Annotated in this window: 57 protein-coding genes, 3 pseudogenes and 3 riboswitches (2 of these 63 running past the window's edge); of the genes and pseudogenes, 36 read left to right on the top strand and 24 right to left on the bottom strand. The window is 52.7% G+C overall.

The annotated features are described in order from the left end of the window. Positions 1–444, top strand: partial view of an ABC transporter ATP-binding protein gene (locus B1A75_RS01170; protein ID WP_013146253.1) — the final stretch only. The gene continues 669 nt to the left of window position 1, outside the view; only the last 444 of its 1,113 coding nucleotides appear in the window; its start codon lies beyond the left edge, outside the window; the stop codon is at positions 442–444. 83 nt (positions 445–527) lie between these two features. On the opposite strand, the gene B1A75_RS01165 is transcribed toward B1A75_RS01170, so the two are convergent. Next, on the bottom strand, positions 528–770 hold the full coding sequence (locus tag B1A75_RS01165; RefSeq protein ID WP_014194975.1) for a hypothetical protein: 243 nt from the start codon (positions 768–770) through the stop codon (positions 528–530). Positions 771–1,059: 289 nt separating this feature from the next. On the opposite strand from B1A75_RS01165, the gene B1A75_RS01160 reads away from it, so the two are divergent. Continuing rightward, positions 1,060–1,272 carry an alpha/beta-type small acid-soluble spore protein gene (locus B1A75_RS01160; protein ID WP_011230133.1) on the top strand — a complete coding sequence of 71 codons (213 nt, stop codon included), beginning with the start codon at positions 1,060–1,062 and terminating at the stop codon, positions 1,270–1,272. Positions 1,273–1,355: 83 nt separating this feature from the next. Here B1A75_RS01160 and B1A75_RS01155 read toward each other — a convergent pair whose 3' ends face one another. The 10 genes from B1A75_RS01155 to tenA form a co-directional block, all read right to left on the bottom strand. Beyond that, positions 1,356–2,627, bottom strand: a complete 1,272-nt coding sequence (locus B1A75_RS01155) for a hemolysin family protein (RefSeq protein WP_013146254.1) — start codon at positions 2,625–2,627, stop codon at positions 1,356–1,358. Positions 2,628–3,106: 479 nt separating this feature from the next. Then, positions 3,107–4,132: a thiazole biosynthesis adenylyltransferase ThiF gene (locus tag B1A75_RS01145; protein WP_014194972.1), complete on the bottom strand. Its 1,026-nt coding sequence runs from the start codon at positions 4,130–4,132 to the stop codon at positions 3,107–3,109. After that, positions 4,129–4,896, bottom strand: a complete 768-nt coding sequence (locus tag B1A75_RS01140; RefSeq protein ID WP_014194971.1) for a thiazole synthase — start codon at positions 4,894–4,896, stop codon at positions 4,129–4,131. The genes B1A75_RS01145 and B1A75_RS01140 overlap by 4 nt, the downstream gene beginning before the upstream one ends. A 1-nt stretch (position 4,897) precedes the next feature. After that, entirely contained in the window at positions 4,898–5,101 is a 204-nt protein-coding gene (gene thiS, locus B1A75_RS01135; protein WP_014194970.1) for a sulfur carrier protein ThiS, read from the bottom strand. Beyond that, a complete protein-coding gene (thiO, locus tag B1A75_RS01130) occupies positions 5,098–6,231 on the bottom strand; it encodes a glycine oxidase ThiO (RefSeq protein ID WP_079935580.1) in 1,134 nt (377 codons plus the stop codon). The genes thiS and thiO overlap by 4 nt, the downstream gene beginning before the upstream one ends. A gap of 3 nt (positions 6,232–6,234) precedes the next feature. Next, positions 6,235–6,840 carry a thiazole tautomerase TenI gene (tenI, locus tag B1A75_RS01125; protein ID WP_074044311.1) on the bottom strand — a complete coding sequence of 202 codons (606 nt, stop codon included), beginning with the start codon at positions 6,838–6,840 and terminating at the stop codon, positions 6,235–6,237. Between the two features lie 16 nt (positions 6,841–6,856). Further along, positions 6,857–7,639, bottom strand: a complete 783-nt coding sequence (locus tag B1A75_RS01120) for an energy-coupling factor transporter transmembrane component T family protein (RefSeq protein ID WP_074044312.1) — start codon at positions 7,637–7,639, stop codon at positions 6,857–6,859. Continuing rightward, positions 7,636–9,090 (bottom strand): ABC transporter ATP-binding protein, encoded by a 1,455-nt coding sequence (locus B1A75_RS01115; protein ID WP_074044313.1) that lies wholly within the window; start codon positions 9,088–9,090, stop codon positions 7,636–7,638. Before B1A75_RS01115 ends, B1A75_RS01120 begins: the two co-directional genes overlap by 4 nt. A 14-nt stretch (positions 9,091–9,104) precedes the next feature. Then, the gene (locus tag B1A75_RS01110; protein WP_033024782.1) at positions 9,105–9,695 is read right to left on the bottom strand and encodes an ECF transporter S component; all 591 of its coding nucleotides are present in this window, start codon (positions 9,693–9,695) and stop codon (positions 9,105–9,107) included. Positions 9,696–9,718: 23 nt separating this feature from the next. After that, the gene (gene tenA / locus B1A75_RS01105) at positions 9,719–10,402 is read right to left on the bottom strand and encodes a thiaminase II (RefSeq protein ID WP_013523027.1); all 684 of its coding nucleotides are present in this window, start codon (positions 10,400–10,402) and stop codon (positions 9,719–9,721) included. A 112-nt stretch (positions 10,403–10,514) separates the two neighbouring features. Further along, a riboswitch (TPP riboswitch) is annotated at positions 10,515–10,622 on the bottom strand. A gap of 235 nt (positions 10,623–10,857) precedes the next feature. Here tenA and B1A75_RS01100 point away from each other — a divergent pair. Next, complete coding sequence (locus B1A75_RS01100) at positions 10,858–11,106, top strand: hypothetical protein (RefSeq protein ID WP_254866582.1); 249 nt, start codon at positions 10,858–10,860, stop codon at positions 11,104–11,106. Beyond that, positions 11,088–12,272, top strand: a complete 1,185-nt coding sequence (locus tag B1A75_RS01095) for a class I SAM-dependent rRNA methyltransferase (RefSeq protein ID WP_025038991.1) — start codon at positions 11,088–11,090, stop codon at positions 12,270–12,272. Before B1A75_RS01100 ends, B1A75_RS01095 begins: the two co-directional genes overlap by 19 nt. Before the next feature lie 63 nt (positions 12,273–12,335). Here B1A75_RS01095 and B1A75_RS01090 read toward each other — a convergent pair whose 3' ends face one another. From B1A75_RS01090 to B1A75_RS01065, 5 genes are all read right to left on the bottom strand, one after another. Then, positions 12,336–13,541: an MFS transporter gene (locus tag B1A75_RS01090; protein ID WP_014194966.1), complete on the bottom strand. Its 1,206-nt coding sequence runs from the start codon at positions 13,539–13,541 to the stop codon at positions 12,336–12,338. 273 nt (positions 13,542–13,814) lie between these two features. Next, positions 13,815–15,482 carry a glycoside hydrolase family 13 protein gene (locus tag B1A75_RS01080; RefSeq protein WP_074044315.1) on the bottom strand — a complete coding sequence of 556 codons (1,668 nt, stop codon included), beginning with the start codon at positions 15,480–15,482 and terminating at the stop codon, positions 13,815–13,817. A gap of 143 nt (positions 15,483–15,625) precedes the next feature. Then, the gene (locus tag B1A75_RS01075; RefSeq protein WP_074044316.1) at positions 15,626–16,552 is read right to left on the bottom strand and encodes a ketopantoate reductase family protein; all 927 of its coding nucleotides are present in this window, start codon (positions 16,550–16,552) and stop codon (positions 15,626–15,628) included. Between the two features lie 151 nt (positions 16,553–16,703). Then, positions 16,704–16,907: a YbdD/YjiX family protein gene (locus B1A75_RS01070; protein WP_042381782.1), complete on the bottom strand. Its 204-nt coding sequence runs from the start codon at positions 16,905–16,907 to the stop codon at positions 16,704–16,706. Further along, the gene (locus B1A75_RS01065) at positions 16,900–18,975 is read right to left on the bottom strand and encodes a carbon starvation CstA family protein (protein ID WP_074044318.1); all 2,076 of its coding nucleotides are present in this window, start codon (positions 18,973–18,975) and stop codon (positions 16,900–16,902) included. The genes B1A75_RS01070 and B1A75_RS01065 overlap by 8 nt, the downstream gene beginning before the upstream one ends. 304 nt (positions 18,976–19,279) lie before the next feature. Here B1A75_RS01065 and B1A75_RS01060 point away from each other — a divergent pair, with 304 nt between their 5' ends. Continuing rightward, positions 19,280–19,729: a hypothetical protein gene (locus tag B1A75_RS01060; RefSeq protein WP_079935579.1), complete on the top strand. Its 450-nt coding sequence runs from the start codon at positions 19,280–19,282 to the stop codon at positions 19,727–19,729. A 39-nt stretch (positions 19,730–19,768) separates the two neighbouring features. Here the strand turns inward: B1A75_RS01060 and B1A75_RS01055 are convergent, their stop codons facing one another. The 7 genes and pseudogenes from B1A75_RS01055 to B1A75_RS01030 form a co-directional block, all read right to left on the bottom strand. Further along, the gene (locus tag B1A75_RS01055; protein ID WP_079935578.1) at positions 19,769–20,461 is read right to left on the bottom strand and encodes a TerC family protein; all 693 of its coding nucleotides are present in this window, start codon (positions 20,459–20,461) and stop codon (positions 19,769–19,771) included. Between the two features lie 14 nt (positions 20,462–20,475). Next, on the bottom strand, positions 20,476–20,748 hold the full coding sequence (locus B1A75_RS01050; RefSeq protein ID WP_011230113.1) for a YkvA family protein: 273 nt from the start codon (positions 20,746–20,748) through the stop codon (positions 20,476–20,478). A 332-nt stretch (positions 20,749–21,080) separates the two neighbouring features. After that, positions 21,081–21,401 (bottom strand): DMT family transporter, encoded by a 321-nt coding sequence (locus B1A75_RS01045; RefSeq protein ID WP_011230112.1) that lies wholly within the window; start codon positions 21,399–21,401, stop codon positions 21,081–21,083. 58 nt (positions 21,402–21,459) lie between these two features. Beyond that, positions 21,460–21,562, bottom strand: a riboswitch (guanidine-I (ykkC/yxkD leader). A gap of 108 nt (positions 21,563–21,670) precedes the next feature. Further along, positions 21,671–21,961: a hypothetical protein gene (locus B1A75_RS01040; RefSeq protein ID WP_021322500.1), complete on the bottom strand. Its 291-nt coding sequence runs from the start codon at positions 21,959–21,961 to the stop codon at positions 21,671–21,673. 88 nt (positions 21,962–22,049) lie between these two features. Further along, positions 22,050–22,151: a cytochrome bd oxidase small subunit CydS family protein gene (gene cydS / locus B1A75_RS20715; RefSeq protein WP_011230110.1), complete on the bottom strand. Its 102-nt coding sequence runs from the start codon at positions 22,149–22,151 to the stop codon at positions 22,050–22,052. After that, positions 22,151–23,179: a cytochrome d ubiquinol oxidase subunit II gene (locus B1A75_RS01035; protein ID WP_079935577.1), complete on the bottom strand. Its 1,029-nt coding sequence runs from the start codon at positions 23,177–23,179 to the stop codon at positions 22,151–22,153. Before B1A75_RS01035 ends, cydS begins: the two co-directional genes overlap by 1 nt. Continuing rightward, a pseudogene (locus B1A75_RS01030) lies at positions 23,176–23,754 on the bottom strand (cytochrome ubiquinol oxidase subunit I); the annotation flags it as partial. The gene B1A75_RS01035 and the pseudogene B1A75_RS01030, both read right to left, overlap by 4 nt. Positions 23,755–23,847: 93 nt before the next feature. Between B1A75_RS01030 and tnpC the strand changes: the two are divergent. The 12 genes and pseudogenes from tnpC to B1A75_RS00970 form a co-directional block, all read left to right on the top strand. Continuing rightward, positions 23,848–25,296, top strand: coding sequence for an IS66 family transposase (gene tnpC, locus B1A75_RS01025; protein ID WP_079935576.1), 1,449 nt, complete (start codon positions 23,848–23,850; stop codon positions 25,294–25,296). A gap of 278 nt (positions 25,297–25,574) precedes the next feature. Continuing rightward, entirely contained in the window at positions 25,575–26,069 is a 495-nt protein-coding gene (locus B1A75_RS01020) for a hypothetical protein (protein ID WP_254866581.1), read from the top strand. An 81-nt stretch (positions 26,070–26,150) separates the two neighbouring features. Further along, positions 26,151–26,615 (top strand): hypothetical protein, encoded by a 465-nt coding sequence (locus tag B1A75_RS01015; protein WP_079935619.1) that lies wholly within the window; start codon positions 26,151–26,153, stop codon positions 26,613–26,615. A gap of 97 nt (positions 26,616–26,712) precedes the next feature. Beyond that, a riboswitch (cyclic di-GMP riboswitch) is annotated at positions 26,713–26,795 on the top strand. A 26-nt stretch (positions 26,796–26,821) separates the two neighbouring features. Next, on the top strand, positions 26,822–27,541 hold the full coding sequence (locus tag B1A75_RS01010) for a hypothetical protein (protein WP_079935574.1): 720 nt from the start codon (positions 26,822–26,824) through the stop codon (positions 27,539–27,541). 507 nt (positions 27,542–28,048) lie between these two features. Further along, positions 28,049–30,376, top strand: a complete 2,328-nt coding sequence (locus tag B1A75_RS01005; protein WP_079935573.1) for a bifunctional 2',3'-cyclic-nucleotide 2'-phosphodiesterase/3'-nucleotidase — start codon at positions 28,049–28,051, stop codon at positions 30,374–30,376. Between the two features lie 355 nt (positions 30,377–30,731). Continuing rightward, entirely contained in the window at positions 30,732–30,974 is a 243-nt protein-coding gene (locus tag B1A75_RS01000) for a hypothetical protein (protein WP_079935572.1), read from the top strand. Beyond that, positions 30,961–31,329 (top strand): type II toxin-antitoxin system VapC family toxin, encoded by a 369-nt coding sequence (locus tag B1A75_RS00995; RefSeq protein WP_068895373.1) that lies wholly within the window; start codon positions 30,961–30,963, stop codon positions 31,327–31,329. The genes B1A75_RS01000 and B1A75_RS00995 overlap by 14 nt, the downstream gene beginning before the upstream one ends. A 138-nt stretch (positions 31,330–31,467) precedes the next feature. Then, on the top strand, positions 31,468–32,523 hold the full coding sequence (locus B1A75_RS00990) for an RNA-guided endonuclease TnpB family protein (protein ID WP_079935571.1): 1,056 nt from the start codon (positions 31,468–31,470) through the stop codon (positions 32,521–32,523). Between the two features lie 380 nt (positions 32,524–32,903). Next, a complete protein-coding gene (locus B1A75_RS00985; protein WP_074042831.1) occupies positions 32,904–33,356 on the top strand; it encodes a MarR family winged helix-turn-helix transcriptional regulator in 453 nt (150 codons plus the stop codon). Further along, a complete protein-coding gene (locus B1A75_RS00980) occupies positions 33,353–36,517 on the top strand; it encodes an MMPL family transporter (RefSeq protein WP_074042830.1) in 3,165 nt (1,054 codons plus the stop codon). Before B1A75_RS00985 ends, B1A75_RS00980 begins: the two co-directional genes overlap by 4 nt. Positions 36,518–37,335: 818 nt before the next feature. Continuing rightward, entirely contained in the window at positions 37,336–38,001 is a 666-nt protein-coding gene (locus B1A75_RS00975) for a type 1 glutamine amidotransferase domain-containing protein (RefSeq protein ID WP_066226783.1), read from the top strand. Between the two features lie 736 nt (positions 38,002–38,737). Further along, positions 38,738–38,971 (top strand): annotated as a pseudogene (locus tag B1A75_RS00970) (zinc ribbon domain-containing protein); the annotation flags it as partial. Between the two features lie 290 nt (positions 38,972–39,261). Here B1A75_RS00970 and rnhC read toward each other — a convergent pair. Further along, positions 39,262–40,197, bottom strand: coding sequence for a ribonuclease HIII (gene rnhC, locus B1A75_RS00965; RefSeq protein WP_074042828.1), 936 nt, complete (start codon positions 40,195–40,197; stop codon positions 39,262–39,264). 111 nt (positions 40,198–40,308) lie between these two features. On the opposite strand from rnhC, the gene zapA reads away from it, so the two are divergent. The 19 genes and pseudogenes from zapA to B1A75_RS00875 all read left to right on the top strand — a co-directional run. Continuing rightward, positions 40,309–40,584, top strand: coding sequence for a cell division protein ZapA (gene zapA / locus B1A75_RS00960; protein WP_079935570.1), 276 nt, complete (start codon positions 40,309–40,311; stop codon positions 40,582–40,584). After that, positions 40,577–41,116 (top strand): CvpA family protein, encoded by a 540-nt coding sequence (locus tag B1A75_RS00955; protein ID WP_074042845.1) that lies wholly within the window; start codon positions 40,577–40,579, stop codon positions 41,114–41,116. The genes zapA and B1A75_RS00955 overlap by 8 nt, the downstream gene beginning before the upstream one ends. A 42-nt stretch (positions 41,117–41,158) precedes the next feature. Next, positions 41,159–42,883: a DNA polymerase/3'-5' exonuclease PolX gene (gene polX, locus B1A75_RS00950; protein WP_074042826.1), complete on the top strand. Its 1,725-nt coding sequence runs from the start codon at positions 41,159–41,161 to the stop codon at positions 42,881–42,883. Then, complete coding sequence (locus B1A75_RS00945; protein WP_074042825.1) at positions 42,880–45,258, top strand: endonuclease MutS2; 2,379 nt, start codon at positions 42,880–42,882, stop codon at positions 45,256–45,258. Before polX ends, B1A75_RS00945 begins: the two co-directional genes overlap by 4 nt. 14 nt (positions 45,259–45,272) lie before the next feature. Further along, on the top strand, positions 45,273–45,680 hold the full coding sequence (locus tag B1A75_RS00940; RefSeq protein WP_074042824.1) for a DUF350 domain-containing protein: 408 nt from the start codon (positions 45,273–45,275) through the stop codon (positions 45,678–45,680). Positions 45,681–45,693: 13 nt separating this feature from the next. Continuing rightward, positions 45,694–45,858, top strand: coding sequence for a hypothetical protein (locus B1A75_RS19695; protein ID WP_167367363.1), 165 nt, complete (start codon positions 45,694–45,696; stop codon positions 45,856–45,858). Positions 45,859–45,939: 81 nt separating this feature from the next. Continuing rightward, positions 45,940–47,640: a long-chain-fatty-acid--CoA ligase gene (locus B1A75_RS00935; RefSeq protein ID WP_074042823.1), complete on the top strand. Its 1,701-nt coding sequence runs from the start codon at positions 45,940–45,942 to the stop codon at positions 47,638–47,640. A gap of 59 nt (positions 47,641–47,699) precedes the next feature. Next, complete coding sequence (locus B1A75_RS00930; RefSeq protein WP_079935569.1) at positions 47,700–48,287, top strand: fatty acid metabolism transcriptional regulator FadR; 588 nt, start codon at positions 47,700–47,702, stop codon at positions 48,285–48,287. 25 nt (positions 48,288–48,312) lie between these two features. Further along, positions 48,313–49,086, top strand: coding sequence for an enoyl-CoA hydratase (locus B1A75_RS00925; protein ID WP_074042821.1), 774 nt, complete (start codon positions 48,313–48,315; stop codon positions 49,084–49,086). Positions 49,087–49,136: 50 nt separating this feature from the next. Next, positions 49,137–49,913 carry an electron transfer flavoprotein subunit beta/FixA family protein gene (locus B1A75_RS00920; RefSeq protein ID WP_013144555.1) on the top strand — a complete coding sequence of 259 codons (777 nt, stop codon included), beginning with the start codon at positions 49,137–49,139 and terminating at the stop codon, positions 49,911–49,913. Between the two features lie 66 nt (positions 49,914–49,979). Next, positions 49,980–50,957 (top strand): electron transfer flavoprotein subunit alpha/FixB family protein, encoded by a 978-nt coding sequence (locus B1A75_RS00915; RefSeq protein ID WP_074042820.1) that lies wholly within the window; start codon positions 49,980–49,982, stop codon positions 50,955–50,957. Positions 50,958–51,108: 151 nt separating this feature from the next. Next, complete coding sequence (gene trxA, locus B1A75_RS00910) at positions 51,109–51,426, top strand: thioredoxin (protein WP_011232159.1); 318 nt, start codon at positions 51,109–51,111, stop codon at positions 51,424–51,426. Positions 51,427–51,496: 70 nt separating this feature from the next. Then, positions 51,497–51,705, top strand: a pseudogene (locus tag B1A75_RS20155) (alkanesulfonate monooxygenase); the annotation flags it as partial. Between the two features lie 144 nt (positions 51,706–51,849). After that, positions 51,850–53,055 (top strand): hypothetical protein, encoded by a 1,206-nt coding sequence (locus B1A75_RS00900; RefSeq protein WP_079935568.1) that lies wholly within the window; start codon positions 51,850–51,852, stop codon positions 53,053–53,055. A 209-nt stretch (positions 53,056–53,264) separates the two neighbouring features. After that, a complete protein-coding gene (locus B1A75_RS00895; protein WP_074042818.1) occupies positions 53,265–54,209 on the top strand; it encodes an NAD-dependent epimerase/dehydratase family protein in 945 nt (314 codons plus the stop codon). Positions 54,210–54,296: 87 nt separating this feature from the next. Next, entirely contained in the window at positions 54,297–55,796 is a 1,500-nt protein-coding gene (locus B1A75_RS00890) for an alkaline phosphatase family protein (protein WP_074042817.1), read from the top strand. Beyond that, on the top strand, positions 55,753–56,514 hold the full coding sequence (locus tag B1A75_RS00885) for a glycosyltransferase family 2 protein (protein WP_074042816.1): 762 nt from the start codon (positions 55,753–55,755) through the stop codon (positions 56,512–56,514). Before B1A75_RS00890 ends, B1A75_RS00885 begins: the two co-directional genes overlap by 44 nt. An 87-nt stretch (positions 56,515–56,601) precedes the next feature. After that, the gene (locus tag B1A75_RS00880) at positions 56,602–57,363 is read left to right on the top strand and encodes a hypothetical protein (protein ID WP_079935567.1); all 762 of its coding nucleotides are present in this window, start codon (positions 56,602–56,604) and stop codon (positions 57,361–57,363) included. A 26-nt stretch (positions 57,364–57,389) separates the two neighbouring features. After that, positions 57,390–57,671, top strand: the 5' end (the start) of a protein-coding gene (locus B1A75_RS00875) for an FTR1 family iron permease (protein ID WP_074042814.1). Its footprint extends 645 nt past the window's final position; 282 of the gene's 927 nt are visible here — the first part of the coding sequence; it begins with the start codon at positions 57,390–57,392; its stop codon lies off the right edge, out of view.

Raw genomic sequence — 57,671 nt, 5'->3', positions numbered from 1 at the left:
GAAAAACCGGAAAACATTTTTGTCGGCGGCTTTATCGGTTCACCGGCCATGAACTTCCTTCGTGGAACGCTGCAAGACGGCAAGTTTGTCGTCGGCCAAACATCGTTTGGCATTCCGGAAGGAAAAATGAAAGTGTTGCGTGAGCAAGGGTATGTCGGCAAGGAAGTGATTTTAGGCATTCGTCCGGAAGACATTCACGACGAACCGCTCTTCCTTGAAGCATCGCCGGCGACGAAAGTTACTGCTCTCGTCGAGGTCGCTGAGCTGCTTGGCGCTGAATCGATGATCTATTTTAGCATCGACAACCAAGAATTGGTCGCTCGCATCGACGCCCGCACGGAAATCAAGCCGGGCCACCGGATTGACCTGGCGCTTGATATGAACAAAGCGCATTTCTTTGACGTTGAAACGGAACGGCGCATCCGGGCGGCGGATGAAAAGTAACCCCCCATTGTTGTTCATATAGATTCATTCGAAGGCGTTCCGAAAAAAACGGAACGCCTTTCCTTTCCACTCCATCAACAGCCTTATTCCTTGATAAAACGCACTTCCTCCTCATGGCAAGTCGGACAGTAAAACAAATGAACACATTCATGATTCGTATACGTGCGCAAATAGCCGTCGACAAGCTTCATGACGTCCGCATCCATGTACGGGCTGTAGTCATCGAAATAATCCGTAACTTTTCCTTGGTCTTCCATCGGTTGCCGGCAGTAGCTGCAATACACCGTCACCCGGCGCAACCCGTTGCACAGCGGACATACATTCATGCTGCTTCCTCCTCTAAGATGTTCCTTATCTTTACATATTCCCTAATGGTGACGGCGGTAAAACGTTAAAAATTCCCATATTCTCACCATGCATAACAGGCAAAAAACGTCCCAAACTATGAGTACCGCCAGCGAAATCACCCATCCGTTGCAACGGGGACGCTGGCGAAGCCAAAAGCGGGTGGGCCGGTGGGTTCAGCCAAGCTTGGCACACGCCTTGCAGCGTGAAGTGTTGGTGCAAATCCAACCACCCCAACCATCAAAAATTTTTAAGAGGAGATGATCAACGATGGCACGCAACAATAACAACAACCAACTGTTAGTCGCTGGTGCTCAACAAGCCATTGATCAAATGAAGTACGAAATCGCCCAAGAATTTGGTGTGAACCTCGGCGCTGACACGACTTCTCGCGCGAACGGTTCGGTCGGCGGCGAAATTACGAAACGTCTTGTCGCCATGGCTCAGCAACAACTTGGCGGCCAATTCGGCAACATTCAATAACCGCCTTACGAACAACTTCATATAGATGGCAAACGCCCCGGGCAGTCAGCCCGGGGCGCTTTCATATGGGAACGGGGAGCGAATCAGGCGCCTCCCGCCTGCTCGGCAAGCGGTTGGCTCAATGAGACAAGCACTTTGCGAATGCGCCGATTGTCGACTTGGCGGACGGTGAACGTCAGCGGTCCATATTGCAACGTTTCGCCGACTGCTGGAATACGCTCAAACATCTCAAAAATCCAACCACCCAACGTATGCGATTCACTCTTTGGCACGTCGATGTTCATCACTTCGCAAAATTCATCGAGCGGCAGTTCGGCGCTGAACTCGAAGCTGTGCTCGTCGATTTGGCGCACCGTTTTCACCGCCTCATCATGCTCATCCCATATTTCGCCGACAATTTGCTCGAGAATATCTTCGAGCGTAATCAAGCCGGCGGTGCCGCCAAACTCGTCGACGACGATCGCCATATGCACTTTGCTTTTTTGCAGCTCCGGCAGGAGATCGGACACTTTCATTGACTCGACAACGAACAACGGCTGGCGCAACAAATCGCGGATGCGCACCTCCCGCTTTTGCACAAGCTCGCTGAAAAAGTCGCTTTCCGACAAAATGCCGATCACGTTGTCAATATCCCCTTCATAGACCGGGATGCGGGAATATTTCTCTTCCAAAAACACGTCGCGAATCTCTTCAATCGGCTGGTTCACTTCCACCGCCACCATATCAGCGCGCGGCGTGAAAATTTCTCCGACCAAAATTTCATCAAAATCGAGCGAACGTTGGATCAATTCTTTTTCTTTGTTGTCGATGACCCCTTCTTCTTCACTCAGCTCAACCATCACTTTAATATCTTCCTCAGTAACAGCCGGCACAGCCACCCCATTGGCGAACCTCTTGGCGATTCGATCTTTTAAGGCTTGGAGCGACGCCGTAACCGGCGTCATCAACTTCATCAGCCCATAGGCAAGGCCGGCGTATCGGATGGCGAGCTGCTCCGCATGCTCTTTCGCCATCGATTTTGGCAAAATTTCACCGAAGACGACAAATAATACTGTCATCACCGCCAGCGTGGCAAACAAGCCCATCTGTTCCCCAAGCAACGAAACGGCGATGTCCGTAAAGAGCACGACCGTCACGACGCTGGTGAGGCGGTTGGCCACAGCAAGCGCCAACAACACGCGGTCAAGCTGACCGATCACCGCTTGGAGGCGCTTATTGTGCAGATGCTCTTCCGCATAATGCCGCAACCGTGCCTTGCTTGCCGAAGAAAACGCGGCTTCTGCTGAAGCGAACAGTGCATTCGCGAGCAGGGAGAGGAAAAACCACCCGAACAACCTTAACGGCCACTCTTCCAACGAATCTTCACACTCCTATGGATGGTGACTATGTTATTCATATCCATTTTTCCGCCGAATCATGCGTAAAAACCACACTTGCCGCGCTAAGCGGAAACAAAGCGATGCGGCCGGCAGCAGCCGTTTTCGCTCTTCCTATCTTAAATATAACAAATTTTTCGCCAACTGACTATAGCTGGCGAGTTGTCCTTCCATATAAAGCCAGACAACCAAAAAGAAAAATGCGCCGGATGAACCGAGGCGCATCATGATTCAAGCCAACAGGAACCAATCAAATACACAAGAACAAGCAATGAGGCAATGTTGAATGTCACCGACCACTCGGCCATTCGTCTTCCCCTCCCTTTTCTTCCCCTCTTTCATCGTACCATATTGACGGCGGGAAAAGCAGGAGGAGAAGGGTGTCTTTTTGACAGTTTGATGAACAAAACAAGGGCGTCCTCCCATCAATAGACGCCCTCATTTCATTTTCTCTCGTTTCAACCTAAATAGCGGTAATAGATCGCCTTTGCCTCCTGCACGTCTTTCGTGCCGTGCACAAGCGCACGGCCATCACGAAAGACAACCAACCGCTTGTCGCCGAGCGAAACGGAGACAAGATACGGGTTCGCTTCCGCTTGAAGCCCTTGGCGGCGAAACAGCTCCGCCACTTCATTCAAGTCGTACTCGCGTCGGGCAGGCGGACGGATTTGCACAGAATCGCGCCCGCACAAGACGGCAGTCTTCGTCCGTTGTTCATAGGAAAGAAACGGATAAGATGGATGACGTCCGCACGTCGGGCAACCGTCCTTTTTCACCCCGTCAATGCGAATGGCGGCATATTCGTTCGTCCAAAGGTCAAACGAAACGAGCTTGCCGCGGAGCGCCGACCAGTCCTCCACTAAAATTTTTAACGCCTCAGCCATCTGATAGCTGACAACCATTTGCACCGCTGGGCTGATAATGCCGGCCGTATCGCACGTCAATCCCCCTTGCGGCACCGTTTCAAGCAAGCAATACAAACAAGGCGTGCGGTTCGGAATGAAGGCGCAGCTTAAACCGTAACTGCCGACACAAGCGCCATAAATCCACGGAATGTTGTACTTGTAGGCAACGTCATTGATGACAAGGCGCGTATCAAAATTGTCTGTCGCATCGATCCATAAGTCAGGGCGTTGCTTGACAGCGATCGTTTCCAATTCTTCCGGGCCGGCGTCGCCGACAATGGCCTCGATCTCAACCTCGCTGTTGATTTGTTCAAGGCGCCGTTTGGCGGCGATCGCCTTTGGCAGCCGCTCCTTCGCATCCGCTTCGCTGTACAGTTGCTGGCGCTGCAAGTTGCTCCATTCGACGTAATCGCGGTCGATGATTGTCAATTTACCGATGCCGGCGCGCACGAGCGCTTCGGCGTTGCCTGTGCCGAGCGCTCCGGCACCGATCAGCACGACATGCTTTTCTCGTATTTTCTTCTGTCCTTCCTCTCCAATCGGTGCAAATAGTTGCTGTCGGGAATACCGTTCGTTCAAACAACACTCATTCCTTCCATTGGGCTACTCGCTGACGCGTACCGTTTTTTCGGGATGCGTCCGGCTTCATAGCCGAGCCGGCCCGCTTCTACCGCCAGCTTCATCGCTTTCGCCATTTTCACTGGATCGGCCGCGCCGGAAACAGCGGTATTCAACAGCACCCCATCCGCGCCAAGCTCCATCGCCAGCGCCGCGTCCGCCGGTCCGCCGATGCCGGCGTCGACAATGACCGGCACGTTCGCCTGCTCAATGATAAAGCTCAAATTGAGCGGATTGATGATGCCTTGCCCGGACCCGATCGGCGAGGCGCCCGGCATGATCGCATGGCAGCCAAGCTCCTCAAGCCGCTTCGCCAGCACGACGTCATCGGATGTGTACGGCAACACGATAAACCCTTCCTCAAGCAGCATTTCCGCCGCTTTCAACGTCTCGATCGGGTCTGGGAGGAGCGTTTTGTCGCAGCCGATCACTTCTACTTTTATCATATCACACAATCCGGATGCCTTGGCGAGCCGGGCGATGCGCACCGCTTCTTCGGCCGTTTTCGCCCCGGCGGTGTTCGGCAAAAGCTTATATTTGCTTAAATCGAGCTGCTCTAAAAAGTTCGGCTGCTCCGGAGAAAAGATGTTCATTCGCCGGACGGCGAACGTTAAAATTTCCGCCCCTGATGCTTCCACCGCTTCTTTTTGCACGTCCAAGCTCGGATATTTGCCCGTGCCGAGCAACAGCCGCGAAGAGAATTCATATGGGCCAATTTTCAACATCTCAACCGCCTCCTACAAAATGAACGATTTCCACGCGATCGCCATCGCATAGCGCCGTCGTCCCATACTCATGTTTTTGGATGATGCGGACATTGACTTCGACGATGCAAAGCTTGTTCTCAAGCCGGAAATGGGCAAGCAAATCGCCCACCGTTTTCACCTCGTCGGGCACGGCGACCGTCTCCCCGTTAATCACTAACGTCATTCCACCCCCACCTTTCCGATATGGCGTGTCAACGAAAATGGCGCAAGGTCAAACGCCGTCTCTTTCCGCTCCACTAAGTCGGCGACAAGCAGACCGGTCAACGGGCTGAGCAAAATGCCGTTCCGGTAATGGCCGGCAGCGACGAATAAGCCGCGCCGCTCCGGATGCTCGCCTAGATAAGGCAAGCCGTCTTCGGTCTGCGGCCGAATGCCGCTCCATGATGCCACCCATTCCGCCTGTTCGATGTCCGGAACAAGGTGGGCGGCGCGGTGAAGCAAGTTCATCACCCCACCGGCCGATACGCGCCGGTCGAACGTGCCGGGCGTGGACGTCGCTCCGATGAGCAGCCGGTTTCCTGATTTCGGAACGATGTAGCAGCCGTTTTTCGCAAATACAGTCGTTTGCAACAACGGAACCGGGGCGCGCACCATGACGCATTCCCCCTTGACCGGATAAACGGAAAGCGAAAGCCCAACCCGCGCGCCGAGCCGCGCCGCCCAAGCGCCGGAAGCGATGACGACCGCCTCGGCGGCAAACGTTCCGCCTGTTGTGTCTAACACATGCCCACTGCTGTCGGAACGGATGTCGAACACTTCCGTATACTCGTACAGACAAGCGCCGGCGGAGGCGGCGGCATAGGCGAGAGCGGCGGCCAAATCCGGAGCGCTCACTTGCCCATCGCCAGGGATGTACATCGCGCCAGCAAGCGCTTCCGTCGCAAGACGCGGCTCCATTTCAAGCGCCTCCCCTTTCGTGAGCCACTGCACCGGTTCGCCTATGCCCCGCCAAAATGTATAATGGCGATAGAGATCGTCTGCTTCCTCTTCCGTTGTCGCTAGTTTGATCAATCCTTTTTCGACAAGGCCGATATCGATGCCGGTCCTCTCCCTCAGCTCTTCAGCCAAGGCCGGCATGAGAGCTCGGCTTTGCAAGGCAAGCGGCACAAGCGGGCTTGGCGTCGAAAACTCGGATTGCGCCCCAAGCATGCCGGCTGCCGCGCTTGACGCCCCGCTTCCCATCGTTCCTTTTTCAAAAATGGCGACGCGATGCCGCCGCTTGGCGAGCTCAAAACCGATGGCCGCCCCAATCACCCCGCCGCCGACGATGGCGACGTCATACCGATGCGTCATCCCCTATCCCCTCCCTTTCACTATGTCTGCCAGCCGTTTGGCCTCAGCAACGGGGTCAGCAGCGAAAAAAACAGCCGACAATACCGCCACCCCGGCCGCGCCCGCTTCCAGCACCCGACGGGCGTTGCCGGCGTGAATGCCGCCGATGGCGATGACTGGAATGGACACGGCGGCCACGATTTCCGCAAGCGAGTCCAGACCGCGCGGCCGTAAACCGGGCTTGCTTTCCGTCGGAAAAATATGACCATACAAACAAAAGTGAGCGCCATCCTGTTCGGCTTGTTTCGCCTCCTCAAGCCCGTGCACCGAGCAACCAACCGTCAAGTCCGGAAACGAGCGGCGGACGGCGCGCACCGGCAGGCTGTGATAAGCAAGCTGCACACCTTTGACACCGTAGACAGCCGCGACATCAACCCGGTCATTGACGATGATTTTTTGCGGCGGCACCCCGACGCGAAGCAGGGACATGACAAACGCCGCCACTTCACGCGCCGTCTTCCCTTTTTCGCGAATATGAATCAGGTCGGCATACGGATGGGTGTGCGCACAAATCGCGGCGAACTCGCCAACCGTCTGACGCCCGGTGGAAATGAAATGGAGAACCCCCATCGCCATCCCTTTCTTTCTACCGTACATCGCTTATAGAAATATACGGATAATGAACGCCGACATAGTAGGCGGCGAACATCAAAGCGGCAAACAAGGCGACAAGCCAAATATCATATTTGCCGAACCCGATTTCATAATAAAACGTGCGCCCCCCGCTGCCGGAAAATTGTTTCGCTTCCATCGCCACAGCGATGCGCTGGGCGCGGCGGATGCTTTGCGACAACAGCGGAATGGCGTAGCGCTTCACTTTGCTGAGGCCGCCCTTGTTCGGCACGCCGCGCACTGTTAACGCATAGCGGATCGTCTGAAACTCTTCAAGCATAATCGGCAATAGACGAACGGCCGCCAAAAAACTGTACGCATACTTTGGCTTCAGCTTCAGCTGCTGCATGAGTGAATAAAACAACGGAACCGGCCGGGTCGTCAGCGAAAAAATCAACCCGAGAAGCCCAAGCGCCAAAGCGCGAAACCCGATGTGCACCCCGCGCCAAAAACTTTCCGCTGTAATATGGATGAGCCCCCAGCGAACCCATGTCGTTGTTCCTTCGCCAAACATCATCATCGATGAAGCCGTCGAAACAAAGACGAGGAAAAACGGCAAAAACAGCCAAAACAACACATTCGCCGGATAGCCGGTGCCAAAGCAAAACAAAACGAAGAGAGCGAGCGAAACGTTAATCAGCACATTCGGGTTATGAATGAACAACACAGCGAAAAAGAGCACGACAAGCACAATGAGCTTCAAGCTCGGGTTCGTCTCATGAAGCCATGTCTCGCGGCAGCGAACCTCCCATTTCATCGCCCTGCCCCACCTTCCGCCAACACCGGCTCTCGGATGTCAAGCTGTTCGTCCCGAACGAGCGCCCCGTCTTCAATCACCCACCGTCTCGTCGCAAAACGGCGGACGATTTGTTCGTCATGTGTAACCATCATGATCGCCGCTCCTTGTTCGCGGTGCGCTTCAAGCATTTCAAGCAAAGCAAACGTGTTTTTCGCGTCCTGACCAAACGTCGGCTCATCAAGCAAAAAGAGGCGTTGGCCGGCGACGATCGAAGCGGCGACGCTCAACCGCCGCTTTTGTCCGACCGACAGTTGGTACGGGTGCTGGTCTTGCTGCTCAACAAGGTCAAATTCACGCAACAGGCGGGTGATGGTTTCCTCGATTTCCGCTTCCGGCCGCCCTTCAAGCCGAAGCGAGTAGGCGAGCTCTTCGCGAACGGAATGGGTGACAAATTGCCACTCCGGATTTTGGAAAACGAACGCAATATGGCGGTAGAGCGGGTGTTGCCGCTTGATGTCGGCGCCTAGCAGCATATACTCGCCGTCCGTGCGAATGAGTTGCATGAGCGCATGCAACAGCGTGCTTTTGCCGGCGCCGTTTTTTCCGGTGACGGCAATCCATTCGCCGGCGTGCACCGTTGCTTCAGGAACATAGATTTTCGCCTCACGGCCGCGGAACCCGCGAAAACGGGCGAGGCGAAGAAGCTTCTCGCCTTTATGGTGTTTCCGCCGCCTTGCCGTTCGATCATAGTCGTCCCAGACGCCTGGATACCAAATGCCTTCAGCGGCAATGACGTCTTTATAGTCGGAAAACACCGCTTTCGCCTCGCCGTCGGCGACGATGCGCCCATCGCGGCCGAACAAGACAATGCGATCCACAAAGTCGAGCACATGGTCAATTTTATGCTCGACGATGACGACCGTTTTGCCGCGGCCCACCTGCTTCACCGTTTGCCATACCGCCTTCGTCCCTTCTTCATCGAGCAGCGCCGTCGGCTCATCCAAAAACAAGATATCCGGCTCAAGCGCCAGCACCGAAGCAAGAGCCAACCGCTGCTTCATTCCACCGGAAAGCGTATGAATATCAGTATGCGGGGCGATCTCCAAACCGACTTGGTCCAGCAGGGCACGGATGCGGACGGGCATCTCGTGGCGCGGCACGCTTCGATTTTCGAGGGCAAAAGCGATTTCCTCGTCCGCATACGGCATGCAAAATTGCGCATCAGGATCTTGGAAAACATAGCCCCACCGTTTCGGCCGCTCAAGGCGCTCCGCTTTCATCGGCACATCGATCGAGTGGGGAATGATGCCAGCCATCACTTGCAATAATGTCGACTTGCCGCATCCCGACGGACCAAGGAGGAGCACTTTCTCCCCCTCGGCAATCGAAAGCGACAAGTCGCGAAACAGCAGCCCGTCGCTCCCGGGAAATTTCAGACGCAGCCGATCAATCGCAATTGCTTGTTTCATCGCCATTCGCCGCCTTACCGGTTCAACGCATCGTAATCGTCTTTCGAGGCCGGACGCCACATTTGCGTCACTCCGGTTTTTTCGAGCGCTTTCGCCAATGAAACAGCAAACACGCCGGAGATGAGGATGGCACCGATAAAACGCGCCAGCAAAAAGAGCGCCATATTCCATGGGGCGAGCGCCTCAATATAGCCTTTGTAAAAGTCCATGATGAGCGAACCAATCGTCGCCCCGACCGCGCCGAGCGATACAACGAACGCATCAAAGCGCCGATAGCGGAAGGCGGCAAAGACGAGCTCGGCAAACAGCCCTTGAACGACCCCGTAAATGAGCACTTCAAGCCCCCATTGCGATCCCATAATGAGTTCGCCGGACGAGGCGGCTACTTCAGCAAGCAGCGCCACCCCTGGCTTGCGAATGAGCAAATAAGCGAGCGAGGAGGCGATAAACCACATCCCGTAAATGAGTTGGTCAAGATGAAATCCGAATACTCCGACCGCACTGTACAACGGACCCCACAATTTGTAAATGATGCCGAACACAATCGCAATGACGATCGTCGTTAAAATATCCGCCAATTTTAACCCTTTTGTCTTCACTTCCATCCTGTTCTCCTCCTTGCATCGAGTCAACGGCTCGCCGCCAATTCAGCCGACGGCCACTGCTCAAGCCGATACGCCATCTCCCAAAACTCGTACTCATATTCGCTGCTGATGAGGAAATGCCGCTTCATCCGATGGCGATCCTCTTCGGTGACCGCGTCAGCGATGTCGTCAAGCCGCGCGATTTGCTCTTCCACAAGCGAGCGGAACCAGTCCGAACTGTAGGTGCCGATCCATTTTTCATAAATCGGATCGTTCGGCCGGCATGTTTTCAAGCGCTCGCCAATTTCGTAATACAGCCAGTAGCACGGCAAAATGGCGGCGATAACATCACCGAGATGCCCTTCGTACGCCGCGCGGTACATGTGCGACGTATAGGCGTACGCCGTCGGCGCCGGAATGAACGCCGCCCTTTCCTCTTCCGTAATGCCTAGCAGCTCGGCGAACGTTTCATGCAGCGACAGCTCGGCTTCGCACGTGCTTTGTGCATGGTGCGCCAACCGGGCTGTCGTCGCCAAATCCGGCGATTTCGCTGCCCCGATCGCCTGCACGCGGGCAAAATGGCGCAAATAATAGGCATCTTGCATCACGTAATAGCGAAACTTCTCGCGCGCGAGCGTCCCTTGGCCAAGCTCCTGAACAAACGGATGGCGAAAGCTCGCCTGCCAGATCGGATCGGCCGCTTGGCGCAATTGCTTTGCGAATGACATTCGTCCTCCCCCTTTTTTAGCAAAATAAAAACGCCGCTTCCTTTGCCTATTGGCGTAAAGAAAGCGGCGTGGGCATGCGACGACGTTGGCAAGGCAAAGCGCCTAGCCTTGCTGTGCTGCTCCTCCACTTCCCTACGCTGGCATTACCCAGATCAGGTGCTAAGGGTCTCAAAGGCACACTTTGATCTCAGCCTTTCTAAAGGCCCCCCTAGTGGATGATGGTGCAATTTTCAGTTTTCTTTACACTTATCATACCACGACGGCAACGGTTGTCAATCTTTTTTTCGCCGACGTTGCGCCGCACGTTTCAACGTTATTAGGCAAGGAGTCCCCCACCTCTAAGAGAAGGGAAGGTGAGGGAGGAATTGCCCTTTTTTATTTTTTGTACGAAAAACGGTTCGTTTTTCAGTAATACACGGTAAAATTATAATACTGAAAAAAAGGAGGTGAAACGCATGGAATTGGTCGTCACCGCTAAAATTCGGTTGTTGCCAACGGAAGCCCAACACCAACAACTCGTTGAGACGATGCAAGCGATGAAACAAGCGTTGAACTTTGCCTCGAAAGTCGCATACGAACACCATCTGCTTTCTTCGTTTAAGAAACTGCAAGGTTTGGTGTATCGAGACTTGGGAGAGTTGTTCGGACTAAAATCACAAATGACGATTGGATGGGAGTGGAAACGATGGCGAAGGTCATCCTGAAAAGAGAACGAAAAAAACGGCTTGAGCAAGGGCATCCATGGATTTTTCAAAGTGAAGTCGACCGCATCGAAGGCGATGCGGCGCCGGGCGACTTCGTTGACGTTTACAATCATCAAGGCTATTGGCTGGCGAAAGGATATATCAACCCCGCTTCGCAAATCATCGTCCGCGTTTTGACGCAAAACCCAAACGATGAACTCGATGAGCGCTTTTTCATCGACCGCATCCGTCAGGCGTGGGCGTACCGTGAACGGATGATTCCCGGCGTTCGCTCCTGCCGAGCCGTCTATGGCGAGGCCGACTTTTTGCCCGGATTGATCGTCGACAAATATGAAGATGTGCTTGTTGTGCAAATTTTGGCGCTCGGCATGGAAAGGCGGAAAGACTGGATTTTACGCGGCTTGCTTGACGTGTTTGCCCCAAGGGCCATTTATTTGCGCAACGATGTATCCGTTCGGGAGCTTGAGGGTCTCAAACAAGAAAAAGGCTTTTGGTACGGGGAAGCGGAAACTGAAATCGAAATCGAGGAAAACGGCGTAAAATACATCGTCGATATTGAAAACGGACAAAAAACGGGCTTTTTCTTCGACCAGCGGCAAAACCGCGCCGCCCTTCGTCCGCTCATCGGTCCGGAGACGACGGTGCTCGACTGCTTCACCCATACCGGCTCGTTTATGCTGAACGCTTGTCTGTATGGGGCAAAACATGCTACTGCCGTCGATATTTCTGAACATGCCATCGAAACAGCGAAACGGAACGCCGCGTTAAACGGATTCACGAACGTTGAATTTGTCGTCGCCAACGCCTTCGACTATTTGCGCGAATCGGTGCGCGCCGGCAAACAGTGGGATGTCGTCATCATCGACCCGCCGGCGTTCGCGAAATCGGCCCATGCCGTCCCGAAGGCGCTGCGCGGCTATAAAGACATTAACTTAAACGGATTGAAGCTTGTCAAAGACGGCGGCTTTTTCGTCACATCAAGCTGCTCGTACCACGTCCGCCCGCACCTATTTCAAGAGATGATCGCTGATGCGGCATTTGACGCGAAAAAAGTGCTGCGCCAAGTATATTGGAACGGCGCCGGCTACGACCACCCGAAACTCCTTGCCGCGGAAGAAGGCGACTACTTAAAATTCGCCATTTACGAAGTGCATTCCCGGCGGTGACGAGCCGCACTCAAAGGCCGTTTCGATGCGCCGCTGGGCAGAAAAAACGCCTAGGGGTTATCCCTAAGCGTTTTTTCGTTCCCTGGGGCGAAGCGATTGTTCTTTATGCAAGACCGACAGATAGACAAGCATCGAAAGGAGCACCGAACCGCTAGCAGCTAAATAAATGCTCGGATAGCCGAACCAATGGCTGATTTGGCCAAACACCATCGCCCCAACGCCAACGCCTAAATCAAAAAAGGAGAAAAATGTCGCGTTCGCCATTCCCTTGCGGTGGGCAGGGGCCCGCTCGACGGACCACGCCTGCAGCCCGGGCTGCACCATGCCAAAGCCGAAACCGTACAGCACCGCCGCCAAAAGCAACGCCCATTCTCCCGGCAGCCAAGCGAGAAGAAGCATCGCCAGCAAAATAAGCCCCGCACCAGGGAGAAAGACGGCCCGATGCCCTTTTCGGTCATACAACTGGCCAGCGAACGTTCGCGTCACCATCAAGGCAAGCGCATAAAGCAAAAAGTACAGCTGCAGGCCGCCGATCTGCTTTTGCGCCGTATATAGAGGCAAGAATGAGGCGATGCCGCCGAACGTCACCGTCAAGAAAAACAACAGCACCGACGGAGTTAAAGCGCTTTTTTCGTACAAATCCCATCTGTTCGCCCCTTTGCCATGCACGGCTTCCACTTTTTTATACGTGATCGCGGCGGCAAACAGCACCGAAGCGACTCCAAGCGCCGCACAAATGGCAAACAGATGGCTAAACGGAATCATAGCGGCAAGCACAAGTCCAAGCGACGGACCAAACGCCAAGGCGATATTTCCGGACAGCCCGTAATAGCCCATTCCTTCCCCGCGGCGGCTCGCTGGAATGATGTCCGTCGCCACCGTTCCGGAAGCGGTTGTTGAAAACCCCCAGCCGATTCCTTGGACGACCCGCATCAAAAAGAGAAGGAAAATGCTTGAGATCAAGCTGTAGGAACCGACAGAAATGACAAAAATGAGAAGACCCAATAAAAACACAAACCGGCGCCCTTTCGTCTCAAGCGCATGGCCGGCGAACGGACGGACGATGAGCGCCGAAAACGTAAACACACCAACGACAACGCCAATCAGCTGATCGTTGCCGCCCAAATGCTCGACAAACAGCGGAATGGTCGGCAGCGTCATTTGAAACCCAAGAAACACAAAAAAATTGGCCAAACAAATCAAAACGAAATCTTTCGTCCATATTTTTTCTTTTTGTTCTGCAATAAGCGGCTGCTGCTCCGCTCCCATACCGATCCCCCTTGCGAACTATGTATTTCGTGTCCCTTAATATTTGTTAGTATAACATAATCATATGCCGCCGTTTAAGCAAAATGCTATTTCACCGTTCTCCCGGCAGGATGACGCCAAAAAAGCCCCGCCCAGCCGGCGGTTTCCCGGGTGTTGTTTGCGCAGCATCATCCTTCTATTATGCATGAAGAAAAAAGCCGCCGAAGAATCGGCAGCCTTTACCATCCTTTCCGTATTCATTGATTCATTCAACACGGAAAGGCAAATTCCTCCTTATTCTTTCCAGATGTATACGCGCGCCTCGTACGGCTTCAGCTTAAAACGCGTCGCATTTTTATGCGGACGGACCGGGTAGTTCGAAAGCGCCAAATCGCTTGACTGAAGGCGGAAGCCGTCATAGCGGTAAAGCGAAGGCCGATCGGATACGTTGACAATGACAAGCGCCCGATCGCGGCCAAGCGTTCTTGTGTACGCGTAAATGGATGGGTGATTTTCCAAAAGCAGATCGTACGTTCCGTAAACAAACAGCTCGTTCGCTTTCCGAAGCTGAATCATTTGTCGATAAAACGACCATACTGAGTTCGGATCGCGCCGCTCGGCTTCAACATTAATCGTACGATAGTTTTCGTTCACCTTGATCCATGGCGTGCCAGTCGTAAACCCTGCGTTCGGGGCATCAGACCATTGCATCGGGGTGCGCGAGTTGTCGCGCCCGGTTTTCCAAATGATCTTCATCACTTCCTCATGCGTCCGGCCGTTCGCCCGTTCGAGCTCATACAGACGCAAGGCAGCGACATCGCGGTAGTCGCGAATGTCGGAGAATTGCACGTTCGTCATCCCGATCTCTTGCCCTTGGTAAATGAACGGCGTCCCTTGCATAAAAAAGTAGAGCGCGCCAAGCGCCTTCGCGCTCTCCGCCCAATACTCGCCGTCATTTCCCCATGTCGACACCGATCGAGGCAAGTCGTGGTTTTCCAAAAAGAGCGCGTTCCACCCACGGTTTTCCAATCCTTTTTGCCATTTCGTCAACGTCCGCTTCAGCCGGCGGACATCGATCGAACCATCGGCTTTCCTTTTCCAAAGCCCTAAATGCTCGAACTGAAAAATCATATTAAACACGCCGTTTTCTTCCCCGACCCATTGTTCAGCCTCATCAACCGTTACTCCGTTCGCCTCGCCGACCGTCATAATGTCATATCGTGCAAACGTTTGCTCTTTCAACTCTCGCAAATACTCCATAATCCCTGGCTGGTTCATGTGCGCAGCAAATGACGGCACGTACTTCAGCCCCTTCGGATTTGGCAAGTCGGGAAGACCCGGCTTTTTCTTAATGTGGGAAATCGCGTCGACGCGAAAGCCGTCGATGCCTTTATCCAACCACCAGTTGATCATGTCATACAGCGCTTGGCGCACCTCGCTGTTTTCCCAGTTCAAATCGGGCTGTTTCACATCGAAAAGATGCAAATAGTACTGCCCCGTCCGCTCGTCATACTGCCATGCCGAGCCGCCGAAAATGCTTTCCCAGTTGTTCGGTTCGCGCCCGTCTTTGCCATCGCGCCAAATGTACCAGTCGCGCTTCGGATTGTCCCGCGATGACCGCGATTCGATAAACCACGGATGCTCATCACTCGTATGATTGATGACCAAATCCAAAATGACTTTCAACCCGCGCCGATGCGCTTCAACAAGCAATTCATCGAAGTCATCCATCGTTCCAAACTCATCCATAATGGCATAATAGTCGCTGATGTCATATCCGTTATCAGCGTTCGGCGATCGGTAAATCGGGCAAATCCAGATGATATCGACCCCAAGCTCCACCAAATAGTCCAACTTTTCCATAATGCCGCGAAGATCACCGATGCCGTCGCCGTTGGCATCCATAAAGCTGCGAGGATAAATTTGGTAGGCAACGCCCTCTTTCCACCACACTTTTTTCACAGCAGCTCCTCCTCTGTGCACACGTTTTCACTACTAACTGTACACTACATCGCTGCAAGAAACAACTCTCTTTTGTTCACAAAAATAAGCCGGCGAGCGGTTGCCCATAGGCTCCCGCCGGCCGGCCAACACTTGTCCACCACTTATTCCGCGACAACGCGGCTTGACTCGTAAATTTTTAAATTGTGATACACCGTTTCGAGCATCGGAGCATGGATGCCATGCCGCTTCGCCAATGCTAGCAAATACCCTTGCAAATGATCGGCTTCAATGAGCTGTCCTTTTTCCATATCGCGCTGCATCGACGATTTCATCGTTGGGGCGATCTGCTCGAGCTGGGTGCGCTGCCGCTCAGCCATTTCATCGGTCAGCGGCGCCCCATGCGCCTGAATGATCGTTTTGATTTCCCGAAACAGCCGATCGATGATGACGCTCCCGTACTCCCCGGAACGGATCGGCCCGATCGGGGCGCGGAACAGCGTTGTCACGCCCGACATCGTCGCGATAAACAAATATTTGTTCCACATATCAGCTGCAATTTGTTCGCTTAGGCGAAAGCAGGCGTTGGCGCCGGCAAACAGCGATTCGAGCGCCTCCACCCGTTCAGTCCGTCCTGCAGGCCATTCACCGAAACGTATCTCATGCGCCGGGCTCGTTTGGATGATCTCCCCTCTCTCGTTTAACGTCGTTTCGATAAAGCAAAGCCCGCCTAAGACATTCTCGCGGCCGAACGCCTCCCATAACGCATCCATATGGGCCATGCCATTTAACAACGGCAAAATCATCGTCGCCTCTCCAACATACGGTTTCGCGTCGGCGATGGCGCCGTCTAAATGGTACGCTTTGCTTGAGAACACGACAAGATCAAACGGCTCGGCCGGTTTGCCGGCAACAAGCAATTTCGGCGCCAATACCACATCGCCATGGACGCTGTGGATGACAAGCCCGCGTTCTTCGATCTCCCGTTTTCTTCGCTCGCGGACAAGAAACGTTACGTCCACCCCTTTTTCAAGAAGACGGCCGCCGAAATACCCGCCGACCGCTCCCGCTCCGACAAACAGAATGCGCATCGTATGTACAGCTCCTTTCTCCACTGAGGGTTGATCCAACGCTCCCAACGTCTTTCACAAAAACCATGCCGCCAACCGAACATTTTCTCAGCGATAATGAACAAGAAGAAAAAAGGAAGAAGGGAACGCGCCCCTCCTTCCTTCCCGTCCGCTAGCAGCAACGCGACACTTTGCCGCCTTTGGCATTGTAGCGCGCCTCTTGCGCCTCGCAGAAAAACTCTTTCCGCGACTTGATCGGCACGCCAGGGTGATGGGTTTTCATATGCTCGACATATTTTTCATAACTCGGCACACCGACAAGCAAGTCAAGAAACTGCCGGCGGTACGCCAACACCGTTTGCAGCCATTTAGGCATAATGCTTCGCTCCTTCTCCATCGCGCGGCACGTACGGCGCTTCCTTGAGCGGCACATGTTTGTTTTGCAACACTTTGATCCAGATGTTCAACGCCGAAATAAGCATTGCGATCACAACAAGCATGAAAATGGCGCACAGCGTAGCGTCAATGTAGTCGTTCATAATAATTTGCCGCATTTGCGCCTCATTCGTTGCCGGCGCCAAGATTTTTCCTTGGCTCAAGCTGTCCTGGAACATCTTCGCATGCGACAAGAAACCGATTTTGACATTTTCGTGGAACAGCTTTTGGTATCCCGCAGTCAACGTCACGACAAGCAGCCATGTCGTCGGCACGAGCGTGACCCAAACATACGCTTTTTTGCCCATTTTAAATAGAACCGTCGTCGCAAACAACAAGGCGATGCCGGCAAGCATTTGGTTGGCGATGCCAAATAGCGGCCATAGCGTGTTGATGCCGCCGAGCGGGTCGACAACGCCTTGGTACAGGAAGTAACCCCATGCCAATACGCAAAGGGTTGTTGCGATCAAGTTCGAGGCAAGCGAATCCGTTTTGCCGAGCGGTTTGTAGAACGTGCCCATAATGTCTTGGATCATGAAGCGGCCGACGCGCGTGCCCGCATCAATCGTCGTCAAGATAAACAGCGCCTCAAACAAGATGGCAAAGTGATACCAAAAGGCCATGAGCGCCTTGCCGCCGATGACGTTCGATAAAATGACCGCCATTCCGATCGCCAGCGTCGGCGCCCCGCCCGTGCGCGACAATACTGTTTGCTCGCCGACGTCTTTGGCCAGCTGAGCAAGCATATCCGGCGTCACGGTGAAGCCCCACGATGAGATGACTTTGGCTGCCTGCGCCACGTCTGTGCCGATCACCGCCGCCGGACTGTTGATGGCAAAATACGCCCCCGGCGTCAAAATGCAAGCAGCGACCATCGCCATGACAGCGACGAACGACTCCATCAGCATCGCGCCGTAACCGATCGGCCGCGCATGGCTTTCAAGCTCAATCATCTTCGGCGTTGTACCGGACGAAACGAGCGCGTGGAAACCGGACACCGCTCCGCAAGCGATCGTAATGAACAAGAACGGGAACAAGTCGCCTGCGAACACCGGCCCCGTGCCGTCGATAAACTTCGTCACCGCCGGCATTTGCAAGTCCGGCGTCACGACGAAAATGCCGAGCGCCAATCCGACGATCGTGCCGATTTTCAAGAACGTGCTCAAATAGTCGCGCGGCGCCAACAATAGCCATACCGGCAACGCCGAAGCGACGAAGCCGTAAATGATCATTAAGATGGCGATCGTTTCCCCTTTTAGCGTAAACATCGCCGAAAGCGTCGGATGCTCGGCCACGTATTGCCCGGCCACAATCGATAAAATCAACAGCACAAATCCTCCAAGCGACGCCTCAGCGACGCGCCCCGGACGGATGAAGCGCATGTAAATGCCCATCAAAATCGCAATCGGAATCGTCGCGGCGATCGTAAACATCCCCCACGGGCTTCCGACAAGCGCTTTCACCACAACGAGCGCCAACACGGCCAATAAAATAATCATAATGCCTAAAATGCCAAGCGCTGCGATAAAGCCCGTCACCGGCCCCATTTCTTCTTTAATCATTTCGCCAAGCGACTTTCCATTGCGGCGCATCGAAGCGAACAGAATGACAAAGTCTTGCACCGCCCCGCCAAGAACGACCCCGATCACAATCCAAAGCGTCCCCGGCAAATAGCCCATCTGCGCGGCCAAAATCGGCCCGACAAGCGGTCCAGCGCCGGCGATGGCGGCAAAGTGATGGCCAAATAACACCCATTTATTCGTCGGAACATAGTCCTTCCCGTCATTGAACACTTCCGCCGGCGTTTTCCGGTTATCATCAAGACCGAACACTTTGCGGGCGATAAACCGGCTGTAAAATCGATAGGCGACCGCATACGTGCAGACGGCAGCGACAATCAGCCACATCGCGTTGACCGATTCGCCGCGGCTTAGCGCCAAAACGGCAAATCCTGCGGCCCCAAGGACGGAAATCAGGCCCCATAACAAAATCGATTTTAGCCCCTTCACACGGCTTCCTCCTTTTTTATTTGTCAAAATCCTTTACGCTACTATTATATTCATTATTCCGAAAAATTAAAAGACATTTTTTCATCTTCAGCTAATGTATGGTTTGGTTCTATAGGAGAGTTTTCCCGCATTCCTATTGCACAAAAGTATAAAACAAGTCTTTGGCGCAAAAAATGTAATTGCACCCATCGGCTTAACCAGCAACTGACCATGAAGCACCCATCGATTGTCCCCAGCTCTATCTGACGGTGCAATGGACGAAGCAACGATCAACTAATATTATCTCAGAAAAGGGTTCGATAAGGTGAAGGCGATCGAAGCATTGTTATGGAGCATTGCTTTGCCTGGATTTGGGCAACTGTTGAACAAAAAGTATATAAAAGGAATTTTGTTTATTGCGTTGGAATTTGTGATTAACACCCAATCCCAATTCAATGAAGCCATCCGCCTCAGCTTTTTGGGACGTACGGATGAGGCCGCTCGCATTGTCGATATCGGATGGCTGATGTTTTATCCATGTTTATACTTTTTTGCCATATGGGATGCATTTAAAGATGCGGGCGGCGGGCGAACACCGTACTCGTTTTTGCCGTTTGTCGTCTCCGCCTACTTTGTGACGGTCGGCTTGATATACTCGTCGCACGTGACGATCGGCGGCGTGTTTTTTGGGCCGATTTGGCTGCCGATTTTATCTGTCATCCCCGGGCTCTCCATTGGATGGCTGCTGCAATTTCTGCTGCTGAAATGGAAATAGCCATCCGCTTGGTGATTGCCCCGCCACAAAAGCCGCCAATTATTCATTGGCGGCTTTCGGTTGCGGCTCTTTGGCGCTTTTTCGTTTTTTCATCGTTCCCACCGCAATGACCGCAGCGACAACGAGCAGCTCAAATCCATACTTCACGACAGGATTCGCAAAATACTCCTTTAAAAACGGCTCATCGACGATCATTTTCGCCGCTGTCCAGGCGAGGACGCCAGCGCCGATCGTAATAATGATTGGGAAGCGCTCGATCCATTTTAAAATGAGCGTGCTGCCCCACACCATGATCGGAACGGAAATGAGCAACCCAAGAACGACGAGGAGAAAGTTTCCGTGCGCGGCGCCGGCGACCGCCAATACGTTGTCAAGCCCCATCAACGCATCGGCAATAATGATCGTGCGAATCGCCTCCCATAAATTTCCCCCGGCTTCAACATCGTCGTGGCCCTTCCCCTCAACAAGCAGCTTATAGGCGATCCAGACAAGCAGCACGCCGCCGACAAGCAAAAGCCCTGGGATTTTCAGCAGCCAGACGACGAAGATCGTCGCCAACGCCCGGATGACGACAGCGCCTACCGTCCCCCAGACAACGGCCTTTTTTTGCTGGTATTTGGGCAAGTTGCGGGCCGCCAATCCAATCACAATGGCGTTATCCCCTGCCAGCAAAAGATCAATAATGACGATCGACAGCAACGCCGTCCAAAACTCTACTGACAACAGATCCATGGAAGAATCCCCCTTTACAGGTTATATTTTTCTTTTAATGAAACCGGAGCCATCTTAATGACTTGTTGCAAAATAAATAGGAAGACGGCCAAATCATCGATCAAACCAAACAACGCAAGCCAATCCGGAATGAGGTCAAGCGGCAGCGCTATATACAAAAGCAGCAAACCGACGGAAAACAATTTTTTTCGCATTGGCACTTCATGAGAAACGAAAAATTCAAACAAAAACGGTAGAAAACGCCGGACATGGACGATGAAGCGAAGCCGTTTCCACCATTTACGCATGCCATCCCCTCCACTTTTTGTTCTTTTGAAACCGAACCTATCTTCCTTTACGATTATCTTCCCCCCTTTTGTTTCATGAAATGAAAGAAGGCCCTTACCATCTTTGGTAAAGGCCTCCATAAATAAAATAGACCTTTACCAACATCGGTAAAGGTCTCGCTAACAACGTCGCCGTTGCCAACAAAGCCGAGGGCATGCGCCCTGAACTGACGACTTTGCTGTTAAAGCTACTCCCCTTTAACAAAAGAAACTATATTCGTTTTTATATTTTCATGATATTCAATATTTATACCTGTTGTCAACTCTTTTTCTTGACAAGAAATGAATCCAATTTATTGCCCCGCCGTAAACTTCAAACCAATGACTCCGACAAGAATGCAAAGCAAAAACGCCACACGCGGCGCGTTGACTGGCTCGTTTAAAAACAACATGCCGACCAAGGCCGCGCCGAGCGCTCCGATTCCCGTCCACACCGCATAGGCGGTGCCGATCGGCAACGTTTTTATCGCCAGTGATAAAAAGTAAAAGCTCGCCGCCATCCCCGCAATCGTCACAACAGAAGGCCAAAAGCGGGCAAACCCGTTCGTATATTTCAGCGCGATCGCCCATACAACTTCGAACAAACCAGCAACTATTAAATAAACCCACGCCATGCCCCGTCCTCCCTTTTTAGCGAAAATAAAAAAGCCGCGAGAACGATCGAAACGATGCTCCTCCCGGGCTTTTGTCCCTCCGTGCACGCGGCGATGCCGCGCGTTTTCTCTCGGTCGCAGGCCGGCCGCAAAGCAGCCGCGGAACCCTAGAAAACCTTTTTCTTCTTTTTTTCCGCTGTTATTGTACCATGTTTGTGGCCAATCGGCTACTGATTTAACCATCGTGCCGCTGGCATAGCAAGAAAGCAGATGGGACATTCCCATCTGCTTTATACCGGATCGTTATCAACATCGCTGTACGATTCAATCGCTTGATCGAGCGCCCGATAGGCCTCAGCGAAAGCGTTTGTCGCCGATTCATCTCCCGCCTCGGCCAGCTCCATTCGCGCATTGCGCGCGTGAGTCACCGCACGGATGACATCTTCGATCATTTGCCGTTTATCCCCGGCGCTCGCTTTTAACCGTTCAAGCTCATGAATCGCCCCATCAAGACTCGTCGAGCGCGGTTCGTCAAACGATTGTTCCAGCTGCTCTTTCACACGCTCCAATATTTCTTTCATCATCGCCCATCCTTTCTCTATTCGTTGTCATCCGCTAGTGTGGGCGATTGGCGGCAAACTATGCATTACCAAGACGCTGAAATTGTGTCTACTCATTTACGTGCACATCTTTCAAACCAGCCCAAAACGCGGCGATGATCGACAGGGCGACGATGATCATCGGCGCATACATGATCAAAAATGTTTGCATTATCCTTTTCCCCCTTCCCATTTTCCTTTAACGTACGCCTTGTTAAACAAAAAGAGGCGCATAAGCAAATAAAGTGACGGAATTAATAACAGAAGGCCGGCAATAAACGCGACGATCAACGCCATAGCCATCGTCTCATTCGTAAACCCGTCATAAATCGTCAAATACGGGTACAACAAATACGGATAATGTGAAATGCCATAGGCGTAAAAGACGAACGCATATTGAAACAACAGCGCAATAAACGCCCAGCCGAACCGCCGCTGCCGCCAAAGCAGCCAAACGGTAATGACAAAAAACAAAAAGGAAATGACCAGCATCCACGCCACATTCCATAGGTTGGCGTAATGCTCGGGATTATGGTAGCGGAGCTGGTAAATAATGAGCAGCGCTGACAACATCGTCGGCCCGCTCCAAAGAAGAGCGTAGCGGCGCAACAGCGCCCGCGCCCGTTCATCCTTGGCCTCGTCCGCATAGTACGTTAAGAAAACGGCAGAAATGTAAAGAACGCTCGTCACACTGAGCAGCACAATGCTCCATGACAACGGGCTTGCAAACAGCTTCCCATAATCCAGCGCAACGCCTGAGGCGCCTGCCTCCACAAACCCGCCTTCGGAAATCGTCAACACGATGGACAGGGAGGCCGGAATAAACAACCCCGTCAATCCATAAGCGATTAAATACCAGTTCCGTTCCGTCCCCCCATACGTATGAAACGCATAGTACGAGCCGCGAATAGCTAACAAAATGATGGAGATGCTCGCCGGGACAAGCAAAATAGAACCGTAATAATACGCCGTTTTCGGAAAAAAGCCGACAATGCCGACAAAGAAAAAGACAAGAAAGACGTTCGTCACTTCCCATACAGGGGAAAGATAGCGCTGAATGATGCGGTGCAAAATATGCTGTTTGTTTGCCCAATGGCTATAGGCGCTGAAAAACCCAGCCCCGAAATCAATCGAGGCAACGATAATGTACCCGAACAAAAACAGCCATAACACCGAAATGCCAATGACTTCGAGCGTCATGGCGCCACCTCCCCGTTATTGGCCCGCTCTGCCAGCTCCCGTTCAACCGGGTTGCGGCGGAACATACGGATGAGCACTGTTGCGCTCGCAATTACTAACACCATATACAAAAGGCAAAACAACACAAGCATCGTATCCACATGCGCCGACGATGTCGCTCCTTCCGCCGTTTTCATATAGCCGCGCAAAATCCACGGCTGCCGCCCGACTTCCGCTAAGTACCATCCCGCCTCAATCGCAGCCATCGCCAGCGGCCCTCCCGCCACCAGCAGTCCAAAAAACCACTTTTTCGCCGTCCACTTCCAGCGGAAAATCGATCCGAGCCAATACGCGGCTGCGACAACCATTAAAAACACCCCGATCGTGACCATCACATCGAATAAGTAATGAATGTACAGTGGTGGGCGTTCATCTTCCGGAACTTCGTTCAGTCCGGTCACAACCGCAGCGGGATGGTTATGGGCCAAAATGCTAAGGGCATATGGAATTTCCAAGGCATATTTCACTTCCCCGTCTTCTTGGAGCGCGCCGAACAGGATCAACGGTGCATGGGAGCTCGTTTCAAAATGCCATTCAGGTAACTATTCAGCCACATCATAAAGTGAGCTGAATATTTTTTGCTTTTCCTGTCCATGATGTGAATATTGATAGACAAGGAGGTGAATCACATGTTGACGGTACAACAAGCTGTATTTACAGTTGAGGGCTTAATCGGCAAAGTCCAACAACAAAAACAGCTCATTCATCAACTCGTTCAAGAAAATGAACATTTGCGTCACGAAAACAAACAACTACGCAAAGAAAATGAACAACTGAAGTACCGTGTTCAAGAGCTGGAAGCACGCACGAAAAAAAACAGCTCCAATAGCCATTTGCCCCCATCTTCTGACCGTTTTGCCAACACACGTTCTTCCCGTCAACCATCTGGCAACAAGCCAGGCGGACAAGAAGGACATCAAGGAACGACGCTCCGTCAAGTGGAACATCCACATCATCGTGTCGTCCACCGTGTGCATACGTGTCAAGGATGTGGAGCTTCTTTGCGTGACGTCAAACCGTTCAAAGTCGATATCCGTCAAGTGTTTGATGTCCCTCSTGTGGCGATCGAGGTGACACAACATGAACGTGAAGTGAAATCGTGTCCACATTGTCGATGCGTGCAACAAGCCGAATTCCCATCCCATGTCACGAATCATGTGCAATACGGTCCACGGCTCACGGCGCTCGTTGTTTATTTACATCATATCCAATTGATCCCGTACAAGCGTTTAAGTGATACAATCGAAGCGTTATATCAACACTCGATTAGTACAGGAACCCTTGCCAATATGGTGAAACGAGGACGCGAAGCGCTGGAATCAAATATGGACATCATCGAAGACGCCTTACTTGAATCCAACATCCTGCATGTCGATGAAACGAGTTTGCGCATCAATGGGAAACTCGCATGGGTGCATGTCGCGTGTACATCGAGATATACATACTTGGCTCCTCACGCTTCTCGTGGAAAAAAAGCGACCGATGATATCGGGATTCTTCCCCGATATGAAGGGACGATGATGCACGATGCGTTCGGTACGTATCCGAAATACACACATGCCACCCATGCCCTTTGTCATGCCCACCATTTGCGTGAGTTAAAAGGATTCATCGAACAGGGGCATACGTGGGCGATGCGCATGACCACGTTTCTGTTAGCCGCCAAGCAAGCCGTCGAAGCCCATCACGGTGCACTTTCCGAAGAAGAAGCGAGACGGTGGGAACGAGTGTATGATCGCATCCTAGAAAGAGCACAACACCGATTAGAAACGATGACGCCTCTTCCGAAAAAAGCACTYGCTTTTGTTCGACGSCTTCAAAAACGAAAGGAAGAAGCGCTGCGTTTCTTACGTGAAGTACATGTTCCCTTTGAYAACAACCAAGCCGAACGCGATCTTCGCATGGTCAAAGTCAAAGAGAACATTTCGGGTACGTTTCGCGAAGAAACATTCGCGCAGTCGTTTTGCATCGCAAGAAGCATCGTTTCCACACTGACGAAACACGAAAAAAACGTGTGGGATTCGTTATGTCTTCTGTTGGCAGGCGAAACGATCGATCGAGTTCTTTCCGCTACCTAGGGCATTTTCTATGACCGAAATGCCCTATTTGTGCTGGGCTTTTTTATACACTAGCACTGGGGTGAATAGTTACTAGCAGTCAACATTGACGAGGTAAGCTATGAAGCGTATGAATTCTATCACGAAGAGCTGGACAACTATCTTGTGTGTTTAGTGCAAAACAAAAATCAGAGTTCTGCAACGAAAAGTGCAGAGCGTAAGGCAAAGAAAAAAGGCTTGCCAGTTCCTAACCTTTCCTCTACTGTGGAAGTTGTGAACGCATAACCAAACAGTGGAGGATGGAGAGGATGCTGACAATGCCTGAAGTTAATCGTAGCAAAAAATTGCGTGAAAAGAAAGGAGACGAAAAGATGAAGGTGCTTGAGTACCGCTTTGCCATTGCACCCATGTTTCATTTCATTGCAAGCAAATCGATGGAAGCAGGCTTGCATTTATGTGATGGCCATGCAAAGCAAACAGTGCAGTTGTTTATGAATGATACAGCTTCCGAGAAAGGGAAGAAGCGCATCGGGGCTATACAATACGAAGGATCCAACGATTACACAGCGAAAGAGCCCTGCATGGTCAGTTGGAGGTTCGAACGAGCGTTGCTTCCCGATGGACTCAAACAAGACTTGGAGGCGATCACGGCGTTTCGCAGAGATCAAAACGAAGGACCATCCATCAATCCAAACGCCCAGTCGATTGCCTTTAAATTTGAAGCGTTGACGGATGCCGCCAAAGAAACGATTGAGGCGATTACCGCCGTTCTTAAGAAGCATGCAAGAAGTTGAAGTGGTTACGCGCCTGTCGCTTTTTGATGGATGGGACGGTGTGGCTAAGGCGGAGGTTGAAAGGGAAACGGGGGATTGGAAATGGCGCATGTATTTCAAATGAAAACGAAACCGCATGGGTTTCAGCGGTACGACGAATTCATTCGCGATCAAGTCATAGGGATTGGCTGGCCGCTGATCGGCAATTTAGACGGCATAAGCAAAGATGAACGGAGAGAGCGATTGCGCAACGTGTACCATTATTCGGGGGCGAAGCTTGGCAACGCTCTTGGCGCAATCTGGGCGTTTGTCCATACGATGGAACAAGGGGATATCGTGTTGGTTCGCAATGGAGCGTGGCTCAGCATCGGGATCATTGGCCCCTATCGCTATGTGAAACATCTCGACAATGATATCGATGGGTTTTGCCATCAACGGTCGGTTGAGTGGAAGGTCATGAATGAAAACGTTCGCTTGTATAATGAGAAAGTGCATGAAACATTGCGGCACCGGGGAGTTGTGACAAAAAGCAAATATACTGTACACGAACTTCAACTAGGGATTTAACGGTGAAGCAGGAATGTTTGAGATATATATGAAATGGTTCAAAGGTCGAAAATAGTCATTTCGTCTCACTTCCTCGCGAAGAAAATCATGGTACAATGATGATGAAAGGTACAGCTAAGGAAACTTAGCGTCACAAAGCTACAGGGGCTAAGGGGAAACCTATGCCAGCCAGCTGCCATTACCAAAAAATAAAGGAGGAATTGGTAATGTTGAAGAAAGGATGGCCGATTTTGGTGGCGTCGATGCTCGTCGCCTCTCCGGCGTGGGCGGCCGCCAAACCTGCGGGCAAAGCGCATGAGCGCGAAACGATGGTGAAGAAAGTGGAAGTCGTCGTCAAGAAGAAGACGGAACAAAAGGAAACAGAGGCGAAGAAAAAACAGGAATCGTCCAAGCAACAAAAATGGCTTGCGCAAAAGTTGGCGCAGTTACATAAAAAAGTAGGCCAAATTGAAGAGCGGCTAGACAAAGTGACCGCTCGCATTCAAGCATTGAGCGAAGCGGAATCGGCAACGGACACGCAAACGACGCCTGCTGATTCGTTGCCAACGGGCGAGCCGTCTGCTTCTCAACCGACAGAAGTCACAGCGGCAACTGACGCTCCGAGCGGACAAGCCATAGCGGCCAATGACGCTGCCGCTCCGGCTTCCAGCGGGCAAACGGTAACGGAGGCGCCGTCTCCGACTTCTCCACAACCTGTTGGTGAAGACCAAGAGGAACTCGATGAAGAAAAACAAGAGCAAATCGATGGCCTCATCGGCCAGCTCATTGCCCTGTCCAACCAGCTGCGGGCGGTGACGAATGAAATTCGCGCTCTTGAAAAGAAAGTCGGCGTCAACAACGCAGACATTCAGAAGTTAAAAGAAAAAGTCAAGGCGTTGAACGACCAAGTGCAAGCGAACAAAAAGGCGTTGCTCAATTTGCTATAGAAATAAGGAAGGGCGCCAGTGGAGGGCGCTCTTCGTTGTGTTGCAATGGTGATCTTCTATTTTTGCTTGGGTTGCTTCTTTTCTTACTCTTTTAGAAAAGACAGTCCTTCAAGGCATATTCTCTTTGCGAATAATGGATTATTTGAACAGCTTTTCTGCTTCCTTATCTACTCCTCTTAACGATGCGTGTCACTCCTTTAATGTCGACTGTCATTCCTTCTTTTTCTATCTTCCAACGGTTTTTTGATGTGTTCTTGCTAATGTTGAGCTGTCAATCGCTCGTCGGACGGCGGTTTCAATGATAATATACAGCATGAATGTAGAAAAGAAGATTGAAAAGATCAACCATCCCCAAGAATAGGACATTGTGCTTTCCTCTATCTCTTTCGATATTGTCTGTTTATTTCCTCTATTTCTTTTGTTTGTTTTTTCTATCAAAATTTTGTTGCTTTTATGGTAATATGTATAGAGATGACAATGATTTGATCTGAGTGAGGGGGATGGGCATTGAAAAAACGGAAGAAATACGCGGCGGCGAGCGTGGTGTTGGCGTTGGGGCTGCTTGCTCCGGCTGTGTTGCCGACCGCAGCGGGCGCGGAAGACCGAGATGTCGTCAAGCTGCGCATTTTAGAGACGACGGACGTACATATGAATCTCGTCAACTACGATTATTTCAAAGATAGTCCGACGAATGAGTTTGGGTTGTCGAAGACGGCGCGTTTGATCGAGCAGGCGCGCGCTGAGCAGCCGAATACACTTCTGTTTGACAACGGGGATTTGATTCAAGGAACGCCGCTTGGCGACTATGTGGCCAAAGTGAAGCCGTTGCAAGACGGAGAAGTGCATCCAGCGGTGAAACTGTTGCATTTGTTGAAGTACGATGCGGCGACGGTTGGGAACCATGAGTTCAACTATGGCTTGGATTTCCTCAATGAAGTGTATGACGATGCCAAGCTGCCGATCGTGAATGCGAACGTGTACCGTGACGATCATGACCAAAATCCGGATAACGATGTCAACTATTTCACGCCGTATCAAATTTTAGCGAAAGAAGTCGTTGATGAAGACGGGGAGAAGCATACGCTGAAGATCGGCGTCATCGGCTTTGTGCCGCCGCAAATTATGGATTGGGACAAAGCGAATTTGCAAGGGAAAGTGATTGCGAAAGACATTGTGCAGTCGGCGCAAAAGTATATTCCAAAAATGAAAGCGGAAGGGGCCGATTTGATCGTTGTGCTATCGCACTCGGGCATTGAGACCGGCGGAAACAGCCCGAATATGGAAAACGCATCGTATTATTTGACGCAAATTCCGGGGATCGACGCCGTGTTGACCGGCCACCAGCATAAAAAATTCCCGGCCCTTCCAGGCACGACACCAGATTTTCCGGACGGAAACGGAATCAACAATGAAACCGGCACGATCAACGGTGTTCCGGTGACGATGCCGGGTTCATGGGGAGATACGCTCGGCGTGATCGACTTGACGGTCGAGCAAGTCGACGGAAAATGGAAAGTGACGCAAGCGAAAGCCCAACTCCGTCCAGTGTATGACAAGGCGACGAAAACGCCGCTTGTCGACAGCGACCCGGCCGTTGAGCAGGCGATCCAAGCGGAACATGAAGCGACGATTCAGTACGTCCGCAGCCCGGTTGGAAAAACAACGAGCCCGATCAACAGCTATTTTGCGCTTATAAAAGACGATCCGTCCGTGCAAATCGTCACGAATGCGCAAAAATGGTATGTCGAAAAGATGTTGAAGGGGACGAAATATGAAGGCCTTCCGGTGCTGTCGGCCGGCGCTCCGTTCAAAGCCGGCGGACGCGGCGGGGCGAGCTATTATACCGACATCCCGGCAGGGGAAATCGCCATTAAAAACGTCGCCGATTTGTACTTGTATCCGAACACGGTGTATGCGTTGAAAATTACGGGAGCCGAGTTGAAAGAATGGCTTGAGTGGTCGGCGGGGCAATTCAACCAAATCGACCCGAACAAGACAGACGTTCAGCCGCTCGTCAACAATGACTTCCCGACGTACAACTTCGACATTATTGATGGAGTGACGTACGAGATCGATGTCACCGAGCCGGCGAAATACGACAAAAACCAAAATGTGATCAATCCGAACGCGAATCGGATTAAAAACTTGAAATTCGAAGGCAAGCCAGTGACGCCGAACATGGAATTTATCGTCGCAACGAACAACTATCGGGCGACGACAAACCGGATCATCAATCCGGGCGGGAAAAACACGATTTTGGCTGCGCCGGATGAAAACCGGCAAGTGATCATCGATTACATTCGGGAAAACGGAACGATCAACCCGTCGGCGGATGGCAACTGGCGGTTTGCGCCAGTGAAAGGGAAAGCGCCGGTGACCGTCACTTTTGAATCGTCGCCGGAAGCGCAAAAATACTTGCCGCAAGACGGTAGCATCCGCTATGTCACCGCCTTGCCGAGCGGATTTGCCCAATATGAATTTGCCTTGCCGCTTTGGAAGGAAGAAAAGCCCAACCCGCCAAAGCAGCCGGAGAAGCCAACCACTCCTCCAGGCCAAGTGAAAAAAGTCTACTGGGATGGCGTGGAGCTGAAAAAAGGGCAAATCGGCCGCTTGACGGTGCAAAAGCCGATCAATCTATGGAAACGGACGAATGATGGGCGCCTTGTGTTCGTCCGCATCTTAAAGCCTGGGGAAGTGTACCGCGTCTACGGGTATGACGCGCGCTTCGGCGGGCAGTATGCGGTCGGCGGCGGGTATTACGTGACCGACATTGACACGCACATCCGCTACGAAACGCCGTCAAAGGAGAAGTTGAAGTTGGTGAATGGGCAATAAAGTGAAATAGCTGTCTTAGCCGTCAGGGATGTATGCCTGTTTCGGCTAAAGGCAGCTTTTTTTCCGTCAAGTGGAGTGGATGACGTTTTCATGAGTGAAAGCGTTCGATATGAAGTGTGAACATAACGAATTTCACTTATTATCAGCATATAGTAATAAATGCATACATTCAGATAAACAGAGGAATATTCTGTGGATTTGCCCGATAAATTCTTGACTGACTCATAAAGTGAATTTTTGTGTGATAATGTACAATGAAAATGATATAATATGTTTAAAGAGTTCCGCTTTATCATCTCCCACCTCGAAGCGCAAGCGTAGGTGGGAGAGCGTTCAATGAAAGGAGCGAAGAAGCATGGATTTTGTGAGAGTAATAAAAAACAGCAATGATCTAGAAAAGTTCATAGATATACCTGAATCATTAAAAAATAGGAAAGTGGAAGTCATTATCCTTCCCTATGCAGACGAAGAAAATTCAGAACAATCAGAAAAGAAGAGCTTAAGAGGGGCTCTGTCAAAATATAAAAATGAGGATTTGCAGGCTCAAGAAAGCGATGCCTGGTCTCAAGCTGTGATGGATCAATATGAAAATCATTGATGCAAACATTATTCTAAGATACCTGCTTAATGATCATGATGATTTGTCGGCTAAAGCGGCAACGATTATTGAAAATAACAAGGTGTTATTGCTAAAAGAAGTAGTCGTTGAAGTTGTCTATGTTCTTGAAAAAGTGTACAATGTCACAAATGCTGAGATCAGCGATACTCTTTTAGAACTGTTCAAATACGATAATATCGACGTGGATGATATCGAGATATTAGAGGAAGCGCTCATTCTGTTTGGCAGAAGACGACTGGACTTTGTGGATGCCCTTTTGTACGCCTATCATAAAGTAAAGGGATACGAGGTATATACTTTTGATAAGAAGCTGAACAAGGTACTTGAGGAATAGACATCATGATATACTTGTTACAGACCCGCGAGCGAGAAAGCCCACTCCTTGAGGGGTGGGATGAAAGCGAGCCGTTTTCTTATATGGAATGATTCTAAAAAAAACGGTATCCTGTAATCGTCACAAGGAGGTGAATCCATGCCGACGATCACACTAAGGCTGGAACTGCACAACCCAACGAAAGTCAAACAAGACATGTATGAACGGATGACAGAAGTGAATACCGCGTTTGCGAATTGGCTGTTGAATCATCCCGARCTGAATCAAGCGACGAGCAAAATTTTTAAAGAGTTTTCGTCGCAGCGGTTTCCTTCTGCTATCGTGAATCAAACGATTCGAGAAGTGAAGTCCCAAAAGAAAAACCAGAAAACAAAGAAGTTCCGAACATTATGGTGTTGCTTTAACAATCAAAACGTAAAGGTTGAAAAGAAAGGAGAGTTCTACACYGTTTCATTCCCCACACTGGAGAAGCGAATTGGCGTGCCGGTGGTCACGCGTCCCTATCAAGAAGCATGGCTGAATCGGCTGCTCGATGGAACCGTCAAACAAGGGGCAGCCAAGCTCTACAAAAAGAGAAAGAAATGGTRCTTGGCTGTTGCGATCACAGTTGAAGTCCAACAACGGGAAGAAACGAAGGCAATGGGCGTTGACCTAGGACTTCGCTATATTGCCGTTGCCAGCGTGGGAACGAAATCGTTGTTTTTCAAGGGCAACCAATGCGCTTTCATTCGCCGACGATACGCGGCTTTGCGTCGAAAGTTGGGCAAAGCCAAGAAGCTTCATATGATTCGCAAAATCGGCCGTAAAGAGTCCCGCTGGATGAAGGATAKGAACCATAAAATCAGCCGCCAAATCGTTCGTTTTGCCCTCGCCAACGGTGTTGGCGTGATTCGGATGGAAGATTTGACAGGGATTCGGAAACGGGCAACATCGGCCAAAGAAGCAGGACGAAGCCTTCACTCTTGGGCGTTTCATCAACTGCAAACGATGATTGCCTATAAAGCGGAAATGGCGGGCATTCGGGTGGAGTGGGTGAAGCCGACCTACACGAGCCAAACATGCCGATGCGGGCATCGAGAGAAAGCGAACCGAAACGGCATCCGCTTCCGATGCCAAAAGTGCGGATACACCCTCCATGCCGACTTGAATGGCGCCATTAACATCGCCAAAGCGATTTCGGGCTTGAGCGCCTAATCTAGCGCACTGGTCACAGGTGCGCCGCCCATTGGGGTACATCTTAACCCGATGGGACGGGGTGATGACACACCCCCGAACTTGGGCGTTGTCCGAACCAGAAATGGATGAGGACGCGAACGACCCAAGAATCCCGCGCCTTTAGGTGTGTGGAGTGTCAACAGCAATCCAAGTGAACCGAAAAAAGTTCCCGCAAAGTCTTGATTGGCTCGAAAAAATCGAATGGTTGCTGGTCGTGTATAGAAAAAAAGATTGATTTTTCATCCCCACCTTGTTACATTAAAAATGGTTCAATCATTGAACAAAATGGGTGCGTACCGGTTTCCAACGCGTTGACCTAGGAAATAGTTCAATCATTGAACAAATGGGGAGGTGAGTGAATGATGGGACGAAACATCGATGAGTGGATTGACCGCTATTTGTCCGTGTCGTTTCTCGTGATGAAACGCGGAGCAGCGCTTGTCAAAGACAGCCTTTGCGAAGAGATGACGCACGATCAATATTATTTGCTTCGCTACATCCGGCGGCGGGGGACGTGCACGTCAACGGAGCTTGCGGCAATGTTCGGCGTGAACAAAAGCGCGGTGACGGCGATGACGAATCGCCTCGTCGACAAAGGCTGGCTGCGCCGCGACCGCGATGAGAGCGACCGGCGAGTCGTTGTCTTAACGCTGACGGAACAAGGGGAAGCATGGATCGCGGAAATGGACCGAAACGTCTATCGGCTCGTGGAAGAGGTGATCGCTCGTTTCCCTGAAGAAGAAATTGAAACGTTCATCCGCACGTATGAACGGTTGGCCCACGTGCTGCAGGAGGTGGAAGAAGCGAAATGAGGGCGATTATCAAAGGAAGATGGTTCGTGCTTGCGGCGTGGATCATCATGGCGGCGGTGCTCATGATGACCGCGCCGAACATGGGCGAGCTTGTCCGCGAAAAAGGGCAGCTGAGCGTGCCGGACGGCTACTCGTCGTCATTGGCGGCAAAATTGATCAAAGAGGCAAACGGCCAGGAAAACAAACAAAATGAACGATCCGCGGTGCTTGTCTTTTACAAAAAAGGCGGGCTGACGGCGGGCGATAAAAAAGAGATTGAACGGGCGGTAAACGCGCTCGAAAAGAAAAAAGAGGAACTTCATGTAACGAACATCGTCTCGCCGTTTGCCAACCGGGAGCTGGAAAAAGAACTCGTTTCCAAAGATGGAACGACGATGCTCGTTTCCGTCAGCATCGACCCGGCCGGGCGGACGGCGAAGCAATTGACCGACGCCCTGTATAAAGCGGTCGATGGCGTCAAGGTCGAGCATTATTTCACCGGCGGCTGGATGATCGATGAAGATGTCGTGACGAGCTCGCAGGAAGGCGTGAAGAAAACGGAAGGGATCACTGTCGTCTTTATTTTAATTGTGTTGCTCGCCGTGTTCCGCTCGCCGGTGGCGCCGCTCATTCCGCTGCTCGCGGTCGGGGCGACGTATGTCGTCTCGCAGTCGGTCGTTGCGTTTTTAGTAGATAAAGTGAATTTCCCGCTGTCGACGTTCACGCAAACGTTTTTAGTCGCGGTGTTGTTTGGCATTGGGACCGACTATTGCATTTTGTTGCTGAGCCGGTTTAAAGAAGAACTGGCGAAACGCGGCGATCGGGTGGAAGCGATCGTCGCCACGTACCGGACGGCTGGGAAAACGGTGGCAGCAAGCGGCATTGCCGTCATGATCGGCTTTGCGGCGATCGGTTTGTCGACGTTTAAGCTGTACCAATCGGCGGCGGCCGTCGCTGTCGGGGTCGCGGTGCTGCTTGTGGCGCTCGTGACGCTTGTGCCGTTTTTCATGGCGGTGCTTGGCGAGAAGCTGTTTTGGCCGGTGCGGGGGAAGCTCGAGCATGGGCAAAGCCGGCTTTGGCTCGCGGCTGGCCGATTTGCGTTCGCCCGTCCGCTTCTGGCGCTGGCGATTGTCGCCGTCGTGACCGTGCCGGTGTTGGCGACGTATGATGGCAAACTGTCGTTTGATTCAATGGAAGAGATCGGCGATCATTATCGTTCCGTCAAAGCGTTTGACATCATTGCCGATCATTTCAATCCGGGAGATGCCATGCCGACGCAGGTGGTATTGAAAAGCAAAGAGCCGCTTGATTCGGAAGAAGGGCTGGCGTTGATTGAGAAAATTAGCCGCGAGATCGAAACGGTTGACGGCGTGGCGAGCGTCCGCTCGGCGACGCGCCCGACGGGTGAGCCGATTAAGGAGCTGTTTGTCACGGAACAGGCGAAACAGCTGAAAAACGGCCTTGGCGCCGGCAAAGAGGGCATTGAGAAAATCGGCTCCGGCCTCGAGGCGGCAAGCCAAAAGTTGTCCTCGTCCGCTCCGCAGCTTAAGCAGGCGTCATCCGGCATCGGCCAGCTCGTCTCCGGAACGGAGCGGCTTGAAGACGGCCTGCGCCAGCTGCAAACCGGTCTCAGCCAAATTGAACAAGGGGTGCGCCGGGGAGCGATGGGCGCCGGTGAGCTGAAAAAAGGCTTAGTGACGCTTCGCGACAATGCGAAAAAGCTGCAGGAAGGCGCGAATCAGCTGCTTGACGGCTACAAGCAGGCGGAACAAGGGCTGTCGGCGCTAAGCGGCCAGTACCGGCAAATCGAAGCGGGATTAAAAGCTGTCGCCGATCAGCTCACCGCCGTGCAGACGATGCTCGGGCAAGTCGAACAGTCACATCCGGAACTCCGTCAAGATGGGCAATACCAACAAGCGAAAATGACGGTCGCCGCCTTGTCCGGTCAGACGAAACAAATGGCGGACGGCCTCACGCAATTGAACGGGGCGCTTGAGCAGGCGCGCGCCGGTTTGGCGAAAGCGAACGAATCGTTCGCCCAACTCGCGGCTGGTCAAGCGGCGGTCAACGGCGGCTTGGATCAAGTCATTGCCGGGCTTGGTGAGCTCGAAGCCGGATTGACGAAAGCGGCCGACGGCCAGAAACAGGCGGTTGAAAAACTGCCGCAATTCTCGGCCGGACTTGAGCAAGTCAACGGCGGCCAGCGCCAATTGCTTGAGCATTTCTCCGCGCTTGGCGGCCAGCTCGGCCAGCTCGTGAACGGCTTGGACCAAAGCGCGTCCGGCCTTCAAAAAGTGGCCAACGGCCTCGGAACGGCGGAAACGTATTTAGCCGATTTGTCATCGGCGCCGGAGAAAGAAATGGCCGGCTGGCACATGCCAAAAGAGGCGCGCGAAAGCAAAGACTTTGCACAGGCGAAAGACGTGTATATGTCGAAAGACCGCCGCATCGTGACGTTCGATGTCATTTTAAAAGAAAATCCGTATTCAACATCGGCGCTCGGCCGCATCGATGACATTCGCGCTGCGGCCGAACGGGCGGTGAAAGGAACGAAGTTGGAAGACGCGACAATCGCTGTCGGCGGAGTCACCAGCACGTACGCGGATTTGCAGACGATTTCGAACGCGGACTATCAGCACACAGCGGTGCTCATGCTCATTGGCATCGCCATCGTGTTGGCGGTGCTGCTCCGTTCGCTCATCATGCCGCTTTATTTGATCTTGTCGCTCGTGTTGACGTACTACACGTCGATGGCTGTCACCGAGCTCATTTTCGTCAACGCCCTCGGCTATGCCGGCTTGAACTGGGCGGTGTCGTTCTTCGCCTTTGTGCTGCTTTTGGCGCTCGGCATTGACTACAGCATCTTCCTCATGGACCGGTTCAACGAATACCGCGGCCGGCCGGTGAAGGAAGCGATGCTGTCGGCGATGGGCCATATGGGGACGGTCATCATCTCGGCCGCCGTCATTTTAGGCGGAACGTTCGCCGCGATGTATCCGTCCGGCGTCTTGTCGCTCTTGCAAATTGCGACGATTGTGTTGACAGGGCTCCTGCTTTACGCCCTCGTCGTCCTGCCGCTTTTCGTGCCGGTCATGGTCCGCACGTTCGGCCGCGCGAACTGGTGGCCGTTTGGGCAGCCGACGGGCGAAGCGGATGGGTTTGAACAACAGAAAATCAGTTAAGATGGCTGGCTGACGCCGCTCCCGTATGATCGGGGAAGCGGTGTTCTTTTTTGGAATGAAGGGAGGGCTGAAAGTATGTCGCCCCTCCTAATCAAGAGAATGTATGTTCTATTCACATTACTTTATCATCTTCCACCGATTCATTCCCCGCAGATGTGGATGGCATGGGAGCGGAGGGAATGGATATAATCCTAAAAAAATATTGAATATTTTTTATTTTGTGTTACTATAGTTGTAAAATATTCAATGTTGGGTGATGAAAATGAAATTGGCAAAAATCACGGTTATATTCTCGGTGACGCTAGCCATTTTTACAGCCCCCCTAATGGTGCGCGCCTATGTTCTAGAACCTTACTATTGGAAAAATGGAGTGAGCGGTCTCACGTACAAATGGGGAAGCAATCTTTAGACCCCCGGCACAGTGATTAGGACGGCTTTTGAGAATGCTCTTTCCGATTGGAATGGAACGCCAACCCCAGTTTGGTTCTCCTACAGCAGCAGTTCTTCCAATACGCTAAACTCCTACTATGTTTCTGACTCTTCCGAATACGGTGTTTGCAACATAACGTACTCCGGCAATTATATACTCTATTTTACGGCTATGGTTAACGCGGGAAACATCAATATCGGAAAAAGCAACGTGGCTCGGAGTGCTGCAGGACATGAATTAGGACGTGGAGGAATGATGTTTCGTTTTCCTCCACTTATTTTTCATCAAGAGCGATTCGATTTCACAAGCATATTTTTTCCGTTTTTGCCCAATGTAAAGTATGATGAGTGATAGAGAACATTCCGGAACCTAAAGGAGGAATGCGGGCATGACGAAACGAGTGCTCATGGTTGTGACGAACCATACGACGATCACGGACGATCATCAAACCGGGCTTTGGCTTGAGGAGTTTGCCGTGCCGTATTTGGTGTTTAAAGAAAAAGGGTATGATGTGAAAGTGGCGAGCATTCAAGGCGGCGATGTGCCGCTTGATCCGCGCAGCATCAATGAAAAAGATCCGTCTTGGGCTGAGGCGGAAGCGGCGCTGAAAAACACGGCGCGCTTAAGCAAAGACGATGCGAACGGGTTTGACGCCATTTTCCTTCCCGGGGGACATGGAACGATGTTCGATTTTCCGGACAACGAAACGCTGCAATACGTCTTGCAGCAGTTTGCCGAAGACGGCCGGATCATCGCCGCTGTCTGTCATGGTCCGTCAGGGCTGGTGAACGCCACATACAAAGACGGTACGCCGATTGTGAAAGGAAAAACGGTCACGTCGTTTACAGACGAAGAAGAACGCGAAGTTGGACTTGACGTCCATATGCCGTTTTTGCTGGAGTCCACCTTGCGCCTGCGCGGGGCGAATTTCGTCCGCGGCGAGAAATGGACCGATTTCTCGGTGCGCGACGGCAACTTGATCACCGGGCAAAACCCGCAATCGAGCCGGAGCACGGCGGAGAAAGTCGTCGCCGCGCTCGAAGAACAGGCATAAACGATATCGGCTGGACTCGTTCATCCATAACAAGACGCGCCAAAAGAGAGGTAGCGTCTTGTTTCTTTTTTGTTTCCGGTAAATTGACAGGTTTGGCTGTGAAGGAGATTGAGGAAATGAGGCAGGGCGGTTCTCAATGAGTCGTAAGGCAATGATCAAATGTCCAATCGTTGTTCATTAATCAACAAATCGCTTTGATTTCACCATTGATTGGAATTTGAACTTTGTTATCATAATAAACAAATGTTGATGATTTTGGGTGTCGGGCGTCAAAATCATTGAGGAATGACAGACAATTCCGCTCTTGCCGCCCGAATCATCAATGAAAGGAGAGGGCAAAAATGGGAGAAACCATTGAGGTCATCCGCAACGGCGCCCAGCCATCCGCGAAAGGGCAAGAAGACTATAATAGTTGGTTTCAATTTTCTAGAAATTTCTCGAGATTATTTGGACTAATGTTGGGTGGAATCTTGGTAGAAACCTTAGAGGGCCGGTGATTTAAGGGAAGATCGGCGGATCCCAACTCTTTCTCTATTAGAGAAACTTAGTCAGATCAACTTTCCTTTCTTAGTCAAGCGCACCAAGTTGAGCGAAAAAACTCGTTTTTCACCAGCCTTTTAGGTATAGTAAATTCATTTATAATTAACGCCTTGTCTTTTTTCATATCTGCAATATTACTATTTCTTTCGGAAATTCCATACGAAAAACAAGCTCTTGTTTCAAAAAAATTTCTCACCGTATGCTCGAGTATAAAGCGAAATGGTACGGACGGACGCTGGTCCGTGTCGGCCACACGTTTCCATCGAGTCAATTGTGCTCGTGTTGCGGGCATCGGCAGGTTGAGGTGAAATCGCTCGACATCCGTCAGTGGGGGTGCCCAAACTGCGGAGCCGAACATGACCGGGACCATAACGCCGCCCGAAATATTTTGCAGGAAGGGCTTCGTTTGCTGTTTTGGCAAGACAGCTGAACCGTGGGACGCACGGGGATGGCTTGGTTAACAGCCTGCCGTAGGGCGGGTGTTCCCAAGAATCTCCCACCTATAAGCGTTAGCGTAGGTGGGAGAGCGTTCAATGTTAAAATAAAGTATAACCGCTAGGGATTGCTGCCGTGGGGCACACGGGGATCGTTCGGTCAACTTCTCATCATCATATGGGAATACATGTGAAGCCCCCACTTCGATATATAGCGGCGCAAGTGGGGGTATGAGGTGGTTCTGCTTTCGTTCTTAGCAGTCGAGGACAAGGGTGGATCGACCTATTATCCGCGCTTGGCGATGGCCAGCGCTTTTTTTGTATTGGCGAAATGAAGCTTGGCGCACGTCTCAAGTGCTTCAGCTCCTCGCTCGCGGATGATCCGGGCCGCGGCTTCGTCAACGATGGCGCCGGCGCCTTTCGGGAGCAAAAGGCCGAAGGTGCGGGATAATCGCTCCATCTCTTCTAAAAACACATAGCGGGCGATGATCGAGGCGGCGGCGACCGCCACGTGCACGCTTTCTGCTTTCGGCAGGCAATGCACCCGCTCGCTTACGATGCGCGTTTCATCAGCGAGGTAGCGGAAATACGAGCTGCGTTCTAAAAATTGATCGATGATGATCGCTTCTGGTTCGATGGGCGCGATGTCGTCAACGAGCTTGGCGAGCGTCCGGTTGTGAAGCAGCGCCTTCATTTTCGTCTGCGGCATGCCGCTTCGCTGCCAGCGGTTATATTCGGCGTTAGTTAGCACGGTGACGGCATAAGGCGCCGTTTCCATGATGGCTGGCGCGATCCGTTTGATCGCTTCATCGTTCAATTGTTTCGAATCTTTCACGCCAAGCGCCGCGATTTTGGCGATATGCGACCGATCAACGTAGGCGGCGGCGACGACGATCGGGCCGAAATAGTCTCCGGTGCCGACTTCATCCGAACCGATCGCAGAAAGCTTCTCGAGCCTATGTTCCAATGGGGACGAGGCGGTCTCTCTCTCCTGTCGTTTGCCTAGATCAGCCCCCCTCTTCCCCATCCATTTCGCTGCTTCTTGCTCGGCCGCTTTCCCTTGAAACAGCACTTTCCCCGAGCGGTAGGCGGTGATCACGACATCCGGGCGCTTGACGGCAAACAAAGCTCCAGCCGGAAGCCGGTCGGACAAGGCGTCTTGGTAGTGGGCGCGCAGCGCATTAAGCAACTGTGGATCCGCGTGAATCACATAGTTTGACAACGTTCGCTCTCTCCTTTATCCTCTTCTGGATCCCTTTGTGTCGTATCTTTCCATTATACCAGCATTCATGATATGATAAACAGTAGGATTTTGCGAAATGGGGGAAGCAGGTTGACAGGGCAGCCAAAAACGCGGGTGAGCGTCCGCATCTATGGTCAAGACTATACGATCGTCGGCGCGGAAAGCCCGGCTCATATCCGGCTCGTGGCCGCGTTCGTTGACGATAAAATGCATGAATTCAGTGAGAAAAATCCGATGCTCGATGTACCGAAGCTGGCCGTTTTGACGGCCGTCAATATTGCCAGTGAGTATTTGAAGTTAAAGGAAGAATACAACCGGCTTCGTGAACAGCTGAAGAAGGAGAAGGATGGGGGACGCGATGATTGATGTCGTGCTGCTGTTTGTCCTGTTGCTGGGGGCGATGATCGGACTCAAGCGCGGCTTTATTCTCCAATTCATTCATATGGCCGGGTTTTTCATTGCCTTTTTCGTTGCTTATAAGTATTATGAGCGGCTTGTACCGACATTGCGCCTTTGGATTCCATATCCGACGTTCGGCGATCCTGAGACGATGAAGCTGCTGTTTCAGAGCACCCATTTAGATGATGCCTATTATCGGGCGATTTCCTTTGCACTCTTATTTTTTGTGGTGAAAATCGTGCTGCAAATCGTCGGCTCGATGCTCGATTTCGTCGCCCAGCTGCCGCTGTTGCGCAGCGTCAACCGCTTGGCCGGGGCGGCGCTCGGATTTGCGGAAGTGTATTTGCTTGTCTTTTTGCTTTTGTATATCGGTGCGCTCGTGCCGATTGACAGCGTCCAAGAACAGCTGCAGCGTTCGCTCATGGCGACCGTGATTGTGAAGCATACGCCGGTGTTGTCGGAGATGCTTGGCAACTGGTGGATTCATGGCCGCGTCTGACGGAGCGCGGCCGCGGTTTTTCGGGAAAGGGAGGGGGACGGCGTGAACGTCCACAAAAAAGAGGTCATCCGCCTGTTGGAAACGATTGCCTTATATATGGAAATCAAAGGTGAGAACCCGTTTAAAGTAAACGCATTTCGCAAGGCGGCAAGCGCGCTGGAAACGGATGAACGAAGCCTGACGGAAATCAGCGACTTTACCGCCATCCCTGGCATCGGCAAAAGCACAGCGGCGATCATCACCGAATTTATCGAAACGGGCTCGTCGTCGGTGCTGAATGAATTAAAACGCGATGTTCCGGAGACGCTGCTTGCCTTGCTCAAACTGCCGGGGCTTGGCGGCAAAAAAATCGCCAAGCTGCATCAAGAGCTTGGCATTGTCGATATGGACGGATTGAAAGAAGCGTGCTTGGCTGGAAAAGTGCGCGTGCTTGCCGGTTTCGGCGCGAAAACGGAAGAAAAGCTGCTGATGGCCATTGAAAAGGCGGGCAAACGCCCCGAGCGGCTGCCGCTCGTCCGGGTGCTCGCGATCGCGGCGGATATTGAACGCCAGCTCGCTTGTCTTGATGGCGTGATCCGCTTCTCGCGGGCCGGCAGCTTGCGGCGCTTGAACGAAACGGTGAAAGATTTGGATTATGTCATCGCCACCGACCGTCCGGCCGAGGTGCGCGACGGGCTGCTCGGTTTTGAGCGCATCCGCGAGGTGATCGCCGCTGGGGAGACGAAAGTGTCGCTTCTTTTTCAGTATGATGATGAAATTGCGGCTGATTTCCGTCTCGTCGGCGAGGACGAGTTTGCGACCGCGCTTCACCATTTTACCGGATCGAAGGACCATAATGTGCGCATGCGCCAGCTCGCCAAAGAGCGCGGGGAGAAAATCAGCGAATATGGCGTGGAAGACCAAGCGACAGGCAAGGTGAAAACGTTCCCCGATGAATCGGCGTTTTACGCCCATTTCGGGCTGCCGTACATTCCGCCGGAGCTGCGTGAAGATGGCACGGAAGTCGAGCGATATTCTTCTGATTATCCACTTGTCCATTTTGACGATATCCAAGGTGACTTGCATATGCATTCGGCATGGAGCGACGGCGCGTGTTCGCTCGAGGAGCTCGCCGAAGCGTGCCGCCGCCGCGGCTATCGGTATATCGCCATTACCGACCATTCGCACTATTTGAAAGTCGCCAACGGCTTGACCCCGGATCGGTTGCGGCGCCAGCGCGAGGAAATTGAACGGCTGAACGCGCGCTACAGCGATCTGACCATTTTAGCCGGCATCGAGATGGATATTTTGCCCGACGGGACGCTCGATTACGACGATGACGTGCTCAAGGAGCTTGATTTTGTCATCGCCGCCATTCACTCTGCGTTCAAACAGCCGCGCGAGACGATCATGAAACGGCTTGAAGCGGCGCTTCGCCACCCGTACGTCGATGTCATCGCCCACCCGACCGGGCGGCTGATCGGCCAGCGCGACGGCTATGACGTCGATATCGAGCGGCTCATCGAGCTGGCGGCCGAGACGAACACAGTGCTTGAGTTAAACGCCAACCCGAATCGGCTCGATTTGTCGGCGGCCTACGTGAAAAAAGCCCAGGAAGCGGGGGCGTACATTGCCATCAACACGGACGCCCACCATTTGGACATGCTCGAGGATATGGCGATCGGCGTAGCGACGGCAAGAAAAGGTTGGATCCATAAGGAAACGGTCATCAACACATGGCCGCTTGAAAAGCTGCAACAGTTTTTGCGCGACAAACGAAAGAAATGAATCAGCTGGGGGTCAGATACGTGCAACAAAAAGTGCTTCACACCTTGGAGTTCGATAAAGTGAAAGAGCAGTTGGCCGAGCATGCGTCCTCGCCGCTCGGTTTGGAAAAAATCGACGCTCTCATACCGTCTTCTGACTTGGAGGAGGTGGCCGCCTGGCTTGACGAAACGGATGAAGCCGCCGCTGTTTTGCGGATGCGCGGCTATGCGCCGCTTGACGGAGTGGTCGACATCCGTCCGCATCTCAAGCGGGCGGCGATCGGCGGCACGCTCAGCCCACAAGAGTTGCTTGAAGTGGCGGCGACAGCGGCCGCAAGCCGGAAGATGAAACGGTTGATTATGGATCTGCATGAAGAGTACGGCGGGTTGGCGCGCCTAGCCGGTTATGCCGATGAGCTCGTCGAGGTGCCGGCGCTTGAAGAGGACATTCGCCGCTCGATCGATGACCATGGCGAAGTGCTGGATGCCGCAAGCGACCGCCTCCGCTCGCTGCGCGGGCAAATTCGGTCAGTGGAAGCGCGCATCCGCGAGAAGCTTGAGAGCATCATTCGCTCGCCGTCGGCGCAAAAGCGGCTGTCGGACGCCATCATTACGATCCGCAATGACCGATATGTCATCCCGGTGAAACAAGAGTATCGCGGCGCCTACGGCGGCATCGTCCACGACCAGTCGGCGTCCGGGGCGACGCTGTTTATTGAGCCGCAGGCGGTCGTCGAGTTGAACAATGCGCTCCGCGAAGCGCGGGCGAAAGAAAAGCAAGAAATCGAACGCATTTTGCGCGAACTTTCGGCAAAAGTCGCCGAGCAGGCCGAGCCGCTTGCGCGGGCGGTCGAAGCGCTCGCGGCGCTTGATTTTGCGTTCGCCAAGGCGAAATACGCCCGTCGGTTGCAAGCCGCGAAGCCAGCGGTCAATAGCCGAGGCTATCTTCGTTTTTTGCAGGCACGCCATCCGCTGCTGGATCAGGACAAGGCGGTGCCCAATGATATTGAATTGGGCGGCGACTATACGACGATCGTCATCACCGGGCCGAACACCGGCGGGAAAACGGTGACTCTAAAAACGATCGGCTTGTTGACGCTCATGGCGCAAGCGGGGCTGTTCATCCCGGCGGCCGACGGATCGGAAGCAGCGGTGTTCCGTTCCGTTTTCGCCGATATTGGCGACGAGCAGTCGATCGAACAAAGCTTGAGCACGTTCTCGTCCCATATGGTCAATATTGTTGATATTTTGCGCCATGTCGATGGTGAAAGCCTCGTGCTGTTTGATGAGCTTGGGGCTGGCACCGATCCGCAGGAAGGGGCGGCGCTCGCGATCGCCATCTTGGATGAAGTGCACGGGCGCGGGGCGCGGACGGTGGCGACGACGCATTATCCCGAGTTGAAAGCGTACGGCTACAACCGTCCCGGTGTCGTGAACGCCAGCGTCGAGTTTGACACCGAAACGCTCCGCCCGACGTATAAACTGTTGATCGGCATCCCCGGCCGCAGCAACGCCTTTGACATTTCACGCCGCTTGGGGCTTGATGAGCGGATTATCGAGCGGGCGAAAGCGCAAGTGAGCGCTGAAAGCCATAACGTGGAAAACATGATCGCGTCGCTTGAACGAAGCAAAAAGCAAGCGGAGGAAGAGGAAGCGCGGGCGCGCGCGGCGCTTGAGGAAGCCAAGCGGCTGCGCGCCGAGTGGGAGCAAAAGCTCGAAGCGCTGGAAGAGGAAAAAGAAGAGCGGCTTGCCGAAGCGGCGCAAAAAGCAGCCGACATCATCCGCACCGCGGAACGCGAAGCCGAGCGGATCATTCAAGAGCTGCGCCGCTTGCAAAAAGAAAAGCGGGCGGAAGTGAAAGAGCATGAGCTCGTCGAGGCGAAACAGCGGCTCGCTGCCGCTATGCCGAAAGTGGAGAAGCGGAAAAAGGCGAAAAAGGCTGCTTCGCGCCATATGTTCCAACCGGGCGATGAAGTGAAGGTGACGAGCCTCAACCAAAAAGGCTATCTCATCGAGAAAGTGTCCGATGATGAATGGCAAGTGCAGCTCGGCATTTTGAAAATGAAAATTCATGAAAAAAATCTCGAGTACATCGGCAGCGCGCCGGCGAAAGAAGTAACGCCGGTTGCGACTGTGAAAGGCAAGGACGCCCATGTGAGCCTCGAGCTTGACTTGCGCGGCGAACGGTACGAAGACGCTCTCATTCGGCTTGAAAAATACTTGGATGATGCCGTGCTCGCCGGATATGCGCGCGTTTCGATCATCCACGGCAAAGGGACGGGCGCGCTCCGCCAAGGAGTGCAGCAGTTTTTAAAACAACACCGGGCGGTGAAAAGCTTCCGGTTCGGAGAGGCGAATGAAGGCGGCACCGGGGTGACGATCGTTGAACTGAAATGATGGGGGCGATGGCAATGGCGTCGTTTTGGGAGCACGACATGGTGAAAACGGCGGCCAATTTCAGCGTCGCCGTGTTGTGCATCGTCGTCTTTTTAGCCGTATTTGAATTGGTGACAAAGTACAAAAACTGGGAAGAGATTCGCAAAGGCAATGTGGCGGTGGCGATGGCAACCGGCGGGAAAATTTTCGGCATCGCCAACATTTTTCGCTATGCGCTCGCCCGCCATGAGTCGCTGCTGTCGATGATTGGCTGGGGGCTGTACGGGTTTTTGCTTCTGCTCGCCGCGTACTTTATTTACGAATTTTTGACGCCGAAATTCAATATTGATGACGAAATTGCCAATGATAACCGGGCGGTCGGCTTTATTTCCATGGTGATTTCCGTCGGCTTGTCGTTTGTCATCGGCGAAGGCATTCAGTAAAGGGGAACAACGAATGAACGGAGTAGTGAAATGGTTGTTGATTGCGGTCGGGCTGCTTTTGGTCGGCGGCATCGTCTATATGGCGGTGCGCAACCGGTCGGTCGATGTGCTGGCGAAAATCTTGTTTGTCATCTGCGCGTGCTTTTTCTTCGTTGGTTTGGTGTACTGGTTTTGGTAACGCTCGGTTCAAGCCCGGCGTTCTTTTTTTTGATGAAAAATTGAAAATAGTAAAATAAAATAGAAGTAAGGGGGGATTGGGATGGAAAAACCGTGGCTCGCTCACTATCCGCCGGAGATCCCGCATACGCTCGATTATCCAAAGAAAACGCTTTCTGACTATTTGCGGGAGACGACCGAACAGTTCGGAGGCCATGAGGCGATCGACTTTTTGGGCAAGACGATGACGTTTCGCGAGCTGTACGAGCAAGCGTTGACATTCGCGCATTATTTGCGGACGATCGGATTGAAAAAAGGGGATCGGGTGGCGATTATGCTGCCGAACTGCCCGCAGGCGGTCATCAGCTACTACGGGACGCTCATGGCCGGCGGCATCGTCGTGCAGACGAACCCGCTTTACACCGAGTATGAGCTTGAATACCAGCTGAACGACAGCGGCGCCTCGGTGCTCGTGACGATGGATATCCTGTATCCAAAGGCGGAAGGATTGAAAGGGAGAACGCCGGTCAAACATTGGATTGTCACGAGAATGCAAGATTATTTGCCCACGGTGAAGAAATGGCTGTATCCGCTTGTGCAGCGGAAGCAAAACATGCCCATCGTCCGCATCAAGGAAAACGAAACCGTTCATATGTTCCGCACGATCGTCAGTCGGAAGGAAACCGCTCCGATCGAGGTGGACATCGATCCGGTGGAAGATGTGGCGCTGCTGCAATATACAGGCGGCACGACGGGGCATCCGAAAGCGGCCATGTTGACGCATCGCAACTTGATCGCCAATACGCTCATGTGCGCCCATTGGGTGTATAAATGCGAAAAAGGAAAAGAAACGGTGCTCGGTGTGCTTCCGTTTTTCCATGTGTACGGAATGACGACGGTGATGAATTTGTCCGTGATGATGGCAAGCAAAATGGTGCTGCTCCCGCGGTTTGATGTGAAGCAAACGTTGAAAACGATCGAGCGCACCCGGCCGACGATGTTTCCAGGCGCGCCGACGATGTACATCGCTTTGTTGAACCATCCGGATTTGCCGAAATATGATTTATCCTCGATCAACGTCTGCATCAGCGGCTCTGCTCCGTTGCCGGTTGAAGTGCAGGAGCAGTTTGAGCGGGCGACGGGCGGAAAATTGATTGAAGGCTATGGGTTAACCGAGGCGTCCCCTGTCACCCACAGCAACTTTCTTTGGGATGGGGAGCGGGTGAAAGGAAGCATCGGCGTCCCGTGGCCGGATACGGAGGCGAAAATCGTTTTGCTTGAGACGGGAGAAGAAGGAAAGCCCGGCGAGATTGGGGAGATCGTGGTGCGCGGGCCGCAAGTGATGAAAGGCTACTGGAATCGTCCGGAAGAGACCGAGCAAGTGCTGCGTGACGGATGGCTATACACTGGCGACATCGGATATATGGATGAGCGGGGGTATTTTTATATCGTCGACCGCAAGAAAGATGTCATTATCGCCGGCGGTTACAACATTTACCCGCGCGAAGTCGAAGAAGCGCTGTACGAGCACCCGAAAGTGCAGGAAGCGGCCGTGATCGGCGTTCCTGATCCGTACCGCGGCGAGACGGTGAAAGCGTTCGTCGTGTTAAAGCCGGGGGAAACGTGCAGCGAAGAGGAGCTTGACGCGTTTATGCGCCAGCGCCTGGCTGCTTACAAAGTGCCGCGCATCTACGAGTTCCGCAGTGAATTGCCGAAGACGGCGGTTGGCAAAATTTTGCGCCGCGTGCTGGTCGAAGAGGAGAAAAAGAAGCTTGACAAATCGGCAGAATTGCCCGTAAAATGAAAATATGAATGATGGTTCATTCATTTGACGGATGGAAAGTGAGAAAAGGAGAATCGATATTGCGGAGGGAAAAGCCAAAGTTTAAACAAATCATTGACGCTGCCGTCGTCGTCATCGCCGAGCATGGCTACCATCAAGCCCAAGTGTCGAAAATCGCCAAGCAGGCCGGCGTCGCCGACGGCACGATCTACCTTTATTTTAAAAACAAAGAGGATATTTTAATTTCGCTTTTTCAGGAAAAGATGGGGGCGTTCATCGAGAAAATTGAACAAGAGACAGAAGGAATTTCAAGCCCCCTAGAGAAATTGTATGTATTGGTGAAAACTCATTTTTCCGCCCTCGCCGCCGATCCGCATATGGCGGTCGTGACGCAGCTTGAGCTGCGCCAGTCGAACAAAGAGCTGCGCCATCGCATCAATGAGGCGCTGAAAGGATATTTGCGGCTCATCGACCGCATTATCATCGAAGGGATGGAAAAAGGGGAGTTTCGCCATGATTTAGACGTCCGGCTCACTCGGCAAATGATCTTTGGCACCCTTGATGAAACGGTGACGACATGGGTGATGAACGAGCAAAAGTATGACTTGGCCGCCCTCGCCGATCCGGTGTACGAACTGTTGATCAAAGGGTGCGCCGCCGGGCGTTAGGATAGGCAGAAAGGAGAGAGGCTTCATGGACTTTTTTCGTTTGGCGAAAGAGGAGTTCGTCGCCATCGTGACGTTTTCACGGCCGCCGGCGAACGCCCTTTCATCAGCGGTTTTGAAAGAGCTTTCAACTATGTTGGACGAGCTCGAGACCGATCCGGAAGTGCGCGTCGTGCTGCTTCACGGCGAAGGCCGGTTTTTCTCTGCGGGCGCCGACATTAAAGAGTTCACATCCGTCGCTTCCGACGAGGAGGCGTCCGGTTTGTCGCGCAACGGCCAGCTGGTGATGGAGCGAATCGAACGCTTTTCCAAACCGGTGATTGCTGCTATTCACGGCGCGGCGCTGGGCGGCGGACTGGAGTTGGCCATGAGCTGCCATATCCGCATCGTGGCAGAAAACGCAAAGCTCGGCTTGCCGGAGCTGCAGCTTGGCATCATCCCTGGATTTGCTGGAACGCAGCGGCTCGTGCGCTATGTCGGTTTTGGCAAAGCGGCGGAAATGATGTGGACAAGCGAGCCGATCACCGGACTCGAAGCGGTCGAATGGGGGCTGGCTAACAAGGCGGTGCCGGAAGAGCGGCTTCTTGACGAAGCAAAAGCGTTGGCGAAAAAGATCGCTGCCAAAAGCCCGATTTCCGTCCGCGCGACCATTGAACTGCTCAACGCCGCGAAGGAAAAATCGTTCGCCGAGGCAGTGCGCGAGGAAGCGGAATGGTTTGGCCGCGTGTTTGTATCCGAGGATGCAAAAGAAGGCGTGCAGGCGTTTTTGGAAAAACGGCCGCCTGTTTTTCAAGGAAAATAATGATGTTTGAATGTTGGCAACTGAAACAATTGTTCGAGGAGGGGAACGACGTGAACATTTTTGTATTAATGAAACGCACCTTTGACACTGAAGAAAAAATCTCCATCGTCAATGGCAAGATTAACGAGGAAGGCGCCGAATTTATCATCAATCCTTACGATGAATACGCCATTGAAGAAGCGATTCAAGTGCGCGACAAACACGGGGGCGAAGTGACGGTCGTCACCGTTGGCAGCGAGGAGGCGGAAAAAGAGCTGCGCACGGCGTTGGCGATGGGCTGCGATAAAGCGGTGCTCATCAACATCGACGACGATGTCGAAGAACAGGACCAATATACGACGGCGAAAGTGCTCGCCGAGTATTTAAAAGACAAAAATCCGGATTTGATTTTGGCCGGCAATGTCGCCATTGACGGCGGCTCCGGGCAAGTCGGCCCGCGCGTCGCGGAATTGCTCGGCATTCCGTACGTGACGACGATCACGAAACTTGACATTGCCGATGGCGGCAAAGTGACCGTTGTGCGCGACGTCGAGGGGGATGAGGAAATCATTGAAACGTCGCTGCCGCTCCTTGTTACTGCTCAACAAGGGCTGAATGAACCGCGCTATCCATCGCTGCCAGGCATTATGAAGGCGAAGAAAAAGCCGCTTGACGAGCTGGAGCTTGACGACTTGGACCTTGATGAAGAGGATGTCGAAGCAAAAACGAAAACGATCGAAGTGTTCTTGCCGCCGAAGCGCGAAGCGGGCAAAATTTTGCAAGGCGAGATCGCCGATCAAGTGAAGGAACTCGTTCAGCTACTCCGTTCTGAAGCGAAAGTGGTATAAGCCGGAACCGCTGTCGGCGTTCGGATGAAAAACAACGGGGAATCAAAGGATAGGGGGACTGAAAGAATGGCACGCAAAGTCTTGACATTGGCGGAAGTACGCGACGGATCGCTGCGAAACGTTTCCTTTGAAGCAATCGCGGCGGCCAAAACGATCGCCGAAGGCGGGGAAGTCGTCTCGGTGCTTGTCGGCGATCAAGTGCAGGCGCATGCGAACGAACTCATTTACCGCGGTGCGGACCGCGTCGTCGTCATTGAACATCCGAATTTGAAATTTTATACATCAGATGGCTATTCGCAAGCGTTAAAAGCCGTGATTGACAAAGAGCAGCCGGAAGGCATCGTCTTCGGCCATACGGCCCTTGGCAAAGACTTGTCGCCGAAATTGGCCATCAAGCTTGACGCTGGTCTCATTTCGGACGTCATCGCGGTCGAAGAAGCGGGCGGCAACATTGTGTTCACGCGCCCGATCTACTCCGGCAAAGCGTTTGAAAAGAAAATCGTCACCGACGGCATCATTTTTGCGACGGTGCGTCCGAACAACATCGCGCCGCTCGAGCGCGACGAGTCGCGCTCAGGCAGCGTGGAAGCGCTTGCCGTCGAGATTAAAGACTTGCGCGCGATTGTCAAAGAAGTCGTCCGCAAAACGGCGGAAGGCGTCGACTTGACCGAGGCGAAAGTGATCGTCGCCGGCGGCCGCGGCGTCAAAAGCGCCGAGGGCTTCAAGCCGCTCAAAGAGCTCGCGGAAGTGTTGGGCGGCGCGGTCGGCGCTTCGCGCGGGGCGTGCGATGCCGGCTATTGCGACTACTCACTGCAAATCGGGCAAACGGGGAAAGTCGTCACGCCGGACCTTTACATCGCTTGCGGCATCTCAGGCGCCATCCAGCATTTAGCGGGGATGTCAAACTCGAAAGTCATCGTCGCCATTAACAAAGACCCGGAAGCCAACATCTTTAAAGTCGCGGACTACGGCATTGTCGGCGATTTGTTCGAAGTCGTTCCGCTCCTCACCGAAGAGTTCAAAAAACTGAAAGTGCATTCGTAATGAACAACACGGGCGGCTGCAGCCGTCCGTTTTTTGACGGATAAATTCCGCGGCAAAAGCGAATAGTAGAAACGAAGCAAAACATTCGCGCCGACTTGCATTCCATGGTATACTTTGCTTGCAGCATTCAAGAAGATGGGAGGGAATCCATATGGCGATTGTCAACGCCACTGACCAAACGTTCGCCGCGGAAACGAAAGACGGCCTCACGCTCGTTGACTTCTGGGCGCCATGGTGCGGACCGTGCCGCATGATCGCTCCGGTGCTTGAAGAGCTTGACCGCGAAATGGGCGACAAAGTCAAAATTGTCAAAGTGAATGTCGATGAAAACCAAGAAACAGCGTCGAAGTTCGGGGTCATGAGCATCCCGACGCTGCTCGTGTTCAAAAACGGCGAACTCGTCGATAAAGCGATCGGCTACCAGCCGAAAGAGGCGCTTGTGCAGCTGGTTGGCAAACATGTGTCATAACGGAGAAAGAAGGAAATCCAGAGGGGAAGAAGCCTCTGGATTTTTTCTTTTTCAAATCAAAAAAAGGTTCCCAGAAACGGTCGCTGCCCGGCTTTGCGAGTATGAACAGTTGGGAATCCGCTATTTCATTACTATCCGGTTACCCGCATTTAGAGGAAGCTTATCGGGTGGCCGAGCTGCTGTTTCCGCTGCTGCCGCTGGATACCTCTCCCTCCTCTTCTTCTATTCGGGTGGGAAGTTGTCGGCCACGAGTTTTTCCCGAGTGTGATTAAAGTGTGATCAGTTAGGAAGAGAGGATTTCCGGTAAGAGGGGAGTCCTCTCTTTTTTCATCATGTATTGACATTGAAATTCATTTTCTCTTATAATCTTATTGTATTGATATTGATTATCATTTTTTGGATGTGTGAACGGGGGGATACATAATGTCATTGAAATGGAAGTGGCTGGCCGTGTTCGCCGCCGCAGCGTTGGCGCTTGGAGCGTGCGGCCAGAACAAACAGACGACGGGGACAGAAAAAGAAAGCAGCAGCCAAACGGCCGTAGAGAAACAAAAAGAGCCGAAAGAGGAAGCGAAGGCGGAGAACGAGAAGGAAGAAGCGGAAGTCGATTATGCAGGAGCGTTCAGCGAAGTGTTGGCGGAGCTTGAGAAAGCGAAGCAAGGCGAGGCGGTCGACTACGGCAAGGTGGAGAGCATCTACAAAGAAACATTGCAGCCGCTTGTACAAAAACGTGATGCGGAATTTGAAGATACGCTTGACCAACATATTACCACTGCACTGGCGGCCGGCAAAGACGGATCGCTTGAGCCGTTGGTCGTCAAACAAATTTTTGACAAGCTGATGCAAAAAGTGTTTTACACGACAATCCAACATGAGTTTACGGAAGCAGAAGAGCATTGGGCCAATAAGGAAGAAGTAAAGGAAGAGCTTGAGGAAGCTAAAACATTTTACGCGATTTTGCAGTCGACCGTGGAAAAGCGCGATGCGGCTTACGGAACGAAGCTGGTTGACGCGATCAACGGGGCGTTTGCCCAAATGGAGCAAGCGGTCCAAAACGATGATGCGCTGGCGTTTGCCCTCGGCAAGCAAGTGGTTGACAAAACATTGATGAAAACGTTCTATTTAGCGAGTGGGGCGCTGCCGCACGGCTATGCGGCGAAGGCGGCGGCCGCGGCCAAAGAAAACGCCGAAGAAGCCAAAGTGGAGCAGGCGGAAGGCTGGGCGTTTTATCAATCCGTCTATCCGTATATGAAACGGCATGCCGCTGAAGAAGCGGACTACATTTTGAAACAGTTTGACCTGCAAACCGATGTCAAAACGCTCGATCCGAAAGCGGTGAACCATGCGTTCGTGCGCGGATGGGCGAAAGTGGCGCTTCACGAATATGAAGAAAGCAAAGAAAATTGGGGGCAAGACAAGTCGGTGATCACCGCCTTAGAAGGCGCGCTCTTTATTCACATGATCGAAAATGATATAAAAGCGCTGCTCGGCGACAAGGCGTATGACACGTTGAACGACCAAGCGGCGCGCTACTTAGAAGCAACGAAGGCGAAAAATAAAACCGAGGCGGACAAATGGCTGCCACAAATTGAAGCCGCCCTGCAACAAGTGATCGAAAAGGCGAAATAACCTAACAAACAAAGGTGTCCGCAGGGCGCTCTTTTTTCACAAGTGTCAGCCGCTCCGGATGACGTCTATACGTCCACCCATCCTTCCGTCGGTTCGGCCGCACGCCTCAATGAATGGAAACATTTGGTTTTATCCCGTGACCCGCGACTTTCGACGGTTGCTATGGTAAGATGCTAATGGAGATGGAATTCAGTAATGGGGGGAAACTGGTGAAAGTTGTGGTGACTGGAGGGGCAGGGTTTATCGGCAGCCATCTGGCCGCCTGCTTGAGCGATCAAGGATACGAAGTGGCTGCCATTGATTGTTTTCATCCGTATTATTCCATAGAGCGGAAAGAGCGGCAGTTTGAGGCGCTTACCGGCGGTCGGGTGCCGCTTGTCCGCTTGGATTTGCTTGATGGGGAGCGAACGAAAAGGTGGCTGGCCGAGTTTCGCCCTGATGTTGTCTACCATTTGGCGGCGCTGCCGGGCGTTCCGTATTCCCTCGAGGAGCCGCTCGCGTATATCGACTATGACATTAAAGCGACAGTCAATGTGTTGGCGGCGGCGGGGGAAGCCGGGGCGGCGCATGTGCTGTTTGCCTCATCGTCATCGGTGTACGGCGACCGCGGCAACGTCCCGCTCCGGGAAGAGATGGCTGACGGCCGCGTCGTTTCGCCGTATGCGGCGGCGAAATACGGAGCGGAATCGTTTTGTCATGCCTATGCCCATTTGTATGGCTACCAAATGACGATCTTCCGCTATTTCACCGTTTACGGGCCGTGGGGGCGTCCGGATATGGCGATCGGCACGTTTTTGCGCCGATTGCTGTCGGGCGAGGAGATTGTCGTGTATGGCAAGGGGACGGCGCGCGATTATACGTACATCGATGATATTGTGGAGGGCATGATCGCAGCACTTCACCGCAGCGGCGGGCGAAGCGAAGTGTTCAACTTGGGCGCCGGGACGCCCGTCACTATGGAGCAGCTGCTCGCTGAGTTGCGGAAGCACTTTCTCGATATGAAAATCGTGCACGCGCCGGAGCGGAAAGGTGATGTGAAAGCGACATGGGCGGACATCACGAAGGCGGAGCGGGCGTTTGGCTACAAGCCGAAGGTGGCGTTTGCCGAAGGGCTCGCCCGCACGGTGGCGTGGGCGCGTGAATATGAGCGGTAAACCGGCGGCCGGCGCGGTGGTGCTCATATTTTGGCGGTCCGACTGGCAGGCGGTGCGGGGCGTATGGAGAAAGGAAAGGGAGAGGCAATGAAAGAAGCATCACGGTTTGAAAAAATTGCGGCGCGCTGCTGGAATTTGCTGAATGAAGGAAAGCCGTTCACGCCGATTTTTGTCGTGGGAACGATGAGCATCTACCATGCCGCTGATCTTATGGACGGCCATGCATGGACATGGCTGCTTGGCCTGACAGCGGTGCTGCCGCTGTTTGTTGTCTATTACGTGTATGATTACCCACTGTTTTTGCGCAATTATTTATGGATCCCTTATGTCGTGTTTCTCATCGTTTGGTCGTTCGCTGATGCGTCGTTGTTGTTGTTGGCGGCCGGGCTTTACTTTTTCTTTACCGTCTTTTTTTGGGGAACGCTCTATTACCATTTGCGCATCGGCACGTCATGGTGGAATTTCACCCGCTTTTGGAAGCTGGTGCTGAAAAACAGCGATTCAACAAGCGGCAATGCTCAAGAACAGCTGCCGAAAGTCTTTCTCCTTTTGTCTGTTTGGGAATATGCGTCGATCCAAGTGGAACGAGGGACGGATTTGGCGCCGCTGTACGGGGCGCTTTGGCTGTTTGCCGCTGGGGTGTGGCTGTTTTCATGGATTTTGCATCGGAATTTGTTCGACTGGCAGCCGGAGGTCATTCCGACTTACACGAACAACGTGCCGGCTCCGACAGCGCCGATGAGTGACAAAGTGTATGTCATCGTCATTGACGGGATGCGCAAAGACCGGTTTGAGGCGGCGAATGCGCCGTTTTTGAAACGGCTGCGCGCCCAAGGGACGGAGTTTGCGCAAATGGAAACGGTCTATCCGGCGCGCACGGTCGTCTGCTTTACATCGATGCTCACCGGCACGTATCCGTTTGAGCACGGCATTCGCTCGAATATGGTATGGAAGCTCGGAGCGAAAGTGGAAACGATCTTCGACTCGCTCCGCAAAGTAGGGAAAACAGGCCGCTTGCTTGGCATCGCTCATTTGGTCGACTCATTTGGAGAGGATGTTGAAACCGTGACGGCGGTGATGCCCAATGACCTTGCCGATCGCTACATTATCGAGCGAGCGAAACGCATCGTTGAGGAACAACATCCGGATTTGCTTGTCGTGCAATTGATCGCCACCGACCAGACCGGCCATAGCCGCGGTGTGCTGTATGACGAGTATATCGAAAAAATTGAAGAAACCGATGCTTTAATCGCTGAGTTTGTCGGCTGGCTTGAGGAACGCGGCGAGCTCGAGCGCGCGACGTTGATCGTTTGCGCTGACCATGGCCAGGCGGATGGCATCGGCGGCCATGGTCATTTGGATGAAGGGGAGCGGTACGTGCCGTTTTTTATGTATGGTCCCGCGATTGCGGCAGGAAAACGGATCGATGAGAAAAAAAGCCTCGTCTCGCTGGCGCCGACGATCGCCTATTTGCTCGGCGCGCCGTATCCGAGCCATAGCCGTGGTCCGGTTTTGATCGAGGCGATGCGAAAGGAGGAGAGCGATGAAGAAGCAGCGCGTCATCGTCTTTTTGCCGGCGCACAATGAAGAAGAAGCGATAGGGGAAGTGATTCGTCGCATTCCGCGCCATTTCCATCCCGATGTAGAGGTCAGCGTCTTGGTCATTGATGACGGGTCGACCGATCGGACCGCTGAAGCGGCGCAAGAAGCGGGAGCCGATTACATTTGCCGCTGGCTGGAAAACCGTGGCCTCGGGGCGGCGGTGCGGCGAGGGCTTGAAGAGTGTGTCCGTCTTGGCGCGGATATCGGCGTGATGATCGATGCCGACAACGAATATCCGCCGGAACAAATTCCGGACCTTTTGGCGCCGATTTTCGCCGGCGAAGCGGACTATACGATCGGCTCGCGCTTCCTTGGCACGATTCGCGGCATGAAATGGCATCGCCGCCTCGGCAACTATTTGTTCACTTGGCTGCAGTCGCTCCTTCTCGGCCAGCGGCTGTATGACGGGCAATCGGGGATGCGCGCCTTTTCGCGTCAGGCGATGGAGGAGGCGGAAATCATCCACGATTACAACTACGCCCAAGTGTTGACGCTCAATTTAGTGCGCAAAGGATTTCGCTTGAAAGAAGTGCCGATCCGCTACCAAGTGCGGACGACCGGCCGCTCGTTCATCAAATTCACCGCCTATATGACCGCGGTCATCCCAGCCATCTGGAAGGAAATGCGCCGCCCGGTCAAAAAAGCCGTCATTGACCGCGAAGCGCATGTGCTTTCTTCGGAGCGGACGAGGCATTGCTCGTAAGGCGGTCGTGCTTAGACGATGGATGATTTTTATTGACAATAAATATGATAATGATTATCATTGATCTTGATGGAGGGAGAGGGAGACGTGAAATCGTTCCGTTTCTTTTTTTACATAGCAATGATAGTTATTCTCAATCTCATTCCGCTGAAAGCGTTCGCCTACTCGTACGGAAACCCGAACGAAGAGGCGGTTGCTGAGGCGTACAAACAGATGAAAGAGAAGCTGAATGAACAGCCGCCGAATTTTGCCTCTGCCAAGGAAATTTTTGAAACGGTTAAAAAAGAAATCGACATGCATATGGGGCCGGAGCCGTCCAAGGCGGTGCTTGCGGCCATCGAAGACAAAGACCGCCAGGCGGTAGTCGAGAACATGGAAAAAATCTTGGTGCTCAATATCGCCCGCCGCTTGGAAAACATCGAGAAAAACTTCGACCAATACGACACAAGCAAGCGGCTGTTGGCGAAGGCGTTTGCGACGTATGAGGCGCTGTCGCCGGTCATCCAAGGGAAAGACCCGGCGCTGGACAAACAGCTGCGCACTGAATTTGACAAGGCGCTTCAGTCGCTTGGCAACCCGGGGCTGTTCGGCGTCGGCGAGAAAAAATCGGATATCAACGTGTTTAAGAAAAGCAAAGAGACGATTTTAACAACGCTGCAAAAACAATTTGGCCTAAAAAGTGTAAAAATCGGCCACTTTTCGGAAAGCGCCACAGAAAAGCCGGATGCGGTGCAAAAAAAAGAATGGACCGATTTGTCCAAAGCAAAAAACTGGATTCCGCTCATTGTCATCGCTGTCGTGATTCTCGGCGCGGCCCTCATTTATGTGCGGCGTCGGAAGCGGGCTTAATCCAAACGTAAGGGGGAGGCGGGGGCATGGAAGTTCAAGCGTTGCTCATCACGTTTCGCGAAGCGCTGGAAGCGCTGCTTATCGTCGGCATCATTACATCGTATTTGAAACGGGTCGATCACCGCGAATACACGAAGTACGTATGGCTTGGCGCCGCCTTGGCGGTGGCGGCGAGCGTCGGCGTTGCCATGTTGTTTCAAATTGTGTTCACCGGCTTCGCCGCGATGGGAAGTGAAATCTACTTAAAAATCGGCATTATGGTCGTCTCAGCGCTTTTGTTGACGCAAATGGTGTTTTGGATGGCCGAG

It is taken from the genome of Geobacillus sp. LEMMY01, assembly GCF_002042905.1.
GTDB classification, from domain to species: Bacteria; Bacillota; Bacilli; order Bacillales; family Anoxybacillaceae; genus Geobacillus; species Geobacillus proteiniphilus.
The sequence above is the reverse complement of the archived record's forward strand: the minus strand, read 5'-3'. Positions and strand labels throughout refer to the sequence as shown.

Coding starts and splice junctions, on each gene's coding strand:
- B1A75_RS01165 (WP_014194975.1), bottom strand. CDS start 770: ATGAATGTATGTCCGCTGTGCAACGGGTTGCGCCGGGTGACGGTGTAT.
- B1A75_RS01160 (WP_011230133.1), top strand. CDS start 1,060: ATGGCACGCAACAATAACAACAACCAACTGTTAGTCGCTGGTGCTCAA.
- B1A75_RS01140 (WP_014194971.1), bottom strand. CDS start 4,896: ATGTTGAAAATTGGCCCATATGAATTCTCTTCGCGGCTGTTGCTCGGC.
- thiS (WP_014194970.1), bottom strand. CDS start 5,101: ATGACGTTAGTGATTAACGGGGAGACGGTCGCCGTGCCCGACGAGGTG.
- thiO (WP_079935580.1), bottom strand. CDS start 6,231: ATGACGCATCGGTATGACGTCGCCATCGTCGGCGGCGGGGTGATTGGG.
- tenI (WP_074044311.1), bottom strand. CDS start 6,840: ATGGGGGTTCTCCATTTCATTTCCACCGGGCGTCAGACGGTTGGCGAG.
- B1A75_RS01120 (WP_074044312.1), bottom strand. CDS start 7,639: ATGAAATGGGAGGTTCGCTGCCGCGAGACATGGCTTCATGAGACGAAC.
- B1A75_RS01115 (WP_074044313.1), bottom strand. CDS start 9,090: ATGAAACAAGCAATTGCGATTGATCGGCTGCGTCTGAAATTTCCCGGG.
- B1A75_RS01110 (WP_033024782.1), bottom strand. CDS start 9,695: ATGGAAGTGAAGACAAAAGGGTTAAAATTGGCGGATATTTTAACGACG.
- tenA (WP_013523027.1), bottom strand. CDS start 10,402: ATGTCATTCGCAAAGCAATTGCGCCAAGCGGCCGATCCGATCTGGCAG.
- B1A75_RS01100 (WP_254866582.1), top strand. CDS start 10,858: ATGGAATTGGTCGTCACCGCTAAAATTCGGTTGTTGCCAACGGAAGCC.
- B1A75_RS01095 (WP_025038991.1), top strand. CDS start 11,088: ATGGCGAAGGTCATCCTGAAAAGAGAACGAAAAAAACGGCTTGAGCAA.
- B1A75_RS01090 (WP_014194966.1), bottom strand. CDS start 13,541: ATGGGAGCGGAGCAGCAGCCGCTTATTGCAGAACAAAAAGAAAAAATA.
- B1A75_RS01075 (WP_074044316.1), bottom strand. CDS start 16,552: ATGCGCATTCTGTTTGTCGGAGCGGGAGCGGTCGGCGGGTATTTCGGC.
- B1A75_RS01070 (WP_042381782.1), bottom strand. CDS start 16,907: ATGCCTAAATGGCTGCAAACGGTGTTGGCGTACCGCCGGCAGTTTCTT.
- B1A75_RS01055 (WP_079935578.1), bottom strand. CDS start 20,461: ATGGATCTGTTGTCAGTAGAGTTTTGGACGGCGTTGCTGTCGATCGTC.
- B1A75_RS01050 (WP_011230113.1), bottom strand. CDS start 20,748: ATGCGTAAATGGTGGAAACGGCTTCGCTTCATCGTCCATGTCCGGCGT.
- B1A75_RS01045 (WP_011230112.1), bottom strand. CDS start 21,401: ATGGCGTGGGTTTATTTAATAGTTGCTGGTTTGTTCGAAGTTGTATGG.
- B1A75_RS01040 (WP_021322500.1), bottom strand. CDS start 21,961: ATGAAAGAAATATTGGAGCGTGTGAAAGAGCAGCTGGAACAATCGTTT.
- cydS (WP_011230110.1), bottom strand. CDS start 22,151: ATGCAAACATTTTTGATCATGTATGCGCCGATGATCATCGTCGCCCTG.
- B1A75_RS01035 (WP_079935577.1), bottom strand. CDS start 23,179: ATGACGCTCGAAGTCATTGGCATTTCGGTGTTATGGCTGTTTTTGTTC.
- B1A75_RS01020 (WP_254866581.1), top strand. CDS start 25,575: ATGGAGAGGATGCTGACAATGCCTGAAGTTAATCGTAGCAAAAAATTG.
- B1A75_RS01015 (WP_079935619.1), top strand. CDS start 26,151: ATGGCGCATGTATTTCAAATGAAAACGAAACCGCATGGGTTTCAGCGG.
- B1A75_RS01010 (WP_079935574.1), top strand. CDS start 26,822: ATGTTGAAGAAAGGATGGCCGATTTTGGTGGCGTCGATGCTCGTCGCC.
- B1A75_RS01000 (WP_079935572.1), top strand. CDS start 30,732: ATGGATTTTGTGAGAGTAATAAAAAACAGCAATGATCTAGAAAAGTTC.
- B1A75_RS00995 (WP_068895373.1), top strand. CDS start 30,961: ATGAAAATCATTGATGCAAACATTATTCTAAGATACCTGCTTAATGAT.
- B1A75_RS00985 (WP_074042831.1), top strand. CDS start 32,904: ATGATGGGACGAAACATCGATGAGTGGATTGACCGCTATTTGTCCGTG.
- B1A75_RS00980 (WP_074042830.1), top strand. CDS start 33,353: ATGAGGGCGATTATCAAAGGAAGATGGTTCGTGCTTGCGGCGTGGATC.
- B1A75_RS00975 (WP_066226783.1), top strand. CDS start 37,336: ATGACGAAACGAGTGCTCATGGTTGTGACGAACCATACGACGATCACG.
- B1A75_RS00955 (WP_074042845.1), top strand. CDS start 40,577: ATGATTGATGTCGTGCTGCTGTTTGTCCTGTTGCTGGGGGCGATGATC.
- B1A75_RS00945 (WP_074042825.1), top strand. CDS start 42,880: ATGAATCAGCTGGGGGTCAGATACGTGCAACAAAAAGTGCTTCACACC.
- B1A75_RS00940 (WP_074042824.1), top strand. CDS start 45,273: ATGGCGTCGTTTTGGGAGCACGACATGGTGAAAACGGCGGCCAATTTC.
- B1A75_RS19695 (WP_167367363.1), top strand. CDS start 45,694: ATGAACGGAGTAGTGAAATGGTTGTTGATTGCGGTCGGGCTGCTTTTG.
- B1A75_RS00935 (WP_074042823.1), top strand. CDS start 45,940: ATGGAAAAACCGTGGCTCGCTCACTATCCGCCGGAGATCCCGCATACG.
- B1A75_RS00925 (WP_074042821.1), top strand. CDS start 48,313: ATGGACTTTTTTCGTTTGGCGAAAGAGGAGTTCGTCGCCATCGTGACG.
- B1A75_RS00915 (WP_074042820.1), top strand. CDS start 49,980: ATGGCACGCAAAGTCTTGACATTGGCGGAAGTACGCGACGGATCGCTG.
- trxA (WP_011232159.1), top strand. CDS start 51,109: ATGGCGATTGTCAACGCCACTGACCAAACGTTCGCCGCGGAAACGAAA.
- B1A75_RS00900 (WP_079935568.1), top strand. CDS start 51,850: ATGTCATTGAAATGGAAGTGGCTGGCCGTGTTCGCCGCCGCAGCGTTG.
- B1A75_RS00890 (WP_074042817.1), top strand. CDS start 54,297: ATGAAAGAAGCATCACGGTTTGAAAAAATTGCGGCGCGCTGCTGGAAT.
- B1A75_RS00885 (WP_074042816.1), top strand. CDS start 55,753: ATGAAGAAGCAGCGCGTCATCGTCTTTTTGCCGGCGCACAATGAAGAA.